The sequence below is a fragment of the Methylobacterium sp. 190mf genome (assembly GCF_900107945.1).
In the GTDB taxonomy this organism is placed as follows: Bacteria; Pseudomonadota; Alphaproteobacteria; order Rhizobiales; family Beijerinckiaceae; genus Methylobacterium.
On record NZ_FNVI01000027.1, the window covers coordinates 1 to 56599 of the forward strand.

Annotated in this window: 48 protein-coding genes (1 of these 48 cut by a window edge); 20 read left to right on the forward strand and 28 right to left on the reverse strand. The window is 72.2% G+C overall.

Going from position 1 to position 56599, the window contains the following annotated elements:
* Positions 1–594: 594 nt before the first annotated feature.
* Entirely contained in the window at positions 595–2619 is a 2025-nt protein-coding gene (locus C4T42_RS25540) for a M23 family metallopeptidase (protein ID WP_103986087.1), read from the forward strand.
* A gap of 16 nt (positions 2620–2635) precedes the next feature.
* Here the strand turns inward: C4T42_RS25540 and gluQRS are convergent, their stop codons facing one another.
* From gluQRS to C4T42_RS25555, 3 genes are read right to left on the reverse strand one after another with little or no spacing between them, the layout of a single operon-like run.
* A complete protein-coding gene (gluQRS, locus tag C4T42_RS25545; protein ID WP_020095080.1) occupies positions 2636–3499 on the reverse strand; it encodes a tRNA glutamyl-Q(34) synthetase GluQRS in 864 nt (287 codons plus the stop codon).
* Between the two features lie 16 nt (positions 3500–3515).
* Positions 3516–3797 carry a hypothetical protein gene (locus C4T42_RS25550; protein WP_020095079.1) on the reverse strand — a complete coding sequence of 94 codons (282 nt, stop codon included), beginning with the start codon at positions 3795–3797 and terminating at the stop codon, positions 3516–3518.
* A 44-nt stretch (positions 3798–3841) separates the two neighbouring features.
* On the reverse strand, positions 3842–5872 hold the full coding sequence (locus C4T42_RS25555) for an ATP-binding protein (protein ID WP_020095078.1): 2031 nt from the start codon (positions 5870–5872) through the stop codon (positions 3842–3844).
* A gap of 222 nt (positions 5873–6094) precedes the next feature.
* On the opposite strand from C4T42_RS25555, the gene C4T42_RS25560 reads away from it, so the two are divergent.
* Together C4T42_RS25560 and C4T42_RS25565 are read left to right on the forward strand one after the other, a co-directional pair.
* Complete coding sequence (locus C4T42_RS25560) at positions 6095–7738, forward strand: GMC family oxidoreductase (RefSeq protein ID WP_020095077.1); 1644 nt, start codon at positions 6095–6097, stop codon at positions 7736–7738.
* Positions 7739–8675: 937 nt separating this feature from the next.
* Positions 8676–9614 carry a LysR family transcriptional regulator gene (locus C4T42_RS25565; RefSeq protein ID WP_020095076.1) on the forward strand — a complete coding sequence of 313 codons (939 nt, stop codon included), beginning with the start codon at positions 8676–8678 and terminating at the stop codon, positions 9612–9614.
* A gap of 174 nt (positions 9615–9788) precedes the next feature.
* Here the strand turns inward: C4T42_RS25565 and C4T42_RS25570 are convergent, their stop codons facing one another.
* Positions 9789–11276, reverse strand: a complete 1488-nt coding sequence (locus C4T42_RS25570; RefSeq protein ID WP_103986088.1) for a DUF2252 domain-containing protein — start codon at positions 11274–11276, stop codon at positions 9789–9791.
* A gap of 264 nt (positions 11277–11540) precedes the next feature.
* Here C4T42_RS25570 and C4T42_RS25575 point away from each other — a divergent pair, with 264 nt between their 5' ends.
* The 6 genes from C4T42_RS25575 to C4T42_RS25600 all read left to right on the forward strand — a co-directional run bounded on the left by C4T42_RS25575 (position 11541) and on the right by C4T42_RS25600 (position 20055).
* Complete coding sequence (locus tag C4T42_RS25575; RefSeq protein ID WP_020095074.1) at positions 11541–13193, forward strand: acetolactate synthase large subunit; 1653 nt, start codon at positions 11541–11543, stop codon at positions 13191–13193.
* A 43-nt stretch (positions 13194–13236) separates the two neighbouring features.
* Positions 13237–14412 carry an iron-containing alcohol dehydrogenase gene (locus C4T42_RS25580; RefSeq protein ID WP_020095073.1) on the forward strand — a complete coding sequence of 392 codons (1176 nt, stop codon included), beginning with the start codon at positions 13237–13239 and terminating at the stop codon, positions 14410–14412.
* 187 nt (positions 14413–14599) lie between these two features.
* The gene (locus C4T42_RS25585; protein WP_103986089.1) at positions 14600–15430 is read left to right on the forward strand and encodes a poly(R)-hydroxyalkanoic acid synthase subunit PhaE; all 831 of its coding nucleotides are present in this window, start codon (positions 14600–14602) and stop codon (positions 15428–15430) included.
* Positions 15423–16553: a class III poly(R)-hydroxyalkanoic acid synthase subunit PhaC gene (gene phaC / locus C4T42_RS25590; protein ID WP_103986090.1), complete on the forward strand. Its 1131-nt coding sequence runs from the start codon at positions 15423–15425 to the stop codon at positions 16551–16553. The genes C4T42_RS25585 and phaC overlap by 8 nt, the downstream gene beginning before the upstream one ends.
* 24 nt (positions 16554–16577) lie before the next feature.
* Entirely contained in the window at positions 16578–18590 is a 2013-nt protein-coding gene (locus C4T42_RS25595) for a CoA-transferase (RefSeq protein WP_103986091.1), read from the forward strand.
* Positions 18583–20055 carry an NAD-dependent succinate-semialdehyde dehydrogenase gene (locus C4T42_RS25600; RefSeq protein WP_103986092.1) on the forward strand — a complete coding sequence of 491 codons (1473 nt, stop codon included), beginning with the start codon at positions 18583–18585 and terminating at the stop codon, positions 20053–20055. The genes C4T42_RS25595 and C4T42_RS25600 overlap by 8 nt, the downstream gene beginning before the upstream one ends.
* Before the next feature lie 277 nt (positions 20056–20332).
* Here C4T42_RS25600 and C4T42_RS25605 read toward each other — a convergent pair whose 3' ends face one another.
* From C4T42_RS25605 to pedF, 9 genes are all read right to left on the reverse strand, one after another.
* The gene (locus tag C4T42_RS25605; RefSeq protein WP_103986093.1) at positions 20333–20623 is read right to left on the reverse strand and encodes a hypothetical protein; all 291 of its coding nucleotides are present in this window, start codon (positions 20621–20623) and stop codon (positions 20333–20335) included.
* A gap of 71 nt (positions 20624–20694) precedes the next feature.
* Positions 20695–21621 (reverse strand): HlyD family secretion protein, encoded by a 927-nt coding sequence (locus C4T42_RS25610; protein ID WP_103986094.1) that lies wholly within the window; start codon positions 21619–21621, stop codon positions 20695–20697.
* Positions 21618–21827, reverse strand: a complete 210-nt coding sequence (locus C4T42_RS25615) for a DUF1656 domain-containing protein (RefSeq protein WP_103986095.1) — start codon at positions 21825–21827, stop codon at positions 21618–21620. Before C4T42_RS25615 ends, C4T42_RS25610 begins: the two co-directional genes overlap by 4 nt.
* Complete coding sequence (locus C4T42_RS25620) at positions 21824–23869, reverse strand: FUSC family protein (protein ID WP_103986096.1); 2046 nt, start codon at positions 23867–23869, stop codon at positions 21824–21826. The genes C4T42_RS25615 and C4T42_RS25620 overlap by 4 nt, the downstream gene beginning before the upstream one ends.
* Complete coding sequence (locus C4T42_RS32790; protein ID WP_280177403.1) at positions 23866–23997, reverse strand: hypothetical protein; 132 nt, start codon at positions 23995–23997, stop codon at positions 23866–23868. Before C4T42_RS32790 ends, C4T42_RS25620 begins: the two co-directional genes overlap by 4 nt.
* Before the next feature lie 258 nt (positions 23998–24255).
* Positions 24256–24915, reverse strand: a complete 660-nt coding sequence (locus C4T42_RS25630; protein WP_020095062.1) for a response regulator transcription factor — start codon at positions 24913–24915, stop codon at positions 24256–24258.
* A 174-nt stretch (positions 24916–25089) separates the two neighbouring features.
* Positions 25090–26859 carry a PQQ-dependent methanol/ethanol family dehydrogenase gene (locus C4T42_RS25635; protein WP_056527719.1) on the reverse strand — a complete coding sequence of 590 codons (1770 nt, stop codon included), beginning with the start codon at positions 26857–26859 and terminating at the stop codon, positions 25090–25092.
* A gap of 347 nt (positions 26860–27206) precedes the next feature.
* Positions 27207–28067 carry a transporter substrate-binding domain-containing protein gene (locus C4T42_RS25640; RefSeq protein WP_103986097.1) on the reverse strand — a complete coding sequence of 287 codons (861 nt, stop codon included), beginning with the start codon at positions 28065–28067 and terminating at the stop codon, positions 27207–27209.
* Complete coding sequence (gene pedF / locus C4T42_RS25645; protein WP_234082757.1) at positions 28057–28485, reverse strand: cytochrome c-550 PedF; 429 nt, start codon at positions 28483–28485, stop codon at positions 28057–28059. Before pedF ends, C4T42_RS25640 begins: the two co-directional genes overlap by 11 nt.
* A 217-nt stretch (positions 28486–28702) precedes the next feature.
* Here pedF and C4T42_RS25650 point away from each other — a divergent pair, with 217 nt between their 5' ends.
* The 5 genes from C4T42_RS25650 to C4T42_RS25670 all read left to right on the forward strand — a co-directional run bounded on the left by C4T42_RS25650 (position 28703) and on the right by C4T42_RS25670 (position 35625).
* Positions 28703–29956, forward strand: a complete 1254-nt coding sequence (locus tag C4T42_RS25650; RefSeq protein WP_103986098.1) for an ABC transporter substrate-binding protein — start codon at positions 28703–28705, stop codon at positions 29954–29956.
* On the forward strand, positions 29953–30960 hold the full coding sequence (locus C4T42_RS25655) for a YVTN family beta-propeller repeat protein (RefSeq protein WP_020095057.1): 1008 nt from the start codon (positions 29953–29955) through the stop codon (positions 30958–30960). The genes C4T42_RS25650 and C4T42_RS25655 overlap by 4 nt, the downstream gene beginning before the upstream one ends.
* Positions 30961–31277: 317 nt before the next feature.
* Positions 31278–33377: a 4Fe-4S binding protein gene (locus C4T42_RS25660; protein WP_026605227.1), complete on the forward strand. Its 2100-nt coding sequence runs from the start codon at positions 31278–31280 to the stop codon at positions 33375–33377.
* Positions 33374–34351, forward strand: a complete 978-nt coding sequence (locus tag C4T42_RS25665; protein WP_020095055.1) for an FAD:protein FMN transferase — start codon at positions 33374–33376, stop codon at positions 34349–34351. Before C4T42_RS25660 ends, C4T42_RS25665 begins: the two co-directional genes overlap by 4 nt.
* Positions 34352–34494: 143 nt before the next feature.
* Entirely contained in the window at positions 34495–35625 is a 1131-nt protein-coding gene (locus tag C4T42_RS25670) for a serine hydrolase (RefSeq protein ID WP_020095054.1), read from the forward strand.
* Positions 35626–35639: 14 nt separating this feature from the next.
* Here C4T42_RS25670 and C4T42_RS25675 read toward each other — a convergent pair whose 3' ends face one another.
* Positions 35640–36527, reverse strand: a complete 888-nt coding sequence (locus C4T42_RS25675) for a LysR family transcriptional regulator (RefSeq protein WP_103986099.1) — start codon at positions 36525–36527, stop codon at positions 35640–35642.
* Between the two features lie 93 nt (positions 36528–36620).
* Between C4T42_RS25675 and C4T42_RS25680 the strand changes: the two genes are divergently transcribed.
* Positions 36621–37616 (forward strand): aldo/keto reductase, encoded by a 996-nt coding sequence (locus C4T42_RS25680; RefSeq protein WP_103986100.1) that lies wholly within the window; start codon positions 36621–36623, stop codon positions 37614–37616.
* Positions 37617–37620: 4 nt separating this feature from the next.
* Here C4T42_RS25680 and C4T42_RS25685 read toward each other — a convergent pair whose 3' ends face one another.
* From C4T42_RS25685 to rpoN, 4 genes are all read right to left on the reverse strand, one after another.
* Positions 37621–38772: a M20 family metallopeptidase gene (locus tag C4T42_RS25685; RefSeq protein ID WP_103986101.1), complete on the reverse strand. Its 1152-nt coding sequence runs from the start codon at positions 38770–38772 to the stop codon at positions 37621–37623.
* 169 nt (positions 38773–38941) lie between these two features.
* Positions 38942–40768, reverse strand: a complete 1827-nt coding sequence (gene glmS / locus C4T42_RS25690; protein WP_103986102.1) for a glutamine--fructose-6-phosphate transaminase (isomerizing) — start codon at positions 40766–40768, stop codon at positions 38942–38944.
* Between the two features lie 146 nt (positions 40769–40914).
* Positions 40915–42291, reverse strand: coding sequence for a bifunctional UDP-N-acetylglucosamine diphosphorylase/glucosamine-1-phosphate N-acetyltransferase GlmU (glmU, locus tag C4T42_RS25695; protein ID WP_103986103.1), 1377 nt, complete (start codon positions 42289–42291; stop codon positions 40915–40917).
* A gap of 75 nt (positions 42292–42366) precedes the next feature.
* Positions 42367–43941, reverse strand: a complete 1575-nt coding sequence (gene rpoN / locus C4T42_RS25700; protein WP_103986104.1) for an RNA polymerase factor sigma-54 — start codon at positions 43939–43941, stop codon at positions 42367–42369.
* 425 nt (positions 43942–44366) lie between these two features.
* Between rpoN and C4T42_RS25705 the strand changes: the two genes are divergently transcribed.
* Entirely contained in the window at positions 44367–45086 is a 720-nt protein-coding gene (locus C4T42_RS25705) for a Crp/Fnr family transcriptional regulator (protein WP_020095047.1), read from the forward strand.
* Here C4T42_RS25705 and C4T42_RS32080 read toward each other — a convergent pair.
* Positions 45068–45559 (reverse strand): hypothetical protein, encoded by a 492-nt coding sequence (locus C4T42_RS32080; RefSeq protein WP_181049218.1) that lies wholly within the window; start codon positions 45557–45559, stop codon positions 45068–45070. The two genes, C4T42_RS25705 and C4T42_RS32080, sit on opposite strands and share 19 nt — an antisense overlap.
* A gap of 246 nt (positions 45560–45805) precedes the next feature.
* On the opposite strand from C4T42_RS32080, the gene C4T42_RS25715 reads away from it, so the two are divergent.
* Entirely contained in the window at positions 45806–46072 is a 267-nt protein-coding gene (locus tag C4T42_RS25715) for a hypothetical protein (protein WP_020095045.1), read from the forward strand.
* 9 nt (positions 46073–46081) lie between these two features.
* Here the strand turns inward: C4T42_RS25715 and C4T42_RS25720 are convergent, their stop codons facing one another.
* The 4 genes from C4T42_RS25720 to C4T42_RS25735 all read right to left on the reverse strand — a co-directional run bounded on the left by C4T42_RS25720 (position 46082) and on the right by C4T42_RS25735 (position 49118).
* Positions 46082–46447 carry a hypothetical protein gene (locus tag C4T42_RS25720; RefSeq protein ID WP_020095044.1) on the reverse strand — a complete coding sequence of 122 codons (366 nt, stop codon included), beginning with the start codon at positions 46445–46447 and terminating at the stop codon, positions 46082–46084.
* A 4-nt stretch (positions 46448–46451) separates the two neighbouring features.
* Positions 46452–46682: a hypothetical protein gene (locus tag C4T42_RS25725; RefSeq protein ID WP_091976355.1), complete on the reverse strand. Its 231-nt coding sequence runs from the start codon at positions 46680–46682 to the stop codon at positions 46452–46454.
* Between the two features lie 93 nt (positions 46683–46775).
* Entirely contained in the window at positions 46776–48365 is a 1590-nt protein-coding gene (locus tag C4T42_RS25730; RefSeq protein WP_020095042.1) for a glucan biosynthesis protein, read from the reverse strand.
* A gap of 87 nt (positions 48366–48452) precedes the next feature.
* Entirely contained in the window at positions 48453–49118 is a 666-nt protein-coding gene (locus tag C4T42_RS25735) for an SCO family protein (protein ID WP_020095041.1), read from the reverse strand.
* Positions 49119–49361: 243 nt separating this feature from the next.
* Between C4T42_RS25735 and C4T42_RS25740 the strand changes: the two genes are divergently transcribed.
* Positions 49362–50264 (forward strand): MBL fold metallo-hydrolase, encoded by a 903-nt coding sequence (locus C4T42_RS25740; RefSeq protein ID WP_020095040.1) that lies wholly within the window; start codon positions 49362–49364, stop codon positions 50262–50264.
* 37 nt (positions 50265–50301) lie between these two features.
* Here the strand turns inward: C4T42_RS25740 and C4T42_RS25745 are convergent, their stop codons facing one another.
* Positions 50302–51909 (reverse strand): EAL domain-containing protein, encoded by a 1608-nt coding sequence (locus C4T42_RS25745; protein WP_244603280.1) that lies wholly within the window; start codon positions 51907–51909, stop codon positions 50302–50304.
* Positions 51910–52075: 166 nt separating this feature from the next.
* A complete protein-coding gene (locus C4T42_RS25750; RefSeq protein ID WP_020095038.1) occupies positions 52076–52507 on the reverse strand; it encodes a helix-turn-helix transcriptional regulator in 432 nt (143 codons plus the stop codon).
* A 570-nt stretch (positions 52508–53077) separates the two neighbouring features.
* Between C4T42_RS25750 and C4T42_RS32085 the strand changes: the two genes are divergently transcribed.
* A complete protein-coding gene (locus tag C4T42_RS32085) occupies positions 53078–53221 on the forward strand; it encodes a hypothetical protein (protein ID WP_020095037.1) in 144 nt (47 codons plus the stop codon).
* Between the two features lie 80 nt (positions 53222–53301).
* Here the strand turns inward: C4T42_RS32085 and C4T42_RS25755 are convergent, their stop codons facing one another.
* Together C4T42_RS25755 and C4T42_RS25760 are read right to left on the reverse strand one after the other, a co-directional pair.
* Positions 53302–54384, reverse strand: a complete 1083-nt coding sequence (locus C4T42_RS25755; RefSeq protein ID WP_020095036.1) for a Gfo/Idh/MocA family oxidoreductase — start codon at positions 54382–54384, stop codon at positions 53302–53304.
* Positions 54385–54386: 2 nt separating this feature from the next.
* On the reverse strand, positions 54387–55514 hold the full coding sequence (locus tag C4T42_RS25760; protein WP_020095035.1) for a Gfo/Idh/MocA family oxidoreductase: 1128 nt from the start codon (positions 55512–55514) through the stop codon (positions 54387–54389).
* 258 nt (positions 55515–55772) lie between these two features.
* Here C4T42_RS25760 and C4T42_RS32090 point away from each other — a divergent pair, with 258 nt between their 5' ends.
* On the forward strand, positions 55773–55937 hold the full coding sequence (locus C4T42_RS32090; protein WP_020095034.1) for a hypothetical protein: 165 nt from the start codon (positions 55773–55775) through the stop codon (positions 55935–55937).
* Positions 55938–56345: 408 nt separating this feature from the next.
* On the opposite strand, the gene C4T42_RS25765 is transcribed toward C4T42_RS32090, so the two are convergent.
* Positions 56346–56599, reverse strand: the end of a protein-coding gene (locus tag C4T42_RS25765) for a zinc-dependent alcohol dehydrogenase family protein (RefSeq protein WP_020095033.1). 703 nt of this gene lie beyond the right edge of the window; 254 of the gene's 957 nt are visible here — the last part of the coding sequence; the start codon falls outside the window, past its right edge; the stop codon is at positions 56346–56348.

Here is a 56599-nt window from a genome sequence, read left to right on the forward strand (position 1 = left end):
GATCTGGCCGATCACGTATATTCTCAGACGGAGCCTCACATCGACCAAGTGCCAGACGCTTCACAGCGCCAGAACACCCGTCGGTGAGCTCAGAAAGAAGAACAACAGATCGGCACAAGTCTACTCACGCTAGATCTCTCGACCTAGCCGCAAGGACAAACGCCGCCCGCGTCTCCCTTCCTCATTCCAACTTGTCAAAGAGCGCCTCAGTCGCCCGAGGCTCATCAGAGGCAAACAGAAGACCGCCCGGCAATCCCGCCGGCCAGCCCGCCCGCTTGTCAGAAGATGGCTCAGCGCCCGGTCCACTTCCGCGGCCGGCGCCGATGAGCCGGGGTATAGATCCACGGTTCCCGGCCGTCAACACCCTTTTTGCCGGCCGGCGCGGCGAACCACCCGTAAGCCTGGCGGTGGATGATCGCGGTCTTTCCCGCGCCGGGGCTGGCGCTCGGGAGCAGCACGCCTCAATCTCGACACGCTGGGTCGTGAGATGAGATTGCCGGGCGCGGATGGCGCCTCCGGTATGGTCGAGCCCGGCCTCAGCGCCGCGGATCCCGCGGGAACGCCCGTTCGCCATCGTCTTCTCAGGGCCTTCGAGTGAAGCGCGAGCGACTCAAGATCGGCGACGTGGCCGCCCTCCCCCCGGCACGCGGGGTGCACGAGCCTCTCGACCATCTCGGCGCGACCGCGACGCAGATCGACCGACGCGCCGTCAACCTCCGCTGGCTCTGCGCCAGCAGCCTCACCGGCCTGACCGGCGCCGGTCTGATCGCTGCGGCGCTCCACGTGTCCCTCCAGGGCGACGTCTCCTTCGCGGCCATTCCCGAGAAGGCGGCGATCATGCCCCGCCCCCAGCCGAGCGAGAGCGGCGCCAACATCGCCCGCAAGGGCGACCGGCTGGTGCGCAACCTCATGATCGCCTCGGCCAAGCAGAGCTTCAAGGCGCCGGTCACGGTCCGCCTCGGCGACCGCGAGATCATCAAGGCCAAGGCCTTCGTGCGGCTGACGACGCCCCTGTCGATGACGACGGGCGTCTACGCCGCCGAGCCGCCCCGCTTCGACCCCATGAAATTCGTCTCCGACGAGCCGCTGGAGCGCGCGCCCGATGCGTCCGCCGACGCCCCCAGCGCCGAGGTCACCGTGGTCAAGCGCGAACTCGCCGACGCTGCCGTCGACGCCAACGCGCCCGCCCTCAGCGACGACGACGTCACCGCGCAGGTCGAGGAGGAGCGCCGCATCGCCGCCGAGGCAGGGCGCCGCGCCGCCATCCCGATCGCCCCGCAGATCATGCTGTCGCGGACGCTCCAGCAGGGCGCGGCCGGCGACGGCGACGGCGCGGCGCCGAAGGACGCGAACCCCTTCAAGTCCATCGAGGTGTTGGTCGTCCCGGAGAACGTCACGAAGGTCGCCAAGGTCGAGCTGAAGGCCAACGAGGCGCCGCTCGTGGAGGAGCGCGATCTCGCGCTGAAGCGCGGCGAGACACTGGAGACCACGCTCAAGGCCACCGGCCTCGCGAGCGACGATGCCGTTCGCGGCATCGTCGCCGCGCTCGGGGGCAAGACCCGCACCGCTGCCCTCAACGAGGGGCAACCGATGCGCGTCCAGGTCGCCCCCGGGCCCCGTCCCGGCGATCCCCGCCAGGTCACACGCGTGGTGCTGTACGGCGAGAACGGCATCGAGGGCATCGCGGCCCTGAACGACCGCGGCGCCTTCGTGTCGGTGGCGCCCCCCGCCGAGGAGGCCCCCTCCCCCAAGGGACAGCCTCAGGCGGAGGCCGGCGAGGACGAGGACGAGGATTCCGGCTCCGGGCCGCGCCTGTACCAGAGCCTCTACGAGACGGCCGCGCGCCACGACCTGCCGCGGGCCACGGTCGAGGACATCGTCCGCGTCTTCAGCTACGACCTCGACTTCCAGCGCCGCATCGGCAGCGGTGACGGGCTCGACGTCTTCTACAGCACCGACGACGAGGCCAGCGCCGATCGTCCGGACCTGCTCTACGCGGCGCTGACGCTCGGCGGAGAGACCCGCAAGGTCTACCGCTTCCAGTCGCCGGACGACGGCACGATCGACTACCTCGACGAGCAGGGCCGGTCGCTGAAGAAGTTCCTGCTGCGCAAGCCCATCGCCGACGGGATCATGCGCTCCGGCTTCGGTTACCGCCGCCACCCGGTGCTGGGCTACGCCAAGCTGCATACGGGCGTCGACTGGTCGAACCCGATCGGCACGCCGATCATGGCGGCCGGCAACGGCGTGGTGATCCGCGCGGAGATGACCTCGGGCTACGGCAACCGGGTCGAGCTGCAGCACGTCAACGGCTACGTGACGACCTACAACCACATGTCGCGGTTCGGCCGCGGCATCCGCGAGGGCGTCAAGGTCCGGCAGGGCCAGATCGTCGGCTATGTCGGCTCGACCGGCCTGTCGACCGGCGCGCACCTCCACTACGAGGTGATCATCAACGGCCACTTCGTCGACCCGATGAAGATCCGCGTCCCCCGCGGCCGGGAACTCGACGGGCGCCTGCTCGCCGACTTCAAGCGCCAGCGCGAGCAGATCGACGCCACCATGCAGAAGTCGAAGAGCGCCACGGCCCTCGCCCAGCGCGACGCGGCGGTCCGCTGAGGGAGCGCGCTGCCGTTCAGGCGAAGCCGAGCCGGGCGCGGACAGCCTCGGGCGTCGCGCCGGCCTGCCGAAGGTCGGCGAGGGATCGCGAGCCGCGCGACTTGGCCAGCTTCTCGCCTCCGGTATCGAGCAGCAGCGCGTGGTGGCGGTAGCGCGGGACCGGCAGGCCGAGCAGGGCCTGCAGGAGCACGTGCAGGTCGGTGGCCGCCTCAAGGTCGCGGCCCCGCACCACGTGGGTGATCCCCTCCGCCGCGTCGTCGTGGACCACGGCGAGGTGGTAGCTCGTCGGCACGTCGCGCCGGGCGATCACCGCGTCCCCCCAGCGTGCCGGATCCGCCGCGACCCGGTGCGCGCCGGCCGCGTCGAAGGCGACGTAGCCGTGGGTCGGGCCGGCGCGGCGCAGGGCGGCCGCCATGTCGAGCCGCCAGGTATGCGGGTCGCCGCGGGCGATCCGGTCCGCGGCCGCCGCCGGGTCCAGCTGGCGGCAGGTGCCGGGATAGAGCGGCACGCCGTCCGGATCGCGGGGGCCGTCGCCGCCGGAGGCGACGCGCGCCCGGATCTGGCCGCGTGAGCAGAAGCACGGATAAGCGAGCCCGCACGCGATCAGCCCGTCGAGGGCGACGCGGTAGGCCGCCATGTGCCGGGACTGGTGCCGCACCGGTTCGGGATAGGTCAGCCCGAGCCAGGCGAGGTCGGTGACGATCCCGTCGACGAAGTCCGGCTTCGAGCGCGCGGGATCGATGTCCTCGATCCGCAGGCGGCAGACGCCCCCCATCCGGGCGGCGAGGTCCGCGTTGAGCAGCGCCGAGTAGGCGTGGCCGAGGTGCAGCCGCCCGTTCGGGCTCGGCGCGAAGCGCAACACCGGCGCCGCGGCGGTCACGGACCGGTCCGGCAGATCACCCGTCCCGGCGGTGCAGGCACTGCGGCGCGCCGGGCTGGCAGGCGATCCCGGGCAGCGAGCAGGCCGGTCCCTCCGCCAAGCGGCGGCAGACCTTGCAGCCGTCGGTCCACTCGAGGCAGGCCGGATCGTCGGCCGCCGACACCGCCGGCGACGCGTGCCGCGCCGGCGCCAGGGCGCCGATGAGCACGGTGGCGATCACGAGGACCGCGATGCCCCAGGCGGCAAGCGCGCCGCTCGACGAGCGCGGTGCGGGCGACGGAGGGCTGACGGTCGACATGGGCCTCCTGTTGGCGCGGGACCCGCCCGCCTGTCAACGCGCGCTCAGGCGGCCCGCGCGGATCGGCGCTCCAGCAGCGGCGGGAGCAGCTTCAGATTCAGCGGCTTGGCCAGGAACCCGTCGAAGCCGGCCGCCCGGGCGGCGACCTCGTCCTCCCGGCCGGCATTCGCGGTCAGCGCGACGAGGTGGAGGCGGTCCGCGCCGCACGCTTCGGCGGTGCGGATCCGCCGGGCGGTCTCGTGCCCGTCGAGGCGGGGCATCCGCACGTCGATCAGCGCGAGGTCGAAGGGGCCGTCCGTCTCCAGCCGCGCGAGGGCCTCGAGGCCGTCGACGGCGTGGATCACCGTGGCGCCGAGGCGCTCCAGGGCCCGGGTCGCCAGCAGGGCGTTGATCGGGTTGTCCTCGGCCAGCAGGATCCGCAGGCTGGAGCCGACGCGCGCCGGCTCCGCCGCCGGCGCGGCCGCGGCCTCGATCGGGCCCGTCGACGCGAGCAGGCGCTCGAACAGGGAGCGCGGCCGGACCGGCTTGATCAGGTAGCCGTCGAAGCCCGCCGCGCCGGGGGACCCGAAGCCGCGCCGGTCGAACGGCGAGAGGAGCACGAGGCTGGTGCGGACCCCGCAGGCGCGGGCCGCGTCGGCGATCTGGCGCACCGCCGCGTCGCCCAGTGCCCGGTCGGCCAGCACCGCGTCGAAGGCCGCGCCCGACAGGGCGTCGAGGCCCGATTCCAGGCTGTCGACGATCACGGTGGCGGCCCCGGCCCGGGACAGGCTGCGGGCGAGGTACGGGGCCTGGAACGGCGAGTCGGCGACGATCAGGCAGCGCCGCGGGGCGAGCGTCGGCAGCGGCGCGCGCCCGCCATCCTCGGCCGCCGCGACCTCGGCGAGCGGCAGTAGGACCCGGAAGGTCGAGCCCCGGCCGAGGCGCGAATCCGCCTCGATCCGCCCGCCCATGCGGGTCACGAGCCGCCGCGTGATGGCGAGGCCCAGCCCCGTGCCCTCGTGGCTGCGGCTCGCGCTGCCGTCGCCCTGCTCGAACTCCTCGAACAGGATCGGCAGCCGCTCCTCCGGGATCCCCGGGCCGGTATCCGCCACGGCGAGCACGACCTCGCCGCCGGTCCCGGCCCGCGCGAAGCTCAGGCTGACGCCGACGCCGCCGCGCTCGGTGAACTTGATGGCGTTGCCGGCGAGGTTGATCAGGATCTGCCGCACCCGGTCGGCGTCGCCCAGGATCGCGGCCGGGAAGTCCTCGGCCACGTCGAGGGCGATCTCGATGCCCTTGTCCTGGGCGCGGGGCGCCAGCAGCTCGACGACCCCCTCGGAGAGGGCCGGCAGGTCGAAGGGCTCGGCCGCGAGGTCCAGGCGCCCGGCCTCGATCCGCGAGAAGTCGAGGACCCCGTCGATCAGGCCGAGCAGCGCCTGACCGCTGGTGCGCACCGCCTCCACGTAGGTGCGCTGCTCGGGGTTCAACGCGGTCCCGAGCACGAGGTCGGCCATGCCCAGGATGCCGTTGAGCGGCGTCCGCATCTCGTGGCTCACGGTCGCCAGGAAGCGGGATTTGGCGACGCTCGCCGCCTCGGCGCGCTCCAGGGCCGCGTCGCGGCTGCGGATCGCCTCGACCCGCGCGGTCACGTCCCGGCCCGCCCGCAGCCAGTGCGTCGCGTCGCCGTGCGCCACCGGCATCTCCACGAAGGCGAACCAGCGCGCCCGCCCGTCCGCCGTCCGGACCTGCGCCTCCAGGCGGCGGACCCCGTCCGGCCCGATCTCCACGGCGTTCCGGTCGAGGATCTCGAGATCGTCCTGGGAGCCGATCAGCGCGATCGGCTCGCGGCCGAGCAGGCGGGCGAAATCCTCGTTGGCGTAGGTGATGCGCCCGCGGGCATCCCGCTGGACGATGATCTCGGTGGTGGCGGCCACCAGGGCCCGGTAGCGGTCCTCGCTCTCGCTGATCCGCCAGAGGCGGTCCTGCAGCCGCTCGGCCTCGCGCTCGGCGCGGCGCGTTCCGAGCCGGCGCCAAAGGCCGAAGGCCAGTGCGGCCGCGGTCAGGAGCGCCAGGACAGGCGCCAGCGTGTCGATCATTCCGGCCTCCCCGGCATCGGGCCGGTCCGCCGCAGGATCGCAGCCGAAGCTGAAGGCGGCGTTGGGAAAGGCCCTTAACCGCCGGTTGCGGACTTCGCGGAGTCCGCGGCGGAATCCGCGGCGGAGTCCGCGACGCGGCGCGGGATCAACGGTACCGTGCGGTGATCCGAGAAGCGGCTCGCGAGTTGCCTGCCAGGACGCAGGTCCGGACGGAGACGGTACATGCCCGGTGAGCACTACGACGTCATCATTGTCGGGTCCGGTCCCGGCGGCGGCACGATGGCGTGGCGCCTCGCCCAGACCGGCAAGCGCATCCTGCTGATCGAGCGCGGCGACTACCTGCTGCGCGAGCCGCGGAACTGGGACAGTCAGGCGGTGATCGTCGACGGCTACTACCAGGCCAAGGAGACGTGGTACTCGTCCGACGGCAAGAGCTTCCACCCCGGCCTGCACTACTACGTCGGCGGGAACTCGAAATTCTACGGCTCGATCCTCTTCCGCCTCCGCGAGAAGGACTTCGCCGAGATCCGCCACCAGGACGGCGTCGCGCCGGCCTGGCCGGTCGGGTACGACGTCTTCGAGCCGTACTACCAGGCGGCCGAGGAGCTGTTCCACGTCCACGGCCTGCGCGGCGAGGACCCGACCGAGCCCTGGTCGACCAAGCCCTACGCCCATCCGCCGGTGGCGCACGAGCCGCGGATCCAGGAGCTGTTCGACAACCTGAAGCGGGCCGGCCACCACCCGTTCCACCTGCCGGTGGGCGTGCGGCTGGTGGAGAAGGACGGCCGCGCGGTGCCGACCTCGCCCTGCATCAAGTGCGAGTCGTTCGACGGCTTCCCCTGCCCCACCAACGGCAAGTCGGACGCGCAGACCATGGTGGTCGACCCCGCCCTGCGCGACTGCCCGAACCTGACGCTGCTCACCCGCACCTACATCGAGCGCCTCGTCACCGACGCCTCCGGCCGCACCGTCACGGGCGTCGTCGGGAACCGGGACGGCGCGCCGTTCGAGGCCTCGGCCGACCTCGTGGTGGTGGCCTGCGGCGCCCTCTCGTCGGCGCTGCTGCTGCTGCGCTCGGCCAGCGACCGCCACCCGAACGGCCTCGCCAACGGGTCGGATCAGGTCGGGCGCAACTACATGCGCCACAACAACTCGACGGTGCTGGCGATCTCGAAGGTCCCGAACCCGACCCGGTTCCAGAAGACGCTCGGCCTCAACGACTTCTACTTCGGCGATCCGGACCCGAAGGACGGCTGGGACTTCCCCCTCGGCCACATCCAGATGGTCGGCAAGTCGGACGGCGCCCAGATCCACGGCGAGGGCCTGCCGGGCTTCCTGCAATGGTTCCCCGACAAGCCGTTCGACTGGATCGCCAAGCACTCCGTCGACTTCTGGCTGACCTCCGAGGACGTGCCGCTGCCGCAGAACCGGATCTTCTACAAGGGCGGCAAGGTCCATCTCGACCTCACCGAGACGAACGTCGAGGCGCACAAGCGGCTCCGGCAGAAGCTGCGCGAGATCTGCAGCTTCACCGACATCCACCCGCACCTGTTCGACCGCTCGCTCTACCTGGGCAAGAACGTCCCGATCGGCGGGACGGCCCACCAGGCGGGGACCCTGCGGTTCGGCGCGGATCCGAGGACGTCGGTGCTCGACCCGAACTGCAAGGCGCACGAGCTGGACAACCTCTACGTGACCGACGCCAGCTTCTTCCCGTCGATCGGCGCCGTGAACCCGACGTTGACCATCATCGCCAACGCCCTGCGGGTCGCCGACCATCTCGTCGCCCGGATGGGCGCCCGGGACGCGATCGCGCCGCCCCGGCTCTTCGACCACACCGAGCCGCGCGAGCCGCTGCCGGCCTGAGGACCGGCGGGGCGCGAACCATCGCTCTCCCCTGCTCGTCCCGAGGTGCCGGCACCGGACGCGCGTGATCGTCCCCGCGCGCCGACTGGCGCCGGGGGCATGGCCCGGGAGGCGAGCACGAGGGACGCGGGACGCCGCGGGAACCCAGGTGTCGGCCAAATACGCGCGGGATCCGATCCCCGCGGCGCCCCGCGGCATCGACCAGGCATGGTCCCCGGCCGGTGCCGTCTGTCTCGTCGCGACGTCTCCGACGTCCCGGTCCTGCGACTCCCCGTTAGCGGTCTCGGGCGAGGTGCGCGCACGCCGTGCCCGCAACCCCCGGAACCCGCATCGGCGCCGTGGCCTTCCAGCCGTCCCCCGCCTCGTAGTGGGCGGGTCCGCAGGTCGCTCAGGGTCGGCCCAGAGGCGGGTCGGCGCGGGGGCATTTCCTCACCCCGCCGGGCACAGTGCCGCCCGGTCTCACGCCCGCGTCCGAGGCACGCCCCGCACCGGTCCGCCGCCCGGGGCGATGGCGGCTGAGAGCCACCGACGCGGGCGCCGCCCCGTCCCCGGACCCGCACGGTCAGCCACCGGGCGGGCCCCCGAAGGACGGCCCGGGATCGCTCCCGGGCCGCCGCGGACAGGTGCGGTCAGGAAGCACAAAATAGGAACATTGTCAAGGCAAACTGAGCTGCGCGCCGCTCTCGACGACGCTTCTCCGTCATCGCGAGCGCAGCGAAGCGAGCCAGGGCGGCGCAACATCGGCAGGCGTCGCGCTGCTGGCTCGCTTCGCTCCGCTCGCAAGGACGTCGGTGCCGAGAAACCATCGGCCGCGGGCACCGTCACATGGGCCGAGCCCTGCCGTCACTCCGGGACGCCGCGGCGCGACTTCGGGATGACGGGCAAGCCGTCGCATCTGCTATGTCGGCACTCCGACCCTCCACCGAACGCGACGCCCGTGGCCATCGACCATATCGATCTCAGCCGGATCGACCTGAACCTGCTGGTCGCCCTCGACGCGCTGCTCGACGAGCGCAGCGTCACGCGGGCCGCCGCGCGGGTCGGGATCGGCCAGTCGGCGATGAGCTCGAGCCTCGCCCGCCTGCGCCGCCTGTTCGACGACGAGCTCCTGACCCGGGCGCCGGACGGGATGCGACCGACGCCCCGCGCCCTGAAGATCGCCGAGCCGCTGCGCGCCACCCTCCGGCAGGTGCAGGCGCTGGTGCACCGGGAGGAGCGGTTCGACCCGGCCACCGTCGAACGCGTCTTCACGGTGAGCCTGCCGGACAGCGTCGAGGCGCTGCTCGGGCCGCGGCTGATCGCGCAGCTCCGGCGGGAGGCGCCCGGCATCCGGCTGCTGCTGCGCTCGGTCGACCGGACCCGGATCCTCGACGAGCTCGACGCCGACCGGGTCGACCTCGCCATCGGCCTGTTCTCGGAGGGGCAGCTCCACCACAAGCAGCGCCTTCTCTACCGGGACAGCTACGTGGTGCTGTTCAACGCCGCCCTGATCGGCCTGGAGCCGCCGATCGGGCTTGACGATTACCTGCGCTTCCCCCACGTGCTGACGTCCCTGCGCGAGACCGCCCACGGGGTCGTCGACGACGCCCTCGCGCTGATCGGGCGCTCGCGCACCCTGGCGGTGACGACCCCGCGCTTCCTCGTGGTCCCGTTCATGGTCCGCGCGGCGCCGGTGATCGCCACGATGCACGCCCGGCTCGCGACCTCCTTCGCCAGCGCCCTGGCGCTGAGCGTCAGCCCCGTGCCGGTGCCCCTCGACGACGTGCCCGTGTCGATGCTGTGGCACGCCTCCTACGACCACGACCCGGCCCACCGCTGGCTGCGGGACCTCCTGGTCCGGCTGGCCCACGAGCCGCCGGCGCCGGGCATCATCTGATACGCTTTCCGCTTGAACGCGACGGTCGACGCATTCCGTGCCGTCTTCACGAGCGGAGCGAAGTGACCCAGGACAGCGCGAGGCTGGCCGGCGTCGCGCGATCTGGATCGCTTCGCTCCGCTCGCGAGGACGGACGTGCGGACGGCATCGACCGGCCGCGAGCAGACCGCACCGTCACAGGCACGGATCCGCTGCGGCCTCCAGGCGGCCGCTCGCGATCGCCGCGCGGAACAGGGCGAAGTCGGCCGCATTGCGCTCCGCGTAGGCCGCGGCCCAGTCGGCGATCGCCCCGCTCAGGTCGTGGTGCTTGCCGCTGCCGCAATAGCCGGCGATCGCCGCCGCGTCCCCGGTCCGCGCGTGGGCGCGCGCCAGCAGCGTCCCGTAGGCGTACGAGAAGGTCAGGAGCGGCGCGCCGGACATCCGCGCCAGCGGGATCGCGCCCTTCAGGTTCTTCATCTGGCGCACGTAGAACGGGCGGCCCGCGATGCTGGTCCAGCCGAGCAGCGGGTCGCCCACCGCCTGGAGCAGGCGCTGGCCGTAGATCACCCGCTCGCCCTCGTGCCCGGAGAACGGCGCCGGCACGCCCGGCAGGTACGGCGCGTGCGCCGGTCGGACCGCCTCCTTGACCTGCAGGAAGAGCGCGTCGGCGTCGGAATTGCCGAACAGCAGGGCGAGGTAGGCCCGGGTCCCGACGCTGCCGACGCCGACGACGCGGTGGGCGACGTCGACCACGTGGTAGCGATCGAGCATGAAGCGCCGCTCCCGCGGCAGGGTCTCGGCGTAGCGCTCCAGGCCGGTGACGACGCCCTCGCGGGTCGCCGCGTCCACGGGCGTCAGGATCGGCGCGTCGGTCTGCAATTGCCAGGTGCCGTCGGTGCGCCGCTCGGCCACCTGGGCGAGCAGGCTGCGGTTGTTGCGACGCCGCGCCTTGTCAACCGCCCGGCGGACCACGGCCCGGGCCTCCGCGTTCATCTGCAGCCCGGCGATGTGCGGGCCGTCGGCGCGGGTCGTCTGGTACCAGACGTCGAGGGAGCCCTGCGGCGCGAGGTGCCGCATCGTGTGCTGGTAGCCGGAGACCGCCTCCATGACGGCCGCCCGCCGCTCGCCCGCCGGCAGGCCCGCGTCGTCGGTGGCGACCGCCAGCCCGGCCGCGAGGCGCTTGAGGTCCCACTCCCACGGGCCGATCGTGACCTCGTCGAAATCGTTGAGGTCGAGGACGATGTCGCGCTGCGGCGTGCCGAACAGGCCGAAATTGTCGGTGTGCGCGTCGCCGTTCATCACGACGTCGATGCCGCTGCGCGGCCCGCGCGACAGGTCCCAGGCCATGACGTGCGCGGCCCCGCGCAGGAACGCGAAGGGCGAGCTCGCCATCCGGGCGACCCGCAGCGGGATCAGGTGCGGCTGGCGGCCCGCGTGGGCGGCCTCGATCAGGGCGACCGGGTCGGGCCGGTCGGGATCGGAAGCCAGCGCGGCCTGGCCCGCGTGGGGCACCTCGGCGCGCAGCCGCTTGCCGGCCTTGCGCCGCTTGTCCCAGGCCTCGACGCCCGCGCGGAGGTCGATCCGCGGGAAATCGGCGACCGGTGCCAGCACCGAGTCCACGGCCGGGGCATCCGCCTCCCGGTCCCCCGGCGGCACGGTCTTGTCGCTCTCGATGCGATCCATCGCTGTCCCATCGCGGCAGCCGGGTCGGCCCCGCCGGTGCGCTCGACCGACCCGAAGCCGGGGCGGCGGACCGCACGTTAGCATCCGGCCGGCTCTGTGACGTCACGGGCCCGGACGGCCCTTGACCACCCTACAGGGGGGCCCTCTAACGAACCGAGTATTCGGGGGGTGTTCCTCCGTCTCGTGTCGTTCACGGCCTCGCGATCACAGTGCCGGAATCGACCCGGACGGCCGGGGAACACCGTTACATCAGCGAGACGTCGCATGCCCAAAGGTTCAGATCTCCTCGTCGCGGCCCTCGAGAACGAGGGCGTCGACCGCATCTTCGGAATTCCCGGGGAGGAGAACCTCGACGTCGTCGAATCTCTGCGCAACTCCAAGATCGAGCTGGTCCTGACCCGCCACGAGCAGGCGGCGAGCTTCATGGCCGCCACCCACGGCCGACTCACCGGCCGCCCCGGCGTCTGCCTCTCGACGCTCGGCCCGGGCGCCCTGAACTTCTCCACCGGCGCGGCCTACGCCCATCTCGGCGCCATGCCGATGATCATCATCACCGGTCAGAAGGGCATCCTGTCCTCGCGCCAGGCCAAGTTCCAGATCGTCGACGTGATCTCGTCGATGAAGCCGATCACCAAGATGGCCCGGCAGATCGTCTCGGCCTCCTCGATCCCCACCATCGTGCGCGACGCCTTCCGGGTCGCCACCGAGGAGCGCCCCGGCCCGGTGCTGCTGGAGCTGCCCGAGGACATCGCCTCCGAGGAGGCCGAGGCGGACCTCGTCCCCTCGCACCCGATCGACATCCCGGTCGCGCACCCGACCGCGATCGCGCGCGCCGCGGACATGATCCTGAAGGCCAAGCGCCCGCTGATCATGCTGGGCGCCGCCGCGAGCCGCCCCCGCGCCACCGGCGAGCTCGGCGGCTTCGTGCAGCGCACCGGCATCCCGTTCTTCACCACCCAGATGGGCAAGGGCACGGTGGCGGGCGGGACCGACCTCTACATGGGCACCGCGGCCCTCTCCGAGCGCGACTACGTCCACGAGGCGATCGACAAGGCCGACCTGATCATCGCCATCGGCCACGACACGATCGAGAAGCCGCCCTTCTTCATGGGCCAGGCCGACCAGAAGGTCGTCCACATCGGCTACATGCCGGCCAACGTCGAGCAGGTGTACTATCCGGATGCCGAGGTGGTCGGCGACCTCGGCCCGACGCTGAAGCTCCTGGCCGACAAGCTCGACGGCAAGCTCCCGAACGCGGGCGCGCTGCTGCACCTGCGCGAGCACATCCTCGGCCATATCGCCGATCGGGCCGGCGAGGACCGCTTCCCGGTGACGCCGCAGCGCCTCGTGCGCGACGTGCGCCGGGTGATCCCGGAGGACGGGATCGTGTGCCTCGACAACGGCATGTACAAGATCTGGTTCGCCCGGAACTACCGCACCTACGTCGCCAACACGCTGCTCCTCGACAACGCGCTGGCCACGATGGGCGCGGGCCTGCCCTCGGCCATGATGGCGGCGATGCTCTACCCGAAGCGGCGCGTGATGGCCGTCTGCGGCGACGGCGGGTTCATGATGAACAGCCAGGAGATGGAGACCGCCGTCCGGCTGAAGCTCAACCTCGTGGTGCTGGTGCTCGACGACTCGGCCTACGGGATGATCCGCTGGAAGCAGGCGGTCGACAAGTTCGCCGATTACGGCATGACCTTCAGCAACCCGGACTTCGTCCTCTACGCCAAGTCGTACGGGGCGACCGGCCACCGGGTCGAGTCGGTCAACGACCTCGTGCCGACGCTGGACCGGGCCTTCGCGGCGGGCGGGGTGCACCTCGTGGCGGTGCCGATCGACTACTCGGAGAACACCCGCGTGCTGGTCGACGAGCTGCGCGCCAAGGTGAAGGATTTCGAGCCGGCCGAGTGAGGCCGGTTTCGCAGATGGTCGGCACGCAAGACAGGGCAGCGCGATGAACCCGTTCACCTTCCAGACCACGCCGAACGTGCTGTTCGAGGCCGGCGCCGCGAAGAAGCTGCCGGAGATCGTCGGCAGCTTCGGGGCCAAGCGCGTCCTCCTCGTCACCGACAAGGGCGTGCGCGGCGCCGGCCTCACCCAGGCCGCCGAGGCGGCCCTGGCCGCCGCGGGCGTCACCCTCGACGTCTACGAGGACGTGGTCGCCGACCCGCCCTCGACGGTGATCGAGGCGGCGGCCAAGCGCGCCCGCGAGCTCGGGACCGACCTCGTCCTGTCGATCGGTGGCGGCTCGGCGCTCGATACCGCCAAGCTCGTGGCCTACCTCGCCAAGTCCGACGAGCCGCTCGACGCGATCTACGGCGTCGGCCTCGCCAAGGGCGACCGCCTGCCGCTGATCCTGGTGCCGACCACGGCCGGCACCGGCTCGGAGGTGACGCCGATCTCGATCGTCACGACGCCGACCACCGAGAAGAAGGGCGTCGTCGCGCCGAAGCTCCTGCCCGACTGGGCGGTGCTCGACCCGGAGCTGACGCTCGGCCTGCCGTCGCACGTCACCGCGGCGACCGGCATCGACGCCATGGTCCACGCCATCGAGGCCTTCACCAGCAAGAACAAGAAGAACCCGATCTCCGACCAGCTCGCCAAGCAGGCCCTGGCGCTGCTCTCGGCCAACATCCGGACTGCCTGCACGGACGGGAAGAACCTCGAGGCGCGCTCCGGCATGCTGCTCGGCTCGATGCTGGCCGGCATGGCCTTCGCCAACGCGCCGGTGGCGGCGGTGCACGCCCTCGCCTACCCGGTCGGCGCGATCTTCCACGTGCCGCACGGGCTCTCGAACGCCCTGGTGCTGATGGGGGTGATGCGCTTCAACCTCTCGCACGCTGAAGGACTCTACGCTGAGCTCGCGCCGATCCTCGACCCCGCGGCCGCGGACCTGCCGCGGCCCGAGGCCGCCAAGCGCTTCGTGGAGAGTCTCGACGCGATCTGCCGCGACTGCAAGGTTCCGGCCTCGCTCGCCGAGGTCGGCGTCGCCCGGCAGGACCTAGAGCGCATGGCCACCGACGCGATGAAGCAGACGCGGCTCCTCGTGAACAACCCGCGCGAGGTCACCTACGACGACGCCTTCGCGATCTACGCCGAGGCGCTGGGAGAGGCGCGCCCGGCGGCGTGAGCATGACGACGGCGGTGATGCCGGGGCTGTCGCCCGATCAGTCCAGCCCACACCGTCATCGCGAGCGCAGCGAAGCGACCCAGGGTGGCGCGCCGTCGTTGAGCATGGCGCTGCTGGATTGCTTCGCTCCGCTCGCGGGGACGGGGGCGACGGTTTCAGCCTCGGGGCTGTGAGGAGAGACGCCAGCATGGACCAGTTCGACGCGTTCCGGGCGATGAGCGAGTTCTGGACGCGGGCCGGCGCGGGCTTCTTCACCCCGGGCGCCGGGCAGTCCGCGACCGGGTTCGGCTGGCCGGCCTTCCCGGGCGGCGACCTCGCGGATCTCGCCGCGGCGCAGGCCAAGCTGACCGAGGCCTGGACCGCCGCCAGCGCCCTCTCGCAGACGCTGACGCGCTCGCTCCAGGGCGGCCCCGGCGCACCGGACCCGACGGCCGGAGCGGTGCTCGCCCGGATCTTCGATCCGCAGGCCTGGCTCGGCGGCTCGGCCGAGTTCGACGCCGCCCTGACCCGCATGGCCGAGGGCCCGCAGCTCGCCGACCTGTGGCAGACCGAGCGGCGCTACGCGGCGCTGTTCACCGCCTGGGCGAGCCTGCGGCGGGCGCAGAGCGAGCATCAGGCCGTGATGCTGCAGGCCTGGACGCGGGCGGCCGGGACCTTCGCGAAGGAGGCCAATGCCCGCGCCGAAAACGGCGAGAGCTTCGCCTCCGCCCGCGAGATGATGAGCCGGTGGATCGAGACCGCCAACGCGGTCCTCCTGGAGGTCCAGCGCTCCGACGCGTTCCTGGCCTCGCAGCGGGCGGTCCTGCGGGCCTCCACGGACCTCCGGCTCGCCCAGCAGGACGTCGCGGCCTTCCTGTCCGAGTTCTACGGCCAGCCGACCCGGGCCGAGCTCGACGACGTCCACAAGAGCCTGACCGAGCTGCGCCGGGAAGTCCGGGCGCTCCGCCGCGAGCGCCGGCAGGCCGGCAAGACCTCGAGAGCCGGCGGTTCACGGGTCGGGGAGGAAGCCCATGGCTGATCAGGAGAAGCCGAAGGGGCCGGCCGCGCCGCTGAATCTCACCCCGGCCGCGCTGCTGGCCGAGGTCGGCACCCTCGGCCGCCGCATCAGCGAGGGCGCCAAGCTGTTCGCCGATGTCAGCGACGCCGATGTCGAGATCGCCACCACGCCGAAGGACCTGGTCTGGAGCCAGGACAAGGTCAGCCTCTACCGCTACCGGCCGCTCGCCGAGAGCGCGGGCCTGCCGCCGGTGCTCATCGTCTACGGCTTGATCGGCCGCTACACGATGGCCGACCTGCAGGAGGACCGCTCGCTGGTCCGCAACCTGCTGAATCTCGGCCTCGACCTCTACGTGGTCGACTGGGGCAATCCGGGCCGGGCCGACCGCTACGTCACCATCGACGATTACGTGGACGGCTACCTCGCCGAATGCGTCGCCTTCATCCAGGAGGCCGCCGGACGGGACAAGATCAGCCTGCTCGGCATCTGCGAGGGCGGCGTCTTCACCACCTGCTACGCGGCGCTCTACCCCGAGACCGTCAACGCGATGGTGCTGACCATCACGCCGATCGACTTCCACGCCGACACGCGGGAGAACCGGGCCGGCCACGGCTTCATCAACGTCTGGACCCGGTCGCTCACGCCTGAGGACGTGGACCGGCTGATCGAGGCGCAGGGCTCCCTGCCCGGCGCGTTCATGGGCTCGGTGTTCTCGATGATGACGCCGATGCGCACCATGACGAAGTACAACCTCGACCTGCTCGACGCCCTCGACGACAAGAAAAAGTTCCTGAACTTCCTCCGGATGGAGAAGTGGATCGCCGACCGTCCGGACCATCCCGGCGAGGCCGCCAAGCAGTGGCTGAAGGACCTCTACCAGGACAACAAGCTGGTCGAGAGCGCCTTCGAGCTCGGCGGCCGGCGGGTGGACCTGAAGGCCATCACCTGCCCGGTGCTGAACGTCTTCGCCCAGGACGACCACATCATCCCGCCGGCCACCTCGCAGGCGCTGAAGGATAAGATCGGCACCACCGACTACACCGAGATGGGTCTGCCCGGCGGCCATGTCGGCGTCTTCGTCGGCGGCAAGGCACAGAAGCTGCTGGGCTCCGGCATCGCCGACTGGCTCGGCAAGCGGGGATAACGTGCAGGCTCGGGGGAGTGCCGCATGGGCAGCCTGAAGAACAAGATCGTCAGCGCCGACGAGGCCGCCGCCATCCTGCAGGACGGCGACATGGTCGCGGTCTCGGGCTTCGTCGGGATCGGCACGCCCGACGAGCTGATCCTGGCGCTCGCCCGCCGCTTCGAATCCGGCAACGGCCCGCACGGGATCGGCCTGATGTTCGCCGCCGCTCCCGGCGACGGCAAGGAGCGCGGCCTCAACAAGCTCGCCATCCCGGGCCTCGTCCGCCGCGTCGTCGGCGGCCACTGGGCGCTCGTGCCGAAGCTCGGCGCCATGGCGGTGGCGGGCGAGATCGAGGCCTACAACCTGCCGCTCGGCGTGGTCTCGCACCTCTACCGCGAGATCGCCGCCCACACGCCGGGCCACATCACCAAAGTGGGGTTACGCACCTTCGTCGACCCCCGTCTGGAGGGCGGCAAGCTCAACGCCGTGACGCAGGAAGACCTCGTCAGCGTGGTCGAGCTCGGCGGCGAGGCCTGGCTCCACTACAAGGCCTTCCCGGTCAACGTCGCGCTGATCCGCGGCACCACGGCCGACCCCGCCGGCAACATTACCATGGAGCGCGAGGCGCTCACCCTCGACAACCTCGCCGCCGCCATGGCGGCGAAGAACTCGGGTGGCTTCGTCATCGCCCAGGTCGAGCGGCTCGCCGAGGCCGGCTCTCTCAACCCGCGCGAGGTGCAGGTGCCCGGCGTGCTGGTCGATTGCGTGGTGCTCAGCACGCCCGAGAACCACCGCCAGACCTACGGCACGCCCTACAACCACGCCTTCACGGGCCGCCAGCGGGTCCCGCTCGACCGAATCGCCCCGATGGCGCTCGATACCCGCAAGGTCATCGCCCGGCGCTGCGCCTTCGAGCTGCCTCCGGGCGGCGTGGTCAATCTCGGCATCGGCATGCCCGAGGGCGTCGCGGCGGTCGCCGCCGAGGAGCGGGTGCTCAAGTATCTGACGCTGACCGCCGAGCCCGGCGTGATCGGCGGCCTGCCGCAGGGCGGGCTGGATTTCGGCGCTGCCCTCAACCCGGCCGCCGTGCTGCACCAGAACCAGCAGTTCGACTTCTACGACGGCGGCGGCCTCGATCTCGCCTGCCTGGGCCTCGCCCAGTGCGACGCCGAGGGCAACGTCAACGTCAGCCGGTTCGGCAAGAAGCTCGCGGGCGCGGGCGGGTTCATCAACATCTCGCAGAACGCCAAGAGCCTCGTCTTCGCCGGCACCTTCACGGCCGACGGCCTCAAGGTGGCGGTGGAGGACGGCGGTATCCGGATCCTCAGCGAGGGCCGCTCGCGGAAATTCATCGCCGCGGTGGAGCAGGTGACCTTCTCGGGGGCCTACGCGGCCGAGCGCGGCCAGCCGGTGCTCTACGTGACCGAGCGCTGCGTGTTCCGGCGGACCCGGGCCGGCATGGAGCTGGTCGAGGTCGCGCCGGGCATCGACATCGCGCGCGACATCCTCGGGCAGATGGGCTTCACCCCGATCGTGCAGGATCCGCAGCCGATGGATCCGCGCCTGTTCCGCGAGTCCGTGATGGCGCTGGAGCCCTGGCTGCTGGGCCTCTCGCTGTCGGAGCGGATCAGCTACGACCCGGAGCGCAACATCCTGTTCTCGAATCTCGAGGGTTTCCAGGTCCGGACCATCGACGACGTCGAGCTGGTGCGCCGCGAATACGAGCGCGCCTGCCAGGAGATCGGGCGCAAGGTCCACCTGATTGCCAATTACGACGGCTTCGAGATCGACCCGACGGTGAGCGACGCCTACTTCTCGGCGATCGCCTATCTCGAAAACCGCTATTACGAGACCGCGTCCCGGTATACCACGAGCGCGTTCATGCGATTGAAACTCGGCGCCTCGTTGGCGAGCCGCGACCTGGCTCCCCATGTCTTCGAGACAAAAGCCGAGGCGCAGGCGAGGAATACGGCCCAGAGCGTGCCTCTCAAGCCGCGGCCCGGCATGTCCCAGCCCGACATGCCGCGGCCGCCGAAGGAACCGTTGGATGCCTGAGTTCGAGACCCCCTCCCTGAAGGACCGCGCGCTGCTGGTCGATGCCTGCCTGATCGGCGGCGAATGGTCGAAGGCCGGTTCCGGCAGCATCGACGTCACCAACCCGGCGACGGGCGCGCTGATCGCCAAGGTGCCGAATGCCGGCGCCGACGAGACCCGCCGGGCGATCAAGGCCGCCCACGAGGCTTACCCCGCGTGGCGCGCCAAGACCGCCAACGAGCGCGCCGTGCTGCTGCGCAAGCTCGCGGCGCTCGTGACCGAGCATCAGGAGGATCTGGCGCAGATCCTCACCGCCGAGCAGGGCAAGTCGCTGACGGAGGCCCGCGGCGAGGTCGGGATGTCGGCGGCCTACGTGCTGTGGTTCGCGGAAGAGGCGCGCCGCGTCTACGGCGACGTGGTCCCCTCCCCCTGGGGCGACCGCAAGATCCTCGTCACCAAGGAGCCGGTCGGCGTCGTGGCGGCGATCACGCCGTGGAACTTCCCGTCCTCGATGATCGCCCGCAAGATCGCCCCGGCTCTGGCCGCCGGCTGCCCGATCGTGATCAAGCCCGCCTCGCAGACCCCGCTCTCGGGCCTCGCCTGGGGCGTGCTGTGCGAGCGCGCCGGCTTCCCGGCCGGCACGGTCTCGATCCTCACCGGCTCGGCCCGCGCCATCGGCGCCGAGATGACCGGCAACCCGCTCGTCAAGAAGATCACGTTCACGGGCTCCACCGAGGTCGGCAAGGTGCTGCTGGAACAGGCCGCCCACACGGTGAAGAAGGTCTCGATGGAGCTCGGCGGCAACGCGCCGTTCATCGTGTTCGACGACGCCGATCTCGACCGGGCGGTCGCCGGCGCGATGCTCGCCAAGTACCGCAATTCGGGCCAGACCTGCATCTGCACCAACCGCTTCCTGGTGCAGGACGGGATCTACGACGCCTTCGCGGAGAAGATGGCCGAAGCGGCGAACCGCCTGAAGGTCGGCAACGGCGTCGAGGACGGCGTCGCCCAGGGGCCGCTGATCGACATGGCGGCCGTGGAGAAGACCGAGGCCCATATCCGCGACGCCGTCGAGAAGGGCGGCCGGGTGGTGGCGGGCGGCCACCGCCACGCGCTGGGCGGCCAGTTCTTCGAGCCGACGGTGATCACCGGCGCCACCCCCGCCATGGCGGTGGCCCGGGAGGAGACCTTCGGGCCGCTGGCGCCGCTGTTCCGCTTCCGCGACGAGGCGGAGGCGATCCGCATGGCCAACGACACCGAGTACGGCCTCGCCTGCTACTTCTACACCCGCGACCTCGGCCGCACCTTCCGGGTCGCGGAGGCGCTGGAATACGGCATGGTCGGGATCAACGAGGGGATCATCACCACCGAGGTGGCGCCCTTCGGCGGCGTGAAGGAATCCGGCCTCGGCCGCGAGGGCTCGTACCAGGGCATCGAGGATTACCTGAACACCAAGTACCTGTGCGTGGGCGGCCTCGGCGCGTAGGGGCTCAACCAGCGGAACGCCTTCGAGGGAGCGCGCGATGCCCCCTCTCCCGCTCGGGAGAGGGTTGGGGTGAGGGATGCGAAGCCTCAGGATGGAGCGCGGCGTCGGGCTCGAAGTCCTGCTTTTTCCGGAAGCCGCCCGTCCCTCACCCTGTCCCTCTCCCGCACGGGAGAGGGAACCCGCGCTCCCTTGAGCCGCCGCGTGGGCCGGTCGAGACGCGGCTTACTCTCCCGAGGGGGGTAAGGAGTCCGACGCGTCTCGGCGCAACCGAGGCCGACTACCGCCCGCTGGGCGCAGCGCCGCTGCCGGTGGCGCCGTTCCCCGAGTTGCTGCCCGCGGGCGCGCCCGGCGTGCTGACCCGCGGGCCGCCGCTGGTGCCGGGCGCCATGCCGGCGCCGGTGGACCCGGTGCTCTCCATGGAGCCGGCTCCCGTCCCGGTGCCGCCGACCGCGCCGGACTTGTTGACGTTGCCCTGGTTGGCGCCGCCGGTCTGCGGCGCCTGGGCCAGCGCCGCGCCGGACGTGGCGAGTACGAATGACGTGGCGAGGGCGAGGATCGTCTTCGACATGGGGCCTCCTGACAGGTCGTTGGGCTGCGGTGTCAGGCCAACCCGGGCGCGCCCGGATGGTTCGGCCGCCCTCAGCGGGCGCGCGCCTCGCGCCACGGCGTCCAGGGCCAGCGCAGGGCCTCCCCGCCGGCCGCCGGCGCGATCGAGACCGTCGCGGTCCGGCCGCTCACCAGCCGCGGATCCGACGTGCCGCCGTCGAGGCTGATCCGCACCGGGATGCGCTGGGCGAGGCGCACCCACGAGAAGGTCGGGTTCACGTTCGCGAGCAGGTTGGAGGCGTCGCTGCGGCCGGTCTCGCCGATGCCGCCGGCGATGCTGGCGACGTGGCCGCGGAGCGCCCCGTCCTCGCCCATGAGCTCGACGGTCACGGGCGCGCCGACGCGGATCCGCGGCAGCTTGGTCTCCTCGAAGTAGCCCTCGATCCGGACGGTGTCGCTGTCGATCAGCGCCATGACCCCGCGGCCGGTGGTGACGTAGGCGCCCGGCCGCAGCTCCATGTTGGTGATCCGGCCGTTGACCGAGGCCCGGACCGCCGAGCGCTCCAGGTTGAGCTTGGCGAGGTCGCGATCCGCCACCGCCTGCTCGTACGCGGCCTGGGCGGACAGGTCGGCGGCCTTGGCGGCCTCGACCTTCTGCTGCGACACCGCCGCGTCGGAGAGCCTGCTGTAGCGGGCGTAGTCGGCCGCCTCCTGCTCGGCAGTGGCCTTGCGGCCCTGCACCATCGCCTCCGCCTGCCGCAGCCCCAGGCGGAACCGGTCCGGATCGATCCGGAACAGCACGTCGCCCTTCCGCACGACCTGGTTGTCCTCCACCAGCACCTCGGTGACGAGGCCGGAGACGTCGGGCGCGACCGCCACCACGTCGGCGCGCACGCGCCCGTCGCGGGTCCAGGGCGCGTCCATGTAGTAATCCCACAGGCCGAGGCCGACGATCAGCGCCGCGGCGACCATGCCGAGCGTGACCAGGAGGCGGCCGAGGGCGGAGAACAGGGCGGTCATTGCAGGGTCCGATGGGCGAGGGTCACGACGCCGCCGAGCAGGACGACGTAGAGGGCGAGGTCGAAGAGCGGCCGGTGCCAGACGAGGCGGTAGAGGCCGGTCGCCGCGAGGAGGCGGCGCAGCGGCAGGCTGAGCGCGAAGGCGGCGGCCATCCAGAGCGCGAGGCCCGGCACGAACACGCCGTAGAGGTCGATCTCGCCCATCATGCCGCCATCTCCCGGTGGTCCAGGGCGGCCGCCGCCCGGTAGGCCGGCGCGTCGGCGAAGAGCCCGCGGCGCAGGCCGGTGAGGCCGATCAGGGCGGCGCGCCGCTCCGGCGACGGGACCGCGCCCGCGACGGCGTCGAGCGCCTCGTCCAGCGCCGCGAGCAGCGCCGCGTCCGGCCGGTCGGTCCGGCCGCGCAGCTGGCGCGCCGCCAGCGCGAGGACTCGGTCGACGGTGCTGCGGGCCGGGCCCGTCAGCCGCCGGCGCACCCGGCGGACCTCCACGAGGTTGATGCCCACCCGGACATCGGCCAGCAGGTCGCCCACGGAGGCGGACGTGTCCGCGGGCAGGCTCGCCAGCCGCGGCGCGATGAGGCCGACGCGGTCGAGCATGAGGGCCGCGAGTTCGAGCCCGTGGCCGGTGCCGCGCCCGTCCGCGGCGGCCGCGAGGCTGCGCCGGTTGATCCCGATCAGCCGCCGCGCGCTCCAGCCGGCGCCGACCGAGCGGATCACCCGGGTCACCGCGGCGGCGATCCACATGCCCACCACCGAGGCGATCACCCCGTTGGCGAAGGGCGCGAAGTCCCCGCTGTAGCCGTTCTGGAGGGCCAGCAGGGTCGCGCCGTTCAGCGCCGCGCCCATGCCCATCGGGGCGGTGCGCGGCTGCGTCATCATCAATCCGCACAGGATCAGGGCCGGCGCGAGCGCGAGGGCCAGCATCTCGAAGGAGGTGGCGAGCGGGAGCACGGCGAACAGGTAGAGGCCCGCGCCGAGGGCGCCGACGATCGCCGAGTTGGCGAAGCTCAGGATCTGCGGCGCGGGATCGTCCTGCGCGGCGAACAGGCAGCAGGCGACCGCGCCCATCATCGGCGCCGCGGAGCCGTCCGGCCAGCCGGTGGCGATCCAGATGGCGCAGCAGGCGAGCAGGCCCGCGAACACCCCGAAGGCCGAGAACGCGGCCAGCCCGTGGTCCCGGTGGCGGATCGACCGGACGCGGGCCGTGTAGGCGAAGGCGAGCGGCGCGCGGGGCGCGGTGCCGGCCGCGAGGTGGCCGCGCAGTGCCTGCAGATCCTGGCGCAGGTCGATGACGTCGCGCAGGCGCGCCGCGAGGCTCGCGAGGAGGAGCGTGTTCCAGTCCGGCGCCCGGCCGAGGGCGGGCTCGAACCCGTCGATCCGGTCGCGCAGCCGCGCGGCGCGATCCGGATCGTCGACCTCGTCGGCGAGCCAGGCGATGAGGTCCGACAGGAAGGCCCGGACCCGCGCCGGAACAGCGCCGGCTTGCTCGAGGGCGGCGACGCGGTCCGCCACGGCGGCGACGATCGGCAGGACCATCAGCATGTGCTGACGGAGGGGCGCGAAGGCCTCGGCGGCGCGCTCCGCGCCCGTCGCCTCGTTGCGCAGGGCGAGGCCGAGGGCGTCGAGGCCGATCGCGTCCGAGGCGAGGCGCAGGCGCCGGCCCTGGCTCGGCCCGGCGGCCTCCGCGCGGGCGGCCGCGAGGGCGCTCCGGATCCAGGCCCGGGCCTCCGCCGACCAGTCGTTCAGCCGTCCGACGATGAGCGGGGCCGCCGATTGCGGCAGGATCAGCGTGGCGGCGAGGCTGGCGCAGACGATGCCGAGGGAGATCTCCTCGGCCCGCGCCACCGCCGTGTCGAAGATCGCCCCGGGATCGTCGACGGCGGGGAAACCGATCAGCGCCGCCGTGTAGCCGGCGAGCATCGGCAGGTAGCTCGCGGGGGTCCGGTCGAGGAGGGAGACGTAGAGGCAGAGCGCGACCCAGAGCGCCACCGCGAGGCTCAGCAGGAGCGGCGCGTTCACGAGGTTCGGCACCAGCACGACGCTGACCGCCGCGCCGAGCACGGTGCCGCAGACCCGGTACGCGGCCTTCGCGCGCGTCGCGCCGGAGAGGACCTGGCTGGTGATGTAGACGGTGCCGAGGGCCCAGTAGGGCCGCGGCAGGTCGATCCAGAGCGCGAGGTACAGGGCGAGCATCGCCGCCGCGTAGGTCTTCAGCGCGAAGGCCCAGTCGCGCCATCCGGGGAGGGTCACGGCACCGGCTCCGGCTCGGGCGCGGCCCCGACGGCGGCGCGGCGCCGGTGGCGGCCGGTGGTCAGGAGGGCGTGGGTGTCGATCTGCTGCAGTCGCCCGCGCGTCGTCGGACCATCGATGCCGGTCACAACCTGATCCACCGTCGCGAGGAGCCGGCGAGGTCACCGGTTCAATCGGCTCGCACGCCGATAGATAGCCTCATATCGATCTCGATTGAGGGATGCCGCGAGGGGATCAGGGCTGCGCCAGAAGAATGAGTCGACCCATAGCTTGGGTTTGTTCTGCGATAGGCGCATATGATCCGGTCGCTGCACGGGGCGCGTCCGGACGCGCAGCCGCGGTCGCGGCGATCCCCGAGCCGCAGGCCGGATCCCGCGATCGCGTCGTCAGGCCGAGTGGCTGTTGTGGATCTGATCGAAGTCGAGGGACGCCGTGTCGATCACGATCTGCGTGCGGCTGATGACCTCGAGCTTGCGCAGGATCTCCGAGACGTGCGCCTTCACGGTCGAGTCGCCGACCTGGAGCTCGTGGGCGATCTGCTTGTTGAGCTTGCCCTGACGGATCATCATCAGGACCCGCAATTGCTGCGGCGTCAGCCGGGCGAGGCGCTCGGCCAGCGGCGCCTTCTTGGACCGGGGCGCGGGCGCGCCGGCCTCGGCGAGCCCCGGCGGCAGGAACAGCGCCCCGCTCATCACCTCGGTGATCGCCCGGGTGAGCGTCGCCTTGTCCATGGCCTTGGGGACGAAGCCCGCCGCCCCGTGCTGCAGGGCCTCGCGGACGATGCGCGGATCCTCGTGGCCGGAGACGATCAGGATCGGGATGCGCGGGAAGCTCGCCCGGATGGTGATCAGCCCGTCGAAGCCGGTGACGCCCCGCATCGACAGGTCGAGGAGCGTCAGGTCGATGCCGCGGTTCGCGGCCAGCACCGCGCAGGCCGCCTCGATCCCGTCGGCCTCGTGCAGCACCGCGTCCGGGTGCGCGAGGCGGATCGTGGCCGCCAGGGCGTCGCGGAACAGCGGGTGGTCATCGACGATCAGGAGATGCACGGAGACCTCGGTCCTTCGCTCGAGATCCTCACAGGATCCGCCGAATACGCGGGCGGGAGGTCCGAAGGTGATCGATGCGGCCCCGGGGCGCAAGCGGGTGTTGAGACGACAGCCCGGCCCCGGGACCTGGGCGTGCCGGCCCGCGGGGACCGGCACGCTTTCGGTTGCGGGCCCTCAGCGCGACGCCACCGTCTTCGGCAGCTTGAACGCCCAGAAGCTGCCGCCCTGGTTAATGCCGGCCGTCGACTTGGCGACCTCGCCGCCCCAGAGCGGGACCGCGCCGCCCCAGCCGGCCGCGACGCCGACCCACTGCTCGCCGTCCTGCTCCCAGGTGATCGGCGAGGAGACCACGCCGGTCCCGACCTGGAATTTCCAGACCTCCTCGCCGGTCTTGGCGTCGAAGGCCTTCAGGAAGCCCTCCGGCGTGCCGGTGAAGACGAGGTTGCCAGCCGTGGTGAGCACGCCGGCCCAGAGCGGGGCCTTGTTCTTGTACTCCCACACGACCTTGCCGGAGGCCGGGTCGATCGCCTTGAGCGAGCCGATATGGTCGTCGAAGACCGGCTTGATGGTGAAGCCGGCGCCGAGGTAGGCGGCACCCTTCTTGTAGTTCACCGGCTCGTTCCAGATATCCATGCCCCACTCGTTGGAGGGCACGTAGAACAGCTTGGTGTCGGGGCTGTAGCCGATCGGCATCCAGTTCTTGCCGCCGAGGAAGCTCGGCACCGCGAAGACCGACTTGCCCTTCTTGTCGTCGCCGGTCGCCTTGCTCGGGTCGCCGGGGCGGTTCTCCTCGTTGTAGATCGGGCGGCCGTTCTCATCGATGCCCTTGGCCCAGTTGATCTTCTCGACGAACGGCGTCGCCGAGATGAACTTCCCGTTGGTCCGGTCGAGGACGTAGAAGAAGCCGTTGCGGTCGGCGGTGGCGCCGGCCTTGATGGTCTTGCCGCCCTTGTTCAGGTCGAACGGCACGAACTCGTTGACGCCGTCGAAGTCCCAGCCGTCGTGCGGGGTGGTCTGGAAGCCCCAGACGATCTCGCCGTTGTCGGGGTTGAGGGCGAGTCGCGAGGAGGTCCACTTGTTGTCGCCCGGCCGGAGCCAGGAGTTCCAAGGGCCGGGGTTGCCGGTGCCGAAGTAGATCAGGTTGGTCTCGGGATCGTAGGTGCCGCCGAGCCACGTGGCGCCGCCGCCGAACTTCCACATGTCGCCGGGCCAGCTCTCGTTGACCTTGCCGGTCATGGTCGAGGGCTTGCCGTTGAGCTCGCCCATGTGGCCCTCGATCACGGGCCGCTTCCACACGACCTCGCCGGTCTCGGCGTCGCGGGCCTCGATCCGCCCGATCACGCCGAACTCGCCGCCCGACACGCCGGTGATGATCTTGCCCTTCACGATGATCGGGGCGGCCGTGTAGCTGTAGCCGGCCTTGAAGTCGTCGATCTCCTTCCGCCAGACGACCTTGCCGGTCTTGGTGTTGAGCGCGACGAGCTTGGCGTCGAGCGTGCCGAAGTAGACGTTGTCCTTGTAGAGCGCGGCGCCGCGGTTCACCACGTCGCAGCAGGGCAGGATGCCCTCCGGCAGGCGGGCGTCGTACTCCCACTTCTTCTCGCCGCTGCGGGAATCGATCGCGTACATGCGCGAGTACGAGCCCGTGACGTAGATGATGCCGTCCTTGACCAGCGCCTGGCTCTCCTGGCCGCGCTGCTTCTCGCCGCCGAACGAGAACGACCAGGCCGGGACGAGGCCCTTGATGTTGTCGCGGTTGAGCGTCTTCAGCGGGCTGAAGCGCTGGGCCTGCGGGCCGAGGCCGTAGGTGACCACGTCGCCGGGCGTCTTGGCGTCGTTGATGATGTCCTGCTCGGTGACCCCCTGGGCCATGGCCGGCAGGGCGCCGCCCGCCACGAGGGCGGCGACGCCCACCGCGGCGAGGAACCGGGTCCGCATTCTCATGACGTGTCCTCCGTGGTCGGCCCCGGTCCGTGTGGCCGGGGCATCCGGGTTTCGACGCGGACCGCACGAGTCGCGGGGCGCCCCCTTGGAGGACGAAGCTATCGGGCTTCTCAGGAAAGTCTTATTGCCCATTGGTCCAATAAGGCCGCTCTGCGGACCGGCGAACGCAATGTATTCGTCGAGATCGACGCTCGGATTGGCGCGAATCCGAGGGCGGTCTCGTTCGGGAGATCTGATGTTCGCTCTTACCGTCATCGCGAGCGCAGCGAAGCGACCCAGGGCAGCACAGCATCCCACGATGGCGCGCTGTCTGGATCGCTTCGCTGCGCTCGCGATGACGGATGCGCTCAATACCCCTTCGGCGGCGCGTAGGTGACGCCGTAGCTCTCGCAGATCGCCCTGAGCCGACCCTCCGCGTTCAGTGCCGTGATCGCGTCCCCGACCGCGTAGGCGAGGTCGCGGGAATCGGTCCTCACCGCGCCGCCGATCTCCCAGCGCGTTTTCACCAGCCCCGTCGACGGGACCGTGGCGATCGGGTTGTCGTCCTTCGGGGCCTTCGCGGCGGACAGGGCCGCCTCGATCGCCGCGCGGCTCCCGGCCAGGATCGGCGCCTCGCCGGCGAGGTAGGCCTCCGCGGCCTCCTCGAAGCTCCTGTAATGCTTCAGGTTCGGGCGGAAGCGGCCGCCCTGGGCGGTCAGCAGCATCAGGTCGGCGGCGCCCGTGCCCTCCAGCGCGACGCTCCGGTCGCCGATGTCGTCGAGGCTGTCGAAGCCGTCCAGCGCGCCCTTGCGGTACGCGAAGGCGATCTCCTGCTCGAAGTACGGCGCCGTGAAGAACACCTGCTCATTGCGCAGGGCGAGCTGCCGGTCGGTGGGCACGTGCAGCATCAGGTCGGCGAGCGGCGTGCCGGCGAGGTCGCCTCGCCACAGGTTCAGGCGCAGGTCGCCGTCGACGTTCTCGCCGGCGTCGACCACGCGCAGGTCGAGCTTCACCTTGAGCCTGTCGGCGATCGCGCGGGCGAGATCGACGTCGATGCCGCGGGGCCTGCCGGTCTCCTCCGCGGAGAACGGCGCGTTGTCGCCGTAGACCGCCACACGCAGGGTGCCGTCGGCCACGACCTGGTCCAGGGGGCGCGCGGCCGCCTCCGGCTGGAACCGGAGGGCCGCGAGCAGGCCGCAGGCGAGGAGGAGCCGCGCGCTACTCCTCATGCTTCGACTCGATGTAGCTCCGGATCGCCCACAGGCCCTCCTGCGAGATCACACCCTCGAAGGCCGGCATCTTGGTCACGCCGTTGATGACGGCGCCGTGCTTCATGCGCTCGACGAAGTACTCGTCGCCCTCCTTGCCCTGCGGCAGGTAGCGCAGGTCCGGGGCGAGGCCGCCGGAGATCATCTCCAGGCCGTGGCAGCGGGCGCAGTTCTGGTTGAAGCCCGAGGCGCCGATCGCGATGGCGTGCTTGTCGTCCTTGTAGGGGTTCTCGGCGACCCACTCGGCGCCCAGCGGCTTGAGGCCGTCGGTGTTGACCGGCTGGGGCTGGACGTCGCCGTGCCCGAGGGCGCCGCCGGCCGCCAGCGCCAGTCCCAGCGCCGCGAGCACGCCGCCCGCCGCCGTCTTCATCGTGCGCATCCGCCCCTCCCGTCGTCGTTGCACGACGGTTAGCAAGTACCGGGCGGCGGACCCATTATGCTTTGGTACGGATCGGCCAGATTAGCGCCATCGACGACTTGTGTTGCACTGCATCAAACCCGGTTTGTGCACCTTGGTCTAATATCGGAGGGCGCAACTCCGCTCCTAGACTCCCGGCCAACGACGAGCGCCGCGGGGCTGGAGGAGACGGGCGGGGATGGTGTCCTCCGGTGCGCGGCGGCCCGGGATGCGCGGCGGGCCATGGGCCGGCCTGCGGCGCGCCGTCGTGCTGGCGGCCGTGGCGGCCATGGTGACCCTGGCGCCGGTCGCGCAGGGGCGGGCCGCGCCCGCGCCGGCAGGCCCGCCCCTGACGATCCGCTACCTGGAGCGGCGGGTCGAGCGGCCGGCGCCGCTGAACAACGAGGACCCGATCCCCGACGACGAGGGCGCCAAGGGCGCGGAACTCGGCCTGCGCGATTCCAACGCCACCGGCCGGTTCCTCGGCCTCGGCTTCGACCTCGGCACCACGATCGTCGAGCCGGCCGCCGACATCCGCCAGGCTTTCCGGGACCTCGCCGACCGGCGCTTCGTGGTGCTCAACGCCCCGGCCGCCGACGTCCTCGCCCTGGCCGACCTGCCGGAGGCGAAGGGCAGCGTGCTCCTTAACATCGGCGCCCCGGACACGCGCCTGCGCGACGCCGATTGCCGCCGGAACCTGCTCCACGTCCTGCCGTCCCGCGCCATGCTGTCCGACGCGCTGGTGCAGTTCCTGGCGTTCAAGCGCTGGTCCCGGATCCTGCTGGTGACCGGGCCGGCGCCAGCTGACGCGCTCTTCGCCGAGGCGCTGCGGCGCAGCGCGAGGAAGTTCGGCGCGCGGATCGTCGCCGAGACGCGCTACGACCCGCAGGGGGGCGACGTCCGCGACACGGCCCTGCGCGAGTTCGCCCTGCCGACCCGCGGGCCCGAGCACGACGTGGTCGCGGTGGCCGACGAGGCCGGCGCGTTCGGCGCGAGCCTCAACTACAACACCGCCTCGCCCCGGCCCCTCGTCGGCACGCAGGGCCTCGCGCCGGCCGCCTGGGGTCGGCCCGTCGAGGCCTGGGCCGCCGTCCAGCTCCAGGGGCGGTTCCGGAAGCTCGCCGGCCGCGCCATGCGGCCCGTCGACTGGGCCGGCTGGATGGCGGTGCACGTCGTCGGCGAGGCGGCCGTGAAGGCGCGCAGCACCGACCCCGCGGCGGTCCGCGCCGCCCTGACGGCGCCCGGCTTCGAGATCGGCGGCTTCAAGGGCCGCCCCCTGAGCTTCCGCGCCTGGGACGGGCAGCTGCGCCAGCCGGTCTTCCTGCTCTGGCCCGGGGCCGTCACCGCGACGGCGCCGATCGAGGGCTTCCTCCACCACCGCACGGAACTCGACACGCTCGGCCTCGACGCGCCCGAGAGTGCCTGCCGCGCCTTCTCGGGGACGTCAGAATGACCCGGCTCGCCGCCCTCGCGCTACTGCTCTGCCTCGCGGGCCCCGCGCGGGCCGAGGAGATCTTCGTCTCGAACGAGCGCGACAACACCGTCTCGGTGATCGACGGCGACAGCCTGGAGGTGCTGCGCACCTTCCCGGTCGGCCGTCGGCCCCGCGGGCTGACCTTCTCGCGCGACGGGCGGTCGCTCTACGTCTGCGCCAGCGACTCCGACGCCGTGCAGGTGATCGACCCGGAGACCGGGCAGGTGCGGCACGACCTGCCCTCGGGCGAGGACCCGGAGCAGTTCGCCCTGGCGCCCGACGGGCGCACCCTGTTCATCGCCAACGAGGAGAACGCCACCACCACGGTGGTGGACGCGCAGACCCGCCGGGTGCTGGCGCAGATCGACGTCGGCATCGAGCCGGAGGGCGTCGCGGTGAGCCCGGACGGGCGCACGGCCGTCACGACCTCCGAGACGACCAACATGGTCCACTGGATCGACACGGCGACACTCGCGGCCGTGGACGCGACGCCGGTCGGGCAGCGGCCGCGCTTCGCCGCCTTCACGGCCGACGGGTCCCGGCTGTGGGCGTCCTCGGAGATCGGCGGCACCGTGTCGGTGATCGACGTCGCCACACGCGCGGTGATCGCGACGATCGAGTTCGCCGTGAAGGGAATCGCGGCCGACCGGATCCAGCCGGTGGGCATCCAGATGGCCAAGGACGGGCGCCACGCCTTCGTGGCGCTGGGGCCGTCCGACCGGGTCGCCGTGGTGGATACCGCGACCTACCGGGTGGAGAGCTACATCCTGGTCGGCCGCCGGGTCTGGCAGCTCGCGCTCAACGCGGCGGGCACGCGGCTCTTCACCACCAACGGCGTCTCCGGCGACGTGACGGTGATCGACGCCGCGACGTTCCGGCCGATCAAGACCGTGAAGGTCGGCCGCTTCCCCTGGGGCGCGGCGGCGCGGCCGATGCCTTCGGCGCAGGCGACGGACGGGCGCGCCGCCGGTGCGGTGCCGTGACTCGTCCGCAGTCCGGAGCGCGGGTCCCCTGTCCCGTTCGGGAGAGGGACAGGTTGAGGGACGTGCGGCATCCGGGACAGGCTCTCCCGGCCCGCACGTCGACAGCGTGCTCCATCCTCGACGTCCCGATCCCTCACCCTGTCCCTCTCCCGAACGGGACAGGGGCCCGGTCGCGCACTGCCGCCGGCGTCCGTGCTCGGTCCGGATGGGTGACCGACGCGGCCAGGGGCGGAGGGAGGGATAAGGCGCGGCCGCTGCGGAGCGCACCGTCTCCCAGGCCGCCCGCGCCGCGCACCGCCCTGGCCCGGGGCGCGGGCCTGCTCCTGCGCGCCGCGCTGCTCCTTCTCGCCCTGCTCCTGTCGACCCTTCCGGCCCGGGCCGGCCAGCTCGATCGCGCGGGCGTCGAACGCCACTTCCCGCCCCCGCTGGTGGTCGGCGAGAAGGACGACAGGCTCCCGGTCTGGCCGATCCTGAAGCAGCAGGCCGGGTCCTACGAGGTCTTCGCCTACGCGTTCGAATCCGTCGACCTCGCGCCGATCCCTGGCTTCGGGGGCACGCCCCCCGACCTGCTGATCGCGCTCGCCCCCGACGGGACCTTCCGGGACGTGACGGTGCTCTCGCACCACGAGCCGGTCTTCCTCGAGGGGCTCGGCCCGGAGCCGCTCCTCGCCTTCGTCGAGCAGTATGCCGGCCTGTCGGCCCGGCAGGCGATCCGGGTCGGGCGGCCCAACGCGCGGGCCGCCGGCGCCGCGCCGCAGACCACCGTCGACGGCATCTCCATGGCCACCGCCTCGACCCGGGTGATCAACCAGTCCATCCTGGCCTCGGCGCTGGCGGTCGCCCGCGCGAAGCTCGGCTTCGGGGCGGCCAATGTCGGCCTGAAGGTCGAGGCGAAGCTCGACCTCTACGAGCCCCTGACCCTGGCCGACCTCCTCGCCCGGGGCTGGGTCCGGCGGTTAACGGTCACGAACGCGGACGCCGCCGCGGCCTTCCGGGGCACCGGCGTGGCCGATCCGTCCGAGGGTCCGGCCGACGCCGTGCTGACCGACCTCTACGTCGCCGCCCTGGACCCGCCCTCGATCGGCCGCAACCTGCTGGGGCCGGCGCGCTACGACGCGCTCATGCGCGAGCTCGGTCCCGGCAACCACGCCGTGATGGTCGTCAGCGCCGGGCCGGAGGACGCGCCCGAGAACCCGGTCGGCGACCGGTTCGTGCTGGGCGCCGTCCCCGACCGGCTGGCGATCGGCCAGGCCGGCCTGATCGTGAACGCGCGCGACATGGCGGTGGAGCGCCGCGACGCCGGCCTCGCCGAGGGGCTGCCGCCCGGCCCCTGGACGATCCTGCGGATCGACCAGGCCGCCGGCTTCGACCCGTCCGCACCCTGGGTGCTGACCGAGACGATCGTCCGCGAGCGCGGGCAGATCCTGTCGGAGAAGATCGCCCGGACCTTCACGGTCGAGACCGTCCTGCCCGCCGACCTGTTCACGCGGGTCCGGCCCGATGACGGGCCGAGCTGGACCGACTCCTGGCGGGCCCGGGCGCCCGAACTCGCGCTGATCGGGCTGATGCTCGCGGTGCTGGTGCCGCTCCTGAGCCGCCATCGCGGGCTGGTGGCGGACCAGCGCCGCTTCCCCCTCTTCCGCCTCGGCTTCCTGGCGCTGACCCTCGGCTTCGTCGGCTGGTACGCGCAGGCGCAACTCTCGATCGTGACCCTCGTCGGCCTCGTGCGGGCCGCCACCGTGACCCACGACCTCGCCTTCCTGCTCTACGACCCGCCCTCGCTGGTGCTCTGGGCCTTCGCGCTGGCCGCCCTGGTGGCCTGGGGGCGCGGCACGTTCTGCGGCTGGCTCTGCCCCTTCGGCGCGCTGCAGGAACTCGTCGCGCTGCTCGCCCGGCCGCTGCGCATCCGCCCGGTCGCGGTGCCGCCCGGCCTCGACCGGTCGCTGCGGTCGCTGAAATACGTCGTGCTCGCCGGCATCCTCGGTGCCGCCGCCGCGGGGTCGCCCCTCGCCGACACCCTGTCCGAGGTCGAGCCGTTCAAGACCGCCATCACCCTGTACTTCGTCCGGGCGTGGCCGTTCGTTGCCTACGCGGCCGGGCTGCTGGTGCTCAACCTGCTCGTCTACAAGGGCTTCTGCCGCTACCTGTGCCCGCTCGGCGCCGCCCTCGCCCTCCTCGGGCGGGTCCGCGTCCTCGACTGGATCCCGCGCCGGGCGGAGTGCGGCTCGCCGTGCCAGCTCTGCAAGGTCCGCTGCCGCTACGGCGCCATCGCGCCCTCCGGCCGGGTCGACTACGCCGAGTGCTTCCAGTGCATGGAGTGCGTGACGATCATCCACGATCCCGGGCAGTGCGTGCCGCAGGTCGTGGCGCGCAAGCGGGGCCGCCGCGCCGCGCACCGGCCGGTGACCGTCGGATGAGCGCGCCGCCGCCCTTCGCGCCGGCCCGGCGCCGGCTCCTCGTCGGGGCCGCGGGGCTGGCCGCGCTCGGCGGCGTCGCGGCGTTCCGCGCCGCCGCGGCGTCGCGCGGGCTGGCGCTGCGCACCCGCGCCGGCCTCGCCTTCGGCACCACCGTGGCCCTGACCGCCGCCGGGCCCGACCCGTCCGCGGTCGAGGCTGCGCTCGACGACGGGTTCGCGGCGATGCGCGCCGTGGAGGCGGCCGCCAGCCTGTTCCGGGCCGACAGCGCCCTGGCCCGCCTCAACCGGGACGGGTCCCTCGAGGCGCCCGACCCGCACCTGCTCGCCCTGCTGCGCTTCGCCCTCGCCCTCGCGGCCGAGACCGGCGGCGCCTTCGACCCGACCGTCCAGCCGCTCTGGCCGGTCTGGGCCGGCGCGGCCGCCCGCGGCGAGCGCCCCGGGGCGGAGGCCCTGCGGGGGGCCCTGTCGCGGGTCGGCTGGCGGCGCGTGCGGGTCGCGACGGACCGGATCGTCCTGGAGCCCGGGACGGCCCTGACGCTGAACGCCTTGATACAGGGCTACGCGGCCGACCAGGTCATGGCGGCTTTCCGGGCGCGCGGCATCGACGACGCCTTCGTGGATACCGGCGAGTTCGGCGCCGCCGGCGCGCATCCGGACGGCGCGCCCTGGCGCCTCGGGCTGGCCGATCCCCGCCATCCCGGCGACATCGCCGCCGTCATCGCCCCGTTCACCGGCTTCGCCGCGACCTCGGGCGACTACAACATGAGCTTCTCGCACGACCGCACCGACCACCACATCTTCGACCCGGCCACCGGCCGGTCGCCGCGCGGCCTGTCGTCGGTGACGGTCACTGCGCCGACGGGGCTCGTCGCCGACGGGCTGTCGACCGCCTGCATGGTCCTGGGCCGCGCGCGCGGCGCGGACCTCGTCGCGGCCCGTCCGGGCTGCGCCGTGCGCTTCACCGGGAAGGGCTGACACATCCGGCCCCGTCGTGCGGGGCGAGCCCCGAACCGCGGCGCGCGCCCTGCCCTCCCGGGGCCGATGGCTCTACGGAGGGTCCGATCTGCGGCGCAGGCCCTGCATGCGCCCGGACCGGAGAGGACCGTCAGGAGACGCGCGTGACCGAAGCGACCGGGCCGTACTGGCCGACGGATGACTGGGCGGAGCAGGACCCGGGTGCGGCGGGGCTCGATGCCGGGCGGCTCGCGGACGCGGTGGCGTTCGCGCAGGCCCACGAGAGCGCGTGGCCGCGCAGCCTGTACTATCCCGACGGGCGCTACGTCGGGATCGTCGAGTGGAACGAGACGGGGCCCTGGAGCGCCGTCGACGGGCCGGTGCGCCCGCGCGGCGGCCCGGCGGGCGTGATCCTGAAGGCCGGCCGGCGCGTCGCCGCCTGGGGCGACACGGCCCGCCCGGACATGACCTTCTCGATCGCCAAGAGCTACCTCGCGGTGCTGGCCGGCCTCGCCCACGACGACGGCCTGATCCCCGACGTCGACGCGCCGGTGCGCGACAGCGTACCCGACCCGCTCCTCGACGGCCCGCACAACGGCGCGATCACGTGGCGCCACCTCCTGCAGCAGTCGAGCGAGTGGCAGGGAACGCTGTTCGGCAAGTCCGATCAGGTCGATCATTTCCGGCAGATCGGCCCGGGCGCCGACAACAGCCGCAAGGGCGAGGCGCGGGCGCTGCGGTGCCCCGGCACCTACTACGAGTACAACGACGTCCGGGTGAACCTGCTGTCGTACTGCCTGATGCGCCGCTTCGGCCGGGCCCTCCCGGACGTGCTCCGCGAGCGGATCATGGATCCGATCGGCGCCTCCCGCGACTGGGCGTGGCACGGCTACGACACGGCCTGGGTCGCGGTCGACGGCGCGCGGGTCCAGTCGGTCCCCGGCGGCGGCCACTGGGGCGGCGGCCTGTTCATCGGGGCCGACGACCACGCCCGCTTCGGTCTCCTCGTCGCCCGCGGCGGCGCCTGGAACGGGCGGCAGCTCCTCTCGGAGCGCTGGATCCGCGCCATGCTGACGCCCTCTCCGACCCTCGACAGCTACGGCTACCTCTGGTGGCTGAACCGCGGCGCGGCCGCCAAGCCGGAACTGCCGGCCTCGGCCTTCAGCGCCCTCGGGGCGGGCAACAACGTGATCTGGTGCGACCCCGAGCACGACCTCGTCGCGGTCCTGCGCTGGATCGACAAGGCGGCCCTCGACGGCTTCCTGCTGCGCCTCGTGGCGGCCCTGCGCCCGTAGGCGGGCCGGCGACGCTAGCGGCCCCGGACGTGATCGACGAAGCTCCGGAGCAGCGGCCGCATCTGGCGGCGGCTCGGGTAGTAGAGGAAGAAGCCCGGGAAGGGCGGGCACCACGCGTCGAGGACCCGGATCAGGCGGCCGGCCGCGATGTCGGCCGCCACCTGCGCCTCGAAGAGGTAGGCGAGGCCGGCGCCGCCGCGCGCCGCTCCGGCCACCAGCCCGTCATCGTCGAGGACGAGGGTGCCGGTGACCGGGATCGACTGGGCGATCCCGTCTTTCTCGAGTTCCCAGAGGTAGAGGCCGCCGCTCGGGAAGCGGCGCCGGACGCAGACATGCCGGTGCAGGTCCTGCGGGTCCGCGGGCGTTCCGTGGCGGGCGAGGTAGTCCGGCGCGGCCACGATCGCGCCGCGCTGCGGCGGGCCGAGCGGCACCGCGATCATGTCCTGGTCCAGGCTCTCGGCGAAGCGGACGCCGGCATCGAACCCCTCGGCGACGATGTCGCGGAAGCCGTCCTGCGCGCGGATCTCGATCTCGACGCCCGGATGCGCGCGGGTGAAGGCGACGGCGAGCGGCACCAGCAGCATCTCGGCGGCCGACCGCGGCACTGAGATCCGCAGCGTCCCGGTGAGCCGCCGCTCCGCGGCGGTCGCCACCTCGACGGCGTCGGCGATCGCCGCGAGGGCGGGCTCGAGCCCGTCGAGCAGGCGCTGGCCCGCCTCGGTCGGGGCGACGCTGCGGGTCGTCCGCGCGAGGAGGCGCACGCCGAGGCTCGCCTCCAGGCCGTTGATCGCGTGGCTCACCGCCGAGACCGAGAGCCCGAGATCGCGCGCGGCGCCGCGGAAACTCCGGCGCGCCGCGACCGCGGCGAAGAGCGACAGGGCGGGGAGGTCGGCGCGTCTCACTGTTGAGCCGCATAGAACAGCCTGCGCCGCAGGTCACGGATTATCGCCGCTGGCGCCCCGTGCGAAGTCCGGCCCGCATCACGGGAGGCCCGCATGGATCACCGCCGACTCGGAACCGAACTCACCGTCTCCGCCCTCGGCCTCGGCTGCATGGGCATGAGCTACGCCTATGGCGGCCAGCCCGAGGGCGAGGCCACCGCCACGCTGCGCCGCGCCGTCGACCTCGGCATCACCCTCTTCGACACGGCCGAGATGTACGGCCCGTTCGAGAACGAGAAGCTGGTGGGCAAGGCCCTGGCGCCGGTCCGCGACCGGGTGATCATCGCCACCAAGTTCGGCTTCAAGATCTCCGAGACCGGCCAGGGTCCCGACCGGATCATCGGCGTCGACAGCCGGCCGGAGCACGTCCGGGCGGTCTGCGACGCCTCGCTCCGGCGCCTCGGCGTCGATGTCATCGACCTCTTCTACCAGCACCGGGTGGATCCGGCCGTGCCGATCGAGGACACGGTCGGCGCCATGGCCGATCTCGTGCGGGCCGGCAAGGTCCGGGCGCTCGGCCTGTCCGAGGCCGGCGCGGCCACGATCCGGCGGGCCCACGTGGTCCACCCCATCGCCGCCGTGCAGAGCGAGTACTCCCTCTGGAGCCGCGACCCCGAGGCCGAGGTGCTGCCGACCTGCCGCGAACTCGGGATCGGCTTCGTGCCGTACAGCCCCCTGGGGCGCGGACTCCTGACCGGCGCGATCCGCGACCGCGACAGCCTCGCCGCCGACGATTACCGCCGCACGATGCCGCGCTTCGCGGCGGAGAACCTCGCGGCCAACCAGCGGCTGCTCGACACGCTCGCCGCCCTGGCGCGCGACAAGGGCGTCACCCCGGCCCAGCTCGCCATTGCCTGGGTGCTGAACCAGGGCGACTTCATCGTGCCGATCCCGGGCGCCCGCAAGATCCGGAATCTCGAGGAGAACGCGGCGGCGGCCGGTCTCGTCCTCGCGGAGGCCGACCTGCGGGCCATCGCGGACGCGATGCCCGCCGAGGCGGTGACCGGCGACCGCTACGGCGCCGCCGGGCTGGCGATGGTCGGTCTCTGAACCGTCAGAGCGCCGCGATGGTCTCGGCCATCGCCCTCGCCCGCGGCACAAGGCTTCCCACCTCCAGGTACTCCTCGGGCGAGTGGGCCTTGCCGCCCACCGGGCCCACGGCGCAGAGCGTGGGGCACCCGACGCTGGCGGTGAAGCCCGAATCGGCGCAGCCGCCGGCGAACTCGCCGGTGACGGGGTTGCCGCCCTCCGCGCTCACCCTCGCGTAGGTCTCGAACAGGGCCCGCGAGGCCTCGTCCTGCACGAGCGGCAGGAACTCGCCCTTGATGGTGAGATGCGCGGTCGTGTCCGCCACGGTCGATCCGGCCACGATCGCGGCGATCCGGTCCATGGCGGTCTCGCGGTCGGGCGGGGTCACGTAGCGCAGGTCGATCTCGCAGGTCACCCGGGGCGCCACGGTGTTCACCGACTGGCCGCCGGAGACCAGGCCGACATTCACCGTGGTGCCGCGATCGAGGTCGGTGAGCGCGTGGAGCGTGACGGTCTTGTGGGCGAGCTCCAGGATGGCGCTGCGCCCGTCGGCGTAGTTGCCGCCGGAATGGGCCGCCCTGCCGAGCACCTCGAGGTGCATGAACACCCCGCCCTTGCGGCCGGTGACGACGTTGCCGGTCGGCCGCCCCGGCTCGGAATTCAGCACCGCGCGGGCGCCCCGGGCGGTCTCCTCGATGATCGGCCGGCAGGCCGGCGAGCCGATCTCCTCGTCGCTGGTGAACAGGCCGACGAGCGGCACCGGCGCGCCGCCGGCCCTGTGGTAGGCGGCCAGCACGAAGGCGTTCATCACGAGGCCCGCCTTCATGTCGGCGACGCCCGGCCCGTAGGCGCGGCCGTCAACGACCCGGAACGGCCGCCGCGTCGGCTCCCCCTTCGGGAAGACGGTGTCGCGGTGGCCCATGAGCACGACCGGCCGGTTGCCGCCGCCCGATCCGGCCACGCTCGCCTTCAGCGCGTCGCCGTAGCCATCGACCGGGATCGTGGTCACCGGTATGCCGTGGCCGGCGAGGAACTCCGCGATGCGGATGCCGACCGCGTCGACGCCCGGCTTGTCGTAGGAGCCGGAATCGATGTTCACGAGCTCCTCGAGGAGCGCCAGCATCGCGCCCTCCTGTGCGTCGAGCCAGCCGAGGGCGTCGGTGTCACGTGCGGTCATGCAGGGCCTCGTATCGGGGTCAGCAGGATTGCGCAGACCGTCTTTGCGAGCGCAGCGAAGCAACCCAGGGTCGCGCAACCTCTGGCAGCGTAGCGCAGACTGGATTGCTTCGCTCCGCTCGCAAAGACGGCGCAGCGTCCGAATCGACCGCCGATGTGGTAGGCGGCGGCTATTCCACAGTCACCGACTTGGCCAGATTCCGCGGCTGATCGACGTCTTTCCCCATGAACACCGCCGTGTGGTAGGCGAGCAGCTGGATCGGCACCGCGTACACGATCGGCGCCACCGTCGGGTCGAGCGCCGGCATGGTGAAGGTCGCGAGCGTGTCGAGCCCGTGTTCGGCGGCCCCCTTGGCGTCGCCGATGAGCACGATCCGGCCGCCGCGGGCGGCCACCTCCTGCATGTTCGAGACGGTCTTCTCGAACACCGCGTCGTGCGGCGCGATCACGATCACCGGCACGCTCTCGTCGATCAGGGCGATCGGCCCGTGCTTCAGCTCGCCCGCCGCGTAGCCCTCGGCGTGGATGTAGCTGATCTCCTTGAGCTTCAGCGCGCCCTCCAGCGCCATCGGGTAGCTGGTGCCGCGGCCGAGATAGAGCACGTCCCGCGCCTTCGCGACGTCTCGGGCCAGACCCTCGATCGCCGCCTCGTGGGTGAGCGCCTCGGCCATCAGGCCCGGCGCCTTGATCAGGCCGTCGATCAGCCGCCGCTCGCCCGCCGCGTCGAGGGTGCCGCGGGCGCGGCCCGCCGCGATGGCGAGGCAGAGCAGCACGGTGAGCTGGCACGAGAACGCCTTGGTGGAGGCGACGCCGATCTCCGGCCCGGCCAGCGTCGGCATCACCACGGAGGATTCCCGCGCGATGGTCGAGGTCGGCACGTTGACGACGCTCAGCGTGTGCTGGCCCTGGGACTTCGCGTAGCGCAGGGAGGCCAGGGTGTCGGCGGTCTCGCCCGACTGCGAGATGACCAGCGTCAGCCCGTCCTTCTCGAGCGGTGCCTCGCGGTAGCGGGCCTCGGAGGCGACGTCGATCTCCACCGGCAGGCGCGCCACCTGCTCGAACCAGTACCGGGCGACGAGGCCCGCGTAGTAGGCCGTGCCGCAGGCGGTGATGTAGACGCGGCTGAGCTTGGCGAAGTCGAAGGGCAGCGCCTCGGGCAGCGCAACCCGCCCGTTCGCCATGTCGACGTAGTGGGCGAGCGTGCGGCCCACCACCTCGGGCTGCTCGTGGATCTCCTTGGCCATGAAGTGGCGGTACTCGCCCTTGTCGATCCGGTAGGCCTGCGTGGCGATCGTCTGCCGGGCGCGCTCGACCGTGGCGCCCGACGCGTCGCGGATCTCGGCGCCGCCCCGGGACAGGATCGCCCAGTCGCCCTCGTCGAGATACGTGATGGCGTCGGTGAACGGCGCGAGCGCCAGGGCGTCGGAGCCCAGGTAGGTCTCGCCCTCGCCGAAGCCGATGGCCAGCGGCGCGCCGTGGCGGGCCCCGATCAGCAGGTTCTCCTCGCCGGAGAAGAGGAAGCCCAGCGCGAAGGCGCCGCGCAGCCGCGGCAGGGCGGCGGCCACGGCCTCCACCGGCCCCATCTGCCGGTCCATGTTGCGGCTGACGAGCTGGGCGACGACCTCGGTGTCGGTCTCGGTCTCGAAGACGACGCCGTCGGCCTCCAGCTCCTGCTTGAGCTCGCGGAAATTCTCGATGATGCCGTTGTGCACGACGGCCAGGCGCTTGGTGGCGTGCGGGTGGGCGTTGGTCTCGTTGGGCCGGCCGTGGGTGGCCCAGCGGGTGTGGCCGATGCCGATCGTGCCGGTGAGCGGCTCCTGGGCGAGCCTGGCCTCCAGGTTGACCAGTTTGCCCGAGGCCCGGCGCCGCGCCAGCCGGCCGTGCTCCAGGGTGGCGATGCCGGCGGAATCGTAGCCGCGGTACTCGAGCCGCCGCAGGGCCTCGATCACCTGCCCCGCCACCGCGTCGCGCCCGACGATGCCGACGATGCCGCACATAGGAGTGTCTCTCGCTGTCGCGCCCGGATGGCCGCGCGCAGGTCGTGCGCAAGGTCCGGGCCGCCCCGCGCCGTGCGGGGCCGAGCGGGACTTCTACCGGATCGGCACGGCGCAGGGCCAGCCCCGCCCGCGCGGCGTGTCCGGCCTCAGGCCTTGCCGCGCCGCGCCTTCTCGGCCTGCAGCGCCGCGCGCTTCTCCCTGGCCCAGCCCGGCTTCACCGCCTGCCGGCCCCGGGCCACCGCCATGGCGTCGGCCGGCACGTCGGCGGTGATCACCGAGCCGGAGGCGACGTAGGCGCCCTCCCCCACCGAGACGGGGGCGACCAGGGCCGAGTTCGAGCCGATGAACGCGCCCGCGCCGATCGTGGTCCGGTGCTTGAGCACGCCGTCGTAATTGCAGGTGATCGTGCCGGCGCCGATATTGGCCTTGGCGCCCACCTCCGCGTCGCCGAGATAGGTGAGGTGCGCGGCCTTGGCGCCGGCTCCCATTCGGGCGTTCTTCAGCTCGACGAAATTGCCGAGTTCCGCGCCGGCCTCCAGAATGGCGTGACCGCGCAGCCGCACGAACGGCCCGATCTTAACGCCCGCCTCCAGGCTGGTCTCGGTGAGATGCGCGAAGGCCCGCACGGTGCAGCCCTCCGCGACCCGCACGCCGGGGCCGAACACCACGTTGGGCTCCACGATCACGTCGCGTCCCAGCACCGTGTCGTGGCTGAGGAAAACCGTCTCGGGGGCGATCAGCGTGGCGCCCCCCAGCATGGCGCTGCGGCGCAGCTGCGCCTGGATCGCGGCCTCCGCCACGCTGAGCTGCACCCGGTCGTTCACGCCCTGCGCCTCGGCCTCGTCCACCGGAACGACCGTGACGGGCAGCCCGTCGGCCACCGCCAGCGCTACCGCGTCGGGCAGGTAGTACTCGCCGGCGGCGTTGTCGTTGCCGATGCGGGTGAGCAGGGCCAGGGCGTGCCGTCCGGCGAGCGCCATCAGCCCGGCATTGCACAGGGTTACGGCCCGCTCGGCCGCGCTCGCGTCCTTCTCCTCGCGGATGGCGAGCACGCGGTCGCCATCGGTGAGCACCCGCCCGTAGCCGGAGGGCGTGGCCGTCTCGAAGGCCAGCACGGCCACCGCGGCGCCGTCGGCCAGGGGCGCGCGGAGGCGCAGGAAGGTGTCGGCCGAGACGAGCGGCGTGTCGCCGAAGGCGATCACCACGTCGTCGTCGGGGTCGGCCAGGATCTCCCGGGCGGCCAGCACCGCGTGGGCGGTGCCGAGGCGCTCGGCCTGCGGGAAGACCCGGGCCCCAGGGGCGGCCCGCGCGATCTCGGCGGCGACGTCGTCGCGGCCGGGCTCGGCCACCACGGCGATCCGGCCCGCGCCCGCCGCCTGGACGGCGGCCAGGACGTGGCCGAGCATGCTGCGCCCGGCGATCCGGTGCAGCACCTTCGGCAGGTCCGAGCGCATCCGCGTGCCCTTCCCGGCCGCGAGCACGATGGCGGTGAGGCTGCGCGAGGGCGTTCCGGTCGGGGTCATCGCAGGTCCAGGCGTCGATCGAGGGCCACGACGGATGGGCCGGACGGGCGCCCGGCGCAACCCCGTCCGGGCCGATCAGCGCAGCGCCAGGGCGACGTGCTGGCTGGAGCCGTGGGCGAAACGCTCCCGGCGTCGCTCGATCGAGCTCGGGATCCGCAGGGATTCCCGGTACTTCGCCACCGTGCGCCGGGCGATGTCGACGCCCTCCCCGCGCAGCTTCTGCACCAGCGCGTCGTCGGACAGCACGTCGTCCGGCGTCTCGCCGTCGACGAGCTGCTTGATGCGGTGGCGCACCGCCTCGGAGGAGTGTGCGGCGGCGCCGGCCGCCCCGGGGATCGCCGCGGTGAAGAAGTACTTCATCTCCAGGGTCCCGCGGCTCGTGCCGATGGCCTTGTTGGAGGTGACCCGCGAGACGGTCGATTCGTGCATGCCGATCGCCTCGGCCACGGTCTTGAGGTTCAGCGGCCGCAGGTGGGTGACGCCGTGGACGAAGAACCCGTCCTGCTGGCGGACGATCTCGGTGGCGACTTTCAGGATGGTGCGGGCGCGCTGCTCCAGCGAGCGGGTCAGCCAGTTGGCGTTCTGGAGGGCCTCCGACAGGAAGGCCTTGTCGCCCTCCGCGGCGGCGTTGCGCGAGACGCGGGCGTAGTAGCTCTGGTTCACTAGAACCCGGGGCAGTGCCTCGCTGTTCAGCTCGACCAGCCAGGAGCCGTCCGGGGCGGCGCGCACGAACACGTCCGGGACTAGGACCTCGACGGCGCTCGACCCGAAGGCCCGGCCGGGCTTCGGATCCAGGCGGCGGATCTCGCCCAGCATGTCGACGAGATCCTCGTCGTCGACGCCGCAGAGCCGGCGCAGCGCCGCGAAGTCGCGCTTGGCCACGAGGTCCAGCCGCGAGACGAGCGCCTGCATCGCCGGGTCGAACCGGTCGCGCTCGCGCAGCTGGATCGCGAGGCACTCGGCAAGGTCGCGGGCCGCGATCCCGGGCGGGTCGAAGGTCTGGACCAGCGCCAGCATCCGGCCGACGAGGGCCGGGTCGGCTCCGAGCCGCTCGGCCACGCCCTCGACCGACTCGCGCAGGTAGCCGGCCTCGTCGACGGCGTCGATCAGGAAGCCGCCGATCAGCCGCTCGGCCGGCTCCCGGGTCGCGAGGTCGAGCTGGCCCGCGAGGTGCTCGCGCAGCGAGGTCTCGGCGGTGAGGGTCGCCTCGAAATCGGGCGCCTCGGCGTCGAAGCCGCCGCCGGTGCTGCCGTAGGGCGGCGGCGTCAGCGAGAGCATGTCGCCGCCGGACGCCTCGCGCGCCTGGACGGGGATCTCGTCGGGGAAGACGTTGTCGAGGCGCGTGTCGAAGTCGCTCTCGATCTCGCCGCGGCTCGGGTTGAGGTCGGCCGAGAGCCACGAGTCGGGCTCCGGCGCCTCGAAGCCGTCGGACCCCGCCTCATCGGCATGGCTGCCCGATTCGGCGGCATCGCCCACACCCGGCAGGTCCGGCTCGGCGCGCTCCAGCAGCGGGTTGCGTTCCAGCTCGGCCTCGACGTAGGCCGAGAGATCGAGGTGCGAGAGTTGGAGAAGCTTGATCGCCTGCAGGAGCTGCGGCGTCATCACCAGGGCCTGGCCCTGACGCACTTCCAGCCGTTGCACCAAACTCATGCGAGGCCCCGATGCCCTTCCGGCGCGGTTCGCCAGCCGGAGCCACGCTGCTCACGGCATGGTTCTTGCCTGCTCCGTCGCACTTTCTGTAACGCGATCCGACCCGCGCGTCAAAGCGCGACCGTGCACGCCGCTGTTGGCAAGTGCTCGGCGCTGCGGGACGCGCAGCGTTCCAGTCAGATCCCGATCCGCCGCCCGGCAGTCTGAGGGCAGATCTTAAAGGAAGGTTTGCGCAATCATCCGCGCGCATTTGCCAGGACATCCGAAATCCGCCGGCAAAGCTTTGTCTGGTTGCAGACGCTTCCCCCGCTAGATGCAATATCCGCTCGCTATTCCGTGTTGATCCGAGCATGGCTCGGGGGTGCGCCGCGGTTCCCGCACGAGAGCCGCTGCGCGGAGGTCGATTTCTGCGTACGCGTTTGCCGATGCCGCATCAGAACCGCCTTCTGGCCGCCCTATCCGAGGCGGACGGCGCACTGCTCGGGCCTCATCTGGAGGCGATCGACCTGCCCCTCGGCAAAGTGCTCGTCGAGCCGGCCGCCGCGATCCCGCACGCGGTCTTCATCGACACCGGCCTGTGCTCGGTGGTGTCGACTCTCGCCGAGGGCGGCCGGATCGAGGTCGGCCTGTTCGGACGCGACGGCATGGCCGCACCGGCGCTGCTGCTCGGAACCGACACGATCCCGTACCAGATTTTCATGCAGGTCGCAGGCCGAGGGCGCCGGATCTCCGTGCCGGCCCTGCGCGACGCCCTGAAATCCAGCCCGTCGATGCGCAACCTGCTGCTGCGCTACGTCCAGACCTTCCTGGTCCAGGTCGCCCAGACCGCGATCGCCAACGCGGGCGCGCCCGCCGAGGAGCGGCTCGCGCGGTGGCTCCTCATGTACCACGACCGGCAGGACGGCGACGACCTGTCGGTGACGCACGAGTTCCTGTCGATCATGCTCGGCGTGCGCCGCCCGACCGTCACGGTCGCGATCCACACTCTGGAGGGCGCCGGCCTGATCCGGGCCCGGCGCGGCCGGATCCGGGTCCTGAGCCGCACCCGCCTGGAGGAGGCCGCCGGCCAGACCTACGGCCCGGCCGAGGCCGAGTACGAGCGCCTGATCGGCCCGCTGCGGCGGCCTCAGAGCACGCTGGCGTAGGGGACTTCGGCCACCACCGCGCCGGCCTCGTCGGTGATGACGAAGGTGTCGGCGCGCCAGCCGCGCGGCGCGCCGTAGACGTGCGGCAGCCGGCGCATCTCGCGCAGGATGTCGCGAGCGAGGTGCTCGGCCGCCGTCCGATCGGGCAGATCGTCGCCCTCCCGATCGGCGATCAGCGTGCCGTGCCGCCGGACGTTGAGGAAGAAGCGGGGCAGGTGACATCCCCTTCGAGGATCGGCCAGCGGGGCCTTCGGGGCGCCCGCCGAAGACCGCGTGCCGCGCCATCGGGAACGGCGTCGCGGGCCTGAGCGGCGTGTCGGATCGGCGCGAACCACGCCGCGCGGGTTACCGGCCGCCGAGTGTCCGCCGAGACGGGCGGCCCGCGCAAGGGCAACCCGAGCGAGGGCAACCCGCGCGAGGGCGGCTGCGGCAGTTCGCGCACCGACGGGTACCGGGCCGACCGCGCCGGCCATATCGTACTTTCGTGCAGAGGGTTCGGGGCCGGATCAGTCCGGCCGCACGCGCGGCGTCTGTCCACACTCATACATTTTTCTGAGGGCGGGTGGATCGCGGCCCGCGCGGCCGCGTTCTTCGCGCGGTCGCCGCGGCGCGAGGATCCGGCGGCCCGTCGCGCGAGGCCGTGCGGCGCCCACACACAGGTTAACGACACCGCTCAGGTCGCGGCGCACGCTCCTCAGCTGGCCGTGAGGTTCTGCGCCATGCGCTACTTCACCGATTTCACCGACGACCGCGGCCTGTCCCTCGACGAGGAGGGGCTGCCCTTCGCCGATCGTCACGAGGCGTGCCTGTCGGCGACCGAGGCCCTGATCGAGGCCGTGCATGACCGGCTCCGCGTCCGGGCGGACCGACCGGCCCCCGGAGATGCCGGCCTGGTGCTGGAGGCGCGGGTCCGCGACGCGACCGGCAGCACGGTCTTCCGCGCCCGCCTTACCCTCGACCTGGACTGGCAGCCCTCCGACGGCTGAGCGCGGGCCCTACCAGCCGCAATTGGGGATCGGCGGCTGCGCTTTGGCCATGGCCGACTTCTCGATCGGCACCATCGCGCCCCAGGCGTATTTCTGGGCGTGGGGCGTGACGTTGGCGAAGAGGCAGCCGAGCTGGAAGTGGGTCGCGCCCATCTCGCCCGCGAAGCCCATGCAGTCCAGGAAGGTCCAGGTCTTCGGCACCGGGGTCATGGACCGCCAGCGCGGCATCGCCACGGGCGAGCAGACTTTGACCGCCCCGGTGCCGTCGTCGGCGTTGAGCGCGTCCCCCTGGCTCTGCGCCGCGGAGGGGGCGAGGCCGAGCAGGAGGATTGCCGCGAGAATCGCTCGGCCGGGGATCTGGGCGTGTCGGCTCATCGGGTCAGCGCATCGTCCACCACAGGGCCGCGAGGATCGCGAAGCCGAGAACGTTGTAGAGGATCGCCCAGATCCAGACACCCAGGACGGCGCGGCTCGGCTGCCGCGGTCGCGACCGGCCGGGGCGCAGGCGGTTCCGGTCCTCCGGAGTCGGCCAGATCGCCGCCCGGGGCGCCTTGAGGAGCCGCGTCAGCACCTCCGGGAGGTGCGGGCCGGGCGGTGTCTCGCCGGTCATGGCGGTCTCCGATGCGACGATGGGCGGGTCCGGGGCGGAACCGCCCGGAGCCGGACCGGTTCGGGCGACGGGCCGTCCGGCGACGACCGCCGCTCACAGTACCGTGCTGGGTGCCTGCGGGTAGTATTGGTAGGCCCAGGTCTCCGAGAGCAGCCTCTCCCCGGACTTCAGCTGCAGACGCATCTCCACCGGATCCGGACCCTCGGCGTAGACCTTGAGAAAGACCCGCCAGGGGCTCGGCTTGCCGTAGGGCGCCCAGGTGGCGCCGACTTCCTCCACGCTGCCGCGCGACAGGGTGAGCGCGACCGTGGCCTTCTCGGGATCGAGGCCCGACAGGGCCGCGCCCTCGAATTCCAGCACGAACTGCCGCACGAGGTTGGCCCGGCCCGGGCGTCTGTCGGCATCCGCGAGCCACGCGGCCTTGGTGGCCCGGGTCGCGACGCACCGGGCGAGGTCGGTGGCGACCGGCTCCTTGACGGTCCAGCGCAGCCGGTAGGCGAAGCTGCGGTCCGACCCGGCCTGCGGCGCGTCGTCCGGCACCCAGAGAGCGACGATGTTGTCGTCGGTCTCCTGATGGGTCGGGATCTCCACGAGCTGGACGCTGCCGCGGCCCCAGTCGCCCTGCGGCTCGACCCAGATGTCGGGACGGTTCTCCTCGAAGCCGTCGTCGATGTAGTTCTCGTAGGCGCGGTCGCGCTGGAGCAGGCCGAAGCCCTTCGGCGACCGGTCGGCGAAGGCGCTGACGCTGAGGCGGGGCGGGTTGTTGAGCGGCCGCCAGATCAGCTCGTCGGCGCCGGTCTGCATCAGCAGCCCGTCGGAATCGTGCACCTCGGGCCGCCAGTCGCTCGCGAGGAAGCGGCTCATGCCCTCCGAGTACCACAGCATCGAGGTCAGGGGCGCCATGCCGAACCGCTCGACCGCCTTGCGCATGTAGACCGTGCAGGCGACGTCGATGACGACGTGCGGCTCCTTCCGGGCGACGAACCGGTAGGCGCCGGTGAGGCTCCGGCCCTCGAGGAGCGCCAGCACGGTCACGGCGCCGTCCGCGGCCGGGCTGACGTAGAAGCGCGTGAAGACCGGGAATTCCTCGGTCTTCCCGGGCCCGGGCGCCGTGTCGATCGCGATGCCCCGGGCCGAGGCCCCGTACTGGGCTCCGTCCCCGGCGGCGCGGAAGTACGACGCGCCCAGGAAGGCCAGCCAGTCGCCGTCGTCGCCCGGCTGCCCGGCGGGCGCCTTCTGGAACCGGAACCCCGCGAAGCCCGCCCCGTCCGGAACGTCCTTGGCCGGGTTGCCCGGCGGGTAGGTGAACAGGTCGTGGCTGTAGAGCACCTCGCGGGCCTGCCCGCCCTCCAGGGCGTAGACCTTCACGGGATGGCGGAAGAAGTTGCCGAGGTGGAAGAAGGTCACCGGGTACGGGCTGTCGGCGAACAGGGCGTGGCCCGGCGGGTAGCGGATCTCCTGGAGCGGCCCGTAGGTCAGGGCGTCGAGGGCCGCCGAGGCGGGCGCCTCCGGGGGCGGCGCGTAGGGCCGGTCCCGCAGCGTCCGGGCGAGATCCTTCAGCCGGTCGAGGTCCATGGGCTCGGGCGGTGCGAGGCGCGGCCCGCCGCCGGCGGCCCGGGCGAGGCCGGGATACGGCGCGAGGGCGAGGAGCCCGATGGCGGTCAGGACGCGGCGCGTGATCAAGCTGGAACCCCCGGATTCGGTCGGGCCTCGCGACCCGCGCCGCCCTCTAGCCACGCCGGCGCGGCGGCGCAATTTCCCGGCCGCGGCTCAGCTCCGCGGACCGCAGTTGCCGGTGCTGCCGTCGGTCGTCCAGAGGTTGGCGCCGCCCCCCGGCGGGCACTGCCCCGGCAGCGCCAGGGTGATCAGCTTCGCAAAGGTGTTGGCCTCGTCCTCGCCGTAGCCGATCTCGCCGACCATGCGGCCGGTCCTGTCGAACAGCGCCACGGTGGCGGAATGCTCCATCGTGTAGTCGCCGTCCTTGGTCGGCACGCGCTTGTAGGCGACGTGGTAGGCGTCGGCCATGCGGGCGACCTGCTGCGGCGTGCCGACGAAGCCGCGGATCCGCGGATCGAACGAGGCCAGGTACGCCCGCAGGGTGTCGGGCGTGTCCCGCTCCGGGTCGAGGGTGACGAAGACGACGTTGAGGCGATCCGCGTCGCGGCCCATCCGGCCGAGGGCCGACGCCAGGGTCGCGAGCGTGGTCGGGCAGACGTCCGGGCAGTGGGTGAAGCCGAAGAACAGGACGGACGGCTTGCCGCGGAGATCGGCCTGGGTCACCGGGCGGCCGTCGAGATCCGCCATCGTGAACGGGCCGCCGACCTTCCGGGAATGGCTGAACCGCGATCCCTGCTGGAGGACGATCGCCCCGGTGCCGGTAGCGATCACGGCGACGAGGGCGGCGGAGGCGATGAGGGCGAGAGGGCTCGGTGCCATGCTGTGACCTGCGACGGCGCGTCGGGGTGGCCGGTATCGATGCCGCCAATATGGGGTCCGTGTCGACAGGCGTGAGGCCGCGGCCTCCCGTGCGGGGCCGGACCTGGAGAGGCGACGACGTCAGGAACACGCCTGGGAGCGGCCGGTTGGCCAGGGTACGGGCGCTCGCGCCATCCGGCGCCGGGACACTCGGGCCGCGGGCCCGACCGTCCCCTCCGCGACCGTGCACGGGAGCCGCCCCAGATGGCCCAGCAGATCCCCGTCGACCCGCAGGCCCGGGCCGACGATCCCCGCCGCGACGCCGAGCGGGACGACGCCACCCACGCCATCGCCGATGACGTCGCCTATCAGCGCCACGTCCTGGTCAACGTCGTGTTCGTGGGGCCCCCCGGCGCGGGCGACCGGGGTTGGGTCCTGATCGACGCCGGCGTGATGGGCGCGAAGCGCGGGATCGAGGCCGCGGCCCGGGCCCGCTTCGGCGAAGGCGCCCGGCCGGCCGCGATCGTCCTGACCCATGGCCATTTCGACCATGTCGGCGTCCTGGAGGACCTCGCGGAGGACTGGGACGTCCCGGTCTACGTGCACGCCCTGGAGCGGCCCTATCTCGACGGCAGCGCCGCCTACCCGACGCCGGATCCGAGCGTCGGCGGCGGGCTCCTCGGCCGCCTGTCGCCGCTGTTCCCGACGAGCCCGGTCGACGTCTCAGGGCGGCTCCGCCTCCTGCCGGAGGACGGTTCGGTGCCGCCCCTGCCCGGCTGGCGCTGGATCCACACGCCCGGCCACGCGCCGGGCCACGTCTCGCTCTGGCGCGAATCCGACCGGACGCTGATCGCGGGCGACGCCTTCATCACCACGGCGCAGGAATCCGCCTACGCGGTCGCGACGCAGGCGCCGGAGTTGCACGGGCCGCCGATGTACCTGACGATCGACTGGCCGGCGGCGCGCGCGTCGGTGCGGGCGCTCGCCGCGCTCGCCCCGGAGCGGGTTATCACCGGACACGGCCGGCCGCTCCAGGGCGCCGAGATGCGCCGCGCCCTCGACGCCCTGGCGGCGGACTTCGACCGGGTCGCGGTGCCGGAGACGGGCCGGTTCGTGGAGCACCCGCTCGGGGCCGCCGACGGCTCCGCCTACAGGGCGCCGCGCTGACCGACGTGATGCGGCCGCGCGGGCGGAATCCCGCGCCTCACGAGGCCCGCGCGAGATCCTGGAACGGGGCCGGGGATCGCACGGCGGCGAGCACGCCGTCCATCTCGGCCTTCGGCATGGCGTGGCCGAACAGGTAGCCCTGGCCGAAATGGCAGCCCTGTTCGGAGAGCCAGTCGAGGCTGGCGTCGGTCTCGATCCCCTCGGCGGTGGTGGAGAGGCCGAGGCTCGCCCCGAGCTTGATGATGGCGTCGACGAGCTTCGCCCGCTCGTCGCTCATCGTGATGGCGTCGACGTAGCTGCGGTCGATCTTCAGCTTGTCGAACTTCAGTTCGCGCAGGTGGTACAGGCTGGAATAGCCGGTTCCGAAATCGTCCAGCGCGATGCGCACGCCGAGTTCGCGCAGCGACAGCAGGGTCGTCCGGGTCGCCTCCAGGTCCTGGATCAGGGCGCTCTCGGTGATCTCGACCTCCAGGCGCTGCGGCGGGAAGCCGGTCTCGGTCAGGATCCCGAGGATGCGCTGGGCGAGCCACGCGTCCTGGAACTGCTGCGGGGCGATGTTCACCGCGAGGATCAGGTGCGGCGGCCAGGCCCGGGCATCCAGGCAGGCGCGGCGGATCAGGCTGTAGCTGAGATCCGCGATCATCCCGGTCTCCTCGGCCACCGGGATGAACTCGCTCGGGCCCACCACCCCGCGCGTCGGGTGGCGCCAGCGCGCCAGGACCTCGACCCCGACGATCTCCTTCTCGGGGAGCGACACCACCGGCTGGTAGAAGGGCTCGATCGCGCCCGTCTCGATGGCGAGGCGAAGTTCCGTCTCCATGCGGGCGCGGGCGCGCAGCTCCGCGTCCATGGCGCTGCGGAAGAAGCGGACATTGCCGCGCCCGTCCTTCTTGCCCTGGTACATGGCGAGGTCGGCCGCGTGCAGGATCGCGGCGGCGTCCCCGTGCTCGGCCGACACCGCGGCGACGCCGACTGTGGCCCCGACCTTCAGGTCGTTCTGGCTCCACGTCACCGGCTCGGCGATGCGCGCGATGACCGCCTGGGCGAGGCGCCGCAGCGCCTCGCTCTCGTAGCGGAGCGGGACCAGCATGGCGAACTCGTCGCCGCCCAGACGGGCCGCCAGGCCGCCCGACGGCACGAGCTGCTGCAGACGCTCGGCCACGGCGCACAGGACCGCATTCCCGGCCGCGTGGCCGTAGAGGTCGTTGACCGGCTTGAACCGGTCGAGGTCGATGAGGAGCACCGCCGCGTCCGCGGCGCCCGGCGCGTGCGCCCGTTCCACGGCGTCGATGAAGCGGCGACGGTTCGCCAGACCGGTCAGCCCGTCGTGCCGGGCGATCGCCTCGGCCTGCGCGGCGGCGGCGGCGCGCTCGAGCATGAGCCGCCGGAGGATGATCGATTTGCGGATGCTGGCGCCCCACTGCGCCACGCCCATGCAGGCGGCGAGCAGCAGCAGGTCCGTGAGGTTGTAGGTGGCGACGACGCTGTTCAGATACGCGAAGGTCCCGAGCGTGACGCCGACGAACCAGATCCCGACGCCGATCACGAGGAGGCACAGGGTCTCGTACAGCTCGCCGCGGCCCCAGGCTCTCGACGTCTCGATCGGCATGGTCAGGACCCGGTTTCCAACGTCAGAGCGAAGCATGCCGTCCGCTCACGCGCTGTAGATCAGCTCCGGACGCGGCAGCTTCTCTACATCTTTACGGGTCTTTGTCTTGGTTTAATTTGGATTAAATCGCGCCGCCACGCTGCGCGCGGCTCGGGGGCGCCGGTATGTTCCGTCGCGGTAAGAGATGGACAGGGCCGCGCCGTCACGCCTCGTCGACGGCGTCCGGACGCTGCGCGGCCGAGCGGCTCTCCTGGAGGGTGGCGGCGGCCTTGACGATCGACAGGATCCCGCCGCGGGTCGTCTCGTCGGTGATGCTGGTGAAGGCCAGGACGAGTTCCATGACCTTCGGATCCTCGAACAGGGCCGCGGGTCCGACGCGTCCGCCGCCGTTGTCCCGCGGATCCGCGAAGAACGTGTCCACCGGCACCCTCAGCAGGTCGGCGATGGCCTGAAGACGCCCTGCGCCGATGCGGTTGCGCCCCTTCTCGTACTTCTGAACCTGCTGGAAGCTGACGCCGATGGCCTGACCGAGATCGGTCTGGCTCAGGCCCTGTGCCACGCGGAGCGCCGCGATGCGGCCGCCGATCGAGCGATCGGTCTCGGTGGCGGACTTGGGCTTCGGGGAGGACGACATCGAACGGAAACCTTCAGCATGCGGGATGAGTGGCACTTACCCAGAGTCGCGGAAAAAAACACAACCGAAAACTGCTTAGCGCACCAATAAGTTGCGCAATTCCTAGTTGCACTGGACGCATGGCTTGGCTGTTGGTTGTACGCCCAGGGACGGTGAAACCGCAATGGTCAACTGTATCCGTGACGCAGCGCACAGACGGTTTCCCTCCTGCGCCTGTCTTCGCCGGCTACGGCAGCCTCTCAGTCGCCGTGCGCGACGATACATCGGAGATCGGTCGAAGGGGTGGTAAAGTACCGAGGCCTCCGATCGTCGTGGCGGACGGTGACGGATATGTGATGCGGCCGGCATTGTGATGGGACTGCGGCCGCGGGTCTCCATCAAGACATCGGCGATGCAATTCACCGGCGCGAATGTCGCGGCCGGTGGGACACACACCCCTGTTTCCGACATCGGGCCGCGTCTATCGCCGGCCTAAACACTTTAAGTCCCGGTCGAGAAAATCTATGAAATGATGTATTCACCGGCCAGGCTCGACGGTAGAGTCGGTCTCCCATCACAGCGCCCTCGTCGATGACCGACCTTCTCGTCACCCTCCAGGAGCCAGCCGAACCCGCCGGGCAGGCCGGGCCGGGATCCGAGACGTCGGCCCTGCGCGCGCATATCGCGCGGATTCTGCGCAGGCTGCCTCCCGCCAAGGCGACGAAGACGACCTGACCTCGACCGCCGGGAACGGCGCCGCGACCTGCCCGGACGGATCATCCGCTCGGGACGGGCGCCCGGTCCGGACGCCCCTCCTAGGCGACGGCCTCCAGCGGCTGCGGCCGGGCGCGGACGCGATCGAGGATGTCGAGGGTGCGGATGCTGTCCGCGAGCGGCATGATCGGGCTCTCGCGGGCGCCGGCGAGCAGGCAGCGATGCACCTCGTCGATCTGATGCCGCAGCCCGAACCCGAGGTACGGCGTCGGGATCAGCGCGACGCGGCGGAAGTCCAGCGGCTGCAGGAGGCGTTTCGCGAAGGCCAGTCGGTCGACGGCCTGGCGGCGCGGCGGGGCACGGTCGGCGGGCGCCGGCGCGGCGGCGGTGCGCACGCGCGTGAGGAAGGGCGGGCACAGGAACTGCCGGTGCAGGTGGATGCGGCCGCGCGTGCCGACGATCACGGCGGCGTTGTCGGCCTCTCCGGTCGAGCCGCAGCTCAGGGTCGCGGTCCTGGCGTTCCAGCCGAGCGCGAGCGCGGCCTGCTGCGCCGCCGCACCGCCCCGATCGAGGCCGACGCCCGAGACCTCCGTGGGTGCGCCGAACAGGTGGAGCGCCAGCGACACGGGGTAGACCCCGAGATCGAGGATCACCCCGCCTTCGGCCGGATCGTCCGTCCGTCCGGGCGGGTTCAACGCGCGGGGGAAGAACAGGCGGGCGTCGAGATGCAGGGGATCGCCGATCTCTCCCGCCTCCAGCATCGCCTTAGCCCGCACGACGCCGGGCGTGAAGCGCATCCACATCGCTTCCATGCAGAAGACGCCCTTCCGCCGCGCCGCCTCCGCGATGCGCCGCGCCTGCCCGCCCGAGAGCGCGATCGGCTTCTCGATCAGGACCGACTTGCCGGCCTCGATGCAGGCCAGCGCGCTGTCCATGTGGTCGCTGTTGGGCGTGGCGATGTAGACGACGTCGATATCCGGCCGCGCGGCCAGGGCCTCGACGCCGGCGACGGCGGCCGGCGCGCCGGACGCCTGAGAGAAGGCCGCGGCGAAGGCCTGGGCGCTCCCCGTGCTCCGCGCCCCGACGGCTGTGAGGCGCGCGTCCGGCCGCCCGAGAAGGTCGCTGACGAAGCGCTGGGCGATGACCCCGGTGCCGAGGACGCCCCACGAGACGGTCTGTGCCATGGCTAGAACCTGGATCTCAGCTGGATCACGGCGCCGCCGCCGGCATTCTGCATGGCGAGCGCGATCTCGGTGATGTGCAGCACGAACCGCGCCGGGAGCGGCGCCGGAACGCCCGCCCGGATCGCCGCGGCCTGGGCCGCGGGTCCGCGGGCGAAATCCATCTGCGACGGGTAGCTGGGCAGCTTGCCCCCGAAGCGGGGAGTCGGCAGCTTCCGACCGAGGAAGATCCGCCCGGGCAGGTAGCGCTGGATCCGGTGCAGCAGCCGGCCGAGCCGCCCGGGCGCCTCGCCGCTCGGCGAACGGAGATAGACCGGGCCCTGGCTGGCCCACGAATCGGTCACGGTCAGGACGCCCCGGTCGCCGATGATGTGCAGGGAGCGGTCCTGCGGCGCGACGAGGCCGCAGGTGATCCGCGCGACGACGCCGGATCGGAACTCCAGGCACGCTGTCGAGAAGTCGTTGGCGACCGAGTCCGGGGGCTGGCCGGTGCCCTTGTCTGGGTACAGGCGCGACGCGAAGGCAGTCATGCGCTCGACCGGGCCGAACATCAGGCTCATCCAGGTCAGGTAGTAGCCGGCGTGCTCCAGGGTGCAGCCGACCCGGTACTCGTCCTCGGCCGGCCAGGGGGCGCCGGTCACGCTCCGCCATTCATGCACCGGCTCCTGGAACACCGGCCCGTCCTCCAACTCGGCGTAGACGAGCCGGACCGACCCGACCTGGCCGGACGCGACGGCCTCCCGCACGGTCGCGCCCGCCTCGCCCAGGATGCTCGCGGGCGCGCCGCTCAGCGAGAGGCCCTTCGCCTCGGCGAGTTCCACCAGCGCTTCGGCCTGGGCGTACTCCATGGCGAGCGGCTTCTCGGAGTAGACGTGCTTGCCGGCCTCCAGGGCGGCCTTGGTCACGACGTAGTGACTGTGCGGGTTGGTCAGATTCAGGATGAGGCCGATCTCCGGCTCGGCGAGCAAGGCCTCGAGGCTGTCGAAGGCGCGGGCGTTGTAGTGACGGCAGAAGACGGCGCGCCGCTCCGGGTCCCGGTCGTAGACGCCGGCGAGGCGCAGTTCGGGGTGGTTCACGAGGGTCGTCATGTAGAAGTCGGCGACGTAACCGCAGCCGACGATCCCGATCTGCATCTCTGTCCCTGAAGGTCATCCGCACCGGATTCGGGTCGTAGCGGCAGCGCTCCGTTCCGCGCCTTCATCCATTGGGCGTAGGATCGACGCGCCGAGAGCTCAGCGACGCTCTCCGGCGCCCGAATTCGGCGCCCATGTCTCGGCAGTACACGGCGCTCGGGCCGCAGGCGCTGACGCTATTCGGTCGAACGCGCGTTTAACGCTCCGTTTACCGTACGGTCCGACAGTTCCGGTGCAACCGGAGCCCCGTGGACAGCCATGCTCGATGTCGCCTTCTGGTGGTGTGTGGCCGTGGCTTTGACCGGATCGGTCGGCCTCGTCGGCCTGGCCATCGTCGCCGGCCGGAGCGGCCGCTCGCAGCCGCGCGGCCTCAAGCTTACCCGGACCGAGCCCCTCGTGCTCCGTCACTTCGGGCGCGCGTAGGTCGGCATTCGACCGGCACCGGCCGAGTATCCGGCGTCTCAGATCTTTAAGTTCGCGGTCGGGTCGGGTTCCCGCCGGGAAGATCCGTCGTGCCCAGGTCGCGCGAGGATCCCTGACCCTCAACCGGTTCACCCCGGTCGACGTAGCCGTCGGGCACCACCGCCTGGGATCCCTTCGATGGAAGGCGGGTCGGGATCGGGCCGGTCGCGGTCACCGGAACGGACGTAACCGAGGTCGTCGACGGCAGGATCGCGTGCCTCCGGGTGCCGCTCGACCCGCCGACCGGTCGGGCTTGCCACGGTGCGACATCACCGTTTCCGCGGGTTCGATCTCAGGTGAGCCGCTTCCCTTCGCGGCGCCGGACGCTGCCGGTGTCACGTCAGGGACAGCGATCGAGGTCTGGCCGCCTCACGATCTCACCCGGAGCACGATCTTGCCTCCGAGCCGACCCTCCTCGGAGCGCGCGTGGGCGCTGGCGACCTCGTCGAGGGGAAACTCCAGGCCGACTCGCGGCACCACGAGGCCGCGCTCGAGGAGGCGCGTCACGGCGTCGAGCTTGCGGCCGTCCTGGCGCGAGAAGACGAAGTGGTAGGTGGCGTTCCGGCCCCAAGCGTCGATGAGGTTCTGAGGCGTCGCGGTGTCGACCAGGGTGACGACGCGCC

Excerpts from the sequence above, each read along its gene's own strand:
- C4T42_RS25550 (WP_020095079.1), bottom strand. The coding sequence starts at position 3,797 with ATGTCGACCGTCAGCCCTCCGTCGCCCGCACCGCGCTCGTCGAGCGGC.
- C4T42_RS25555 (WP_020095078.1), bottom strand. The coding sequence starts at position 5,872 with ATGATCGACACGCTGGCGCCTGTCCTGGCGCTCCTGACCGCGGCCGCA.
- C4T42_RS25560 (WP_020095077.1), top strand. The coding sequence starts at position 6,095 with ATGCCCGGTGAGCACTACGACGTCATCATTGTCGGGTCCGGTCCCGGC.
- C4T42_RS25570 (WP_103986088.1), bottom strand. The coding sequence starts at position 11,276 with ATGGATCGCATCGAGAGCGACAAGACCGTGCCGCCGGGGGACCGGGAG.
- C4T42_RS25575 (WP_020095074.1), top strand. The coding sequence starts at position 11,541 with ATGCCCAAAGGTTCAGATCTCCTCGTCGCGGCCCTCGAGAACGAGGGC.
- C4T42_RS25580 (WP_020095073.1), top strand. The coding sequence starts at position 13,237 with ATGAACCCGTTCACCTTCCAGACCACGCCGAACGTGCTGTTCGAGGCC.
- C4T42_RS25585 (WP_103986089.1), top strand. The coding sequence starts at position 14,600 with ATGGACCAGTTCGACGCGTTCCGGGCGATGAGCGAGTTCTGGACGCGG.
- phaC (WP_103986090.1), top strand. The coding sequence starts at position 15,423 with ATGGCTGATCAGGAGAAGCCGAAGGGGCCGGCCGCGCCGCTGAATCTC.
- C4T42_RS25595 (WP_103986091.1), top strand. The coding sequence starts at position 16,578 with ATGGGCAGCCTGAAGAACAAGATCGTCAGCGCCGACGAGGCCGCCGCC.
- C4T42_RS25600 (WP_103986092.1), top strand. The coding sequence starts at position 18,583 with ATGCCTGAGTTCGAGACCCCCTCCCTGAAGGACCGCGCGCTGCTGGTC.
- C4T42_RS25605 (WP_103986093.1), bottom strand. The coding sequence starts at position 20,623 with ATGTCGAAGACGATCCTCGCCCTCGCCACGTCATTCGTACTCGCCACG.
- C4T42_RS25610 (WP_103986094.1), bottom strand. The coding sequence starts at position 21,621 with ATGACCGCCCTGTTCTCCGCCCTCGGCCGCCTCCTGGTCACGCTCGGC.
- C4T42_RS25615 (WP_103986095.1), bottom strand. The coding sequence starts at position 21,827 with ATGATGGGCGAGATCGACCTCTACGGCGTGTTCGTGCCGGGCCTCGCG.
- C4T42_RS25635 (WP_056527719.1), bottom strand. The coding sequence starts at position 26,859 with ATGAGAATGCGGACCCGGTTCCTCGCCGCGGTGGGCGTCGCCGCCCTC.
- C4T42_RS25640 (WP_103986097.1), bottom strand. The coding sequence starts at position 28,067 with ATGAGGAGTAGCGCGCGGCTCCTCCTCGCCTGCGGCCTGCTCGCGGCC.
- pedF (WP_234082757.1), bottom strand. The coding sequence starts at position 28,485 with ATGCGCACGATGAAGACGGCGGCGGGCGGCGTGCTCGCGGCGCTGGGA.
- C4T42_RS25650 (WP_103986098.1), top strand. The coding sequence starts at position 28,703 with ATGGTGTCCTCCGGTGCGCGGCGGCCCGGGATGCGCGGCGGGCCATGG.
- C4T42_RS25655 (WP_020095057.1), top strand. The coding sequence starts at position 29,953 with ATGACCCGGCTCGCCGCCCTCGCGCTACTGCTCTGCCTCGCGGGCCCC.
- C4T42_RS25665 (WP_020095055.1), top strand. The coding sequence starts at position 33,374 with ATGAGCGCGCCGCCGCCCTTCGCGCCGGCCCGGCGCCGGCTCCTCGTC.
- C4T42_RS25680 (WP_103986100.1), top strand. The coding sequence starts at position 36,621 with ATGGATCACCGCCGACTCGGAACCGAACTCACCGTCTCCGCCCTCGGC.
- C4T42_RS25685 (WP_103986101.1), bottom strand. The coding sequence starts at position 38,772 with ATGACCGCACGTGACACCGACGCCCTCGGCTGGCTCGACGCACAGGAG.
- glmS (WP_103986102.1), bottom strand. The coding sequence starts at position 40,768 with ATGTGCGGCATCGTCGGCATCGTCGGGCGCGACGCGGTGGCGGGGCAG.
- glmU (WP_103986103.1), bottom strand. The coding sequence starts at position 42,291 with ATGACCCCGACCGGAACGCCCTCGCGCAGCCTCACCGCCATCGTGCTC.
- rpoN (WP_103986104.1), bottom strand. The coding sequence starts at position 43,941 with ATGAGTTTGGTGCAACGGCTGGAAGTGCGTCAGGGCCAGGCCCTGGTG.
- C4T42_RS25705 (WP_020095047.1), top strand. The coding sequence starts at position 44,367 with ATGCCGCATCAGAACCGCCTTCTGGCCGCCCTATCCGAGGCGGACGGC.
- C4T42_RS32080 (WP_181049218.1), bottom strand. The coding sequence starts at position 45,559 with ATGGCCGGCGCGGTCGGCCCGGTACCCGTCGGTGCGCGAACTGCCGCA.
- C4T42_RS25715 (WP_020095045.1), top strand. The coding sequence starts at position 45,806 with ATGCGCTACTTCACCGATTTCACCGACGACCGCGGCCTGTCCCTCGAC.
- C4T42_RS25720 (WP_020095044.1), bottom strand. The coding sequence starts at position 46,447 with ATGAGCCGACACGCCCAGATCCCCGGCCGAGCGATTCTCGCGGCAATC.
- C4T42_RS25725 (WP_091976355.1), bottom strand. The coding sequence starts at position 46,682 with ATGACCGGCGAGACACCGCCCGGCCCGCACCTCCCGGAGGTGCTGACG.
- C4T42_RS25735 (WP_020095041.1), bottom strand. The coding sequence starts at position 49,118 with ATGGCACCGAGCCCTCTCGCCCTCATCGCCTCCGCCGCCCTCGTCGCC.
- C4T42_RS25740 (WP_020095040.1), top strand. The coding sequence starts at position 49,362 with ATGGCCCAGCAGATCCCCGTCGACCCGCAGGCCCGGGCCGACGATCCC.
- C4T42_RS25745 (WP_244603280.1), bottom strand. The coding sequence starts at position 51,909 with ATGCTTCGCTCTGACGTTGGAAACCGGGTCCTGACCATGCCGATCGAG.
- C4T42_RS25750 (WP_020095038.1), bottom strand. The coding sequence starts at position 52,507 with ATGTCGTCCTCCCCGAAGCCCAAGTCCGCCACCGAGACCGATCGCTCG.
- C4T42_RS32085 (WP_020095037.1), top strand. The coding sequence starts at position 53,078 with ATGACCGACCTTCTCGTCACCCTCCAGGAGCCAGCCGAACCCGCCGGG.
- C4T42_RS25755 (WP_020095036.1), bottom strand. The coding sequence starts at position 54,384 with ATGGCACAGACCGTCTCGTGGGGCGTCCTCGGCACCGGGGTCATCGCC.
- C4T42_RS25760 (WP_020095035.1), bottom strand. The coding sequence starts at position 55,514 with ATGCAGATCGGGATCGTCGGCTGCGGTTACGTCGCCGACTTCTACATG.
- C4T42_RS32090 (WP_020095034.1), top strand. The coding sequence starts at position 55,773 with ATGCTCGATGTCGCCTTCTGGTGGTGTGTGGCCGTGGCTTTGACCGGA.